General features: G+C 34.4%; 55 protein-coding genes (1 of these 55 cut by a window edge). 51 read left to right on the forward strand and 4 right to left on the reverse strand.

Features of this window, described 5'->3' with window-relative positions:
* The 3 genes from B0A80_RS14140 to B0A80_RS14150 all read right to left on the reverse strand — a co-directional run.
* Nucleotides 1–267 carry the 5' end (the start) of a SusD/RagB family nutrient-binding outer membrane lipoprotein gene (locus tag B0A80_RS14140; protein ID WP_070907891.1) on the reverse strand. It extends 1,236 nt beyond the left edge of the window, so the window shows 267 of its 1,503 coding nt (coding positions 1–267); the start codon lies at nt 265–267; its stop codon lies off the left edge, out of view.
* Nucleotides 268–278: 11 nt separating this feature from the next.
* Entirely contained in the window at nt 279–3,491 is a 3,213-nt protein-coding gene (locus B0A80_RS14145; protein WP_089077683.1) for a SusC/RagA family TonB-linked outer membrane protein, read from the reverse strand.
* 275 nt (nt 3,492–3,766) lie between these two features.
* A complete protein-coding gene (locus tag B0A80_RS14150; protein ID WP_089077684.1) occupies nt 3,767–5,482 on the reverse strand; it encodes a BamA/TamA family outer membrane protein in 1,716 nt (571 codons plus the stop codon).
* Between the two features lie 169 nt (nt 5,483–5,651).
* Here B0A80_RS14150 and rpsL point away from each other — a divergent pair, with 169 nt between their 5' ends.
* From rpsL to ctlX, 37 genes are all read left to right on the forward strand, one after another.
* Entirely contained in the window at nt 5,652–6,035 is a 384-nt protein-coding gene (gene rpsL / locus B0A80_RS14155; protein WP_007136570.1) for a 30S ribosomal protein S12, read from the forward strand.
* Between the two features lie 118 nt (nt 6,036–6,153).
* Complete coding sequence (gene rpsG / locus B0A80_RS14160) at nt 6,154–6,630, forward strand: 30S ribosomal protein S7 (protein ID WP_017495022.1); 477 nt, start codon at nt 6,154–6,156, stop codon at nt 6,628–6,630.
* 11 nt (nt 6,631–6,641) lie between these two features.
* Complete coding sequence (gene fusA / locus B0A80_RS14165; protein WP_017495021.1) at nt 6,642–8,798, forward strand: elongation factor G; 2,157 nt, start codon at nt 6,642–6,644, stop codon at nt 8,796–8,798.
* Nucleotides 8,799–8,809: 11 nt separating this feature from the next.
* Nucleotides 8,810–9,115 carry a 30S ribosomal protein S10 gene (gene rpsJ, locus B0A80_RS14170; protein ID WP_007803605.1) on the forward strand — a complete coding sequence of 102 codons (306 nt, stop codon included), beginning with the start codon at nt 8,810–8,812 and terminating at the stop codon, nt 9,113–9,115.
* Nucleotides 9,116–9,483: 368 nt separating this feature from the next.
* Nucleotides 9,484–10,101, forward strand: a complete 618-nt coding sequence (gene rplC / locus B0A80_RS14175; protein WP_017495020.1) for a 50S ribosomal protein L3 — start codon at nt 9,484–9,486, stop codon at nt 10,099–10,101.
* Nucleotides 10,101–10,730, forward strand: coding sequence for a 50S ribosomal protein L4 (gene rplD, locus B0A80_RS14180; protein ID WP_089077685.1), 630 nt, complete (start codon nt 10,101–10,103; stop codon nt 10,728–10,730). Before rplC ends, rplD begins: the two co-directional genes overlap by 1 nt.
* 7 nt (nt 10,731–10,737) lie before the next feature.
* On the forward strand, nt 10,738–11,028 hold the full coding sequence (gene rplW, locus B0A80_RS14185; protein WP_017495018.1) for a 50S ribosomal protein L23: 291 nt from the start codon (nt 10,738–10,740) through the stop codon (nt 11,026–11,028).
* Between the two features lie 9 nt (nt 11,029–11,037).
* Nucleotides 11,038–11,862: a 50S ribosomal protein L2 gene (rplB, locus tag B0A80_RS14190; protein WP_017495017.1), complete on the forward strand. Its 825-nt coding sequence runs from the start codon at nt 11,038–11,040 to the stop codon at nt 11,860–11,862.
* Nucleotides 11,863–11,868: 6 nt separating this feature from the next.
* A complete protein-coding gene (gene rpsS / locus B0A80_RS14195) occupies nt 11,869–12,147 on the forward strand; it encodes a 30S ribosomal protein S19 (RefSeq protein WP_008464288.1) in 279 nt (92 codons plus the stop codon).
* A gap of 8 nt (nt 12,148–12,155) precedes the next feature.
* Nucleotides 12,156–12,569: a 50S ribosomal protein L22 gene (gene rplV, locus B0A80_RS14200; protein WP_007803631.1), complete on the forward strand. Its 414-nt coding sequence runs from the start codon at nt 12,156–12,158 to the stop codon at nt 12,567–12,569.
* Nucleotides 12,570–12,574: 5 nt separating this feature from the next.
* A complete protein-coding gene (gene rpsC, locus B0A80_RS14205) occupies nt 12,575–13,336 on the forward strand; it encodes a 30S ribosomal protein S3 (protein WP_007803635.1) in 762 nt (253 codons plus the stop codon).
* 19 nt (nt 13,337–13,355) lie between these two features.
* A complete protein-coding gene (rplP, locus tag B0A80_RS14210) occupies nt 13,356–13,781 on the forward strand; it encodes a 50S ribosomal protein L16 (protein WP_017495016.1) in 426 nt (141 codons plus the stop codon).
* A gap of 13 nt (nt 13,782–13,794) precedes the next feature.
* On the forward strand, nt 13,795–13,986 hold the full coding sequence (gene rpmC, locus B0A80_RS14215) for a 50S ribosomal protein L29 (protein ID WP_007803639.1): 192 nt from the start codon (nt 13,795–13,797) through the stop codon (nt 13,984–13,986).
* A 17-nt stretch (nt 13,987–14,003) separates the two neighbouring features.
* Nucleotides 14,004–14,264 carry a 30S ribosomal protein S17 gene (rpsQ, locus tag B0A80_RS14220; protein ID WP_007803646.1) on the forward strand — a complete coding sequence of 87 codons (261 nt, stop codon included), beginning with the start codon at nt 14,004–14,006 and terminating at the stop codon, nt 14,262–14,264.
* A 2-nt stretch (nt 14,265–14,266) separates the two neighbouring features.
* Entirely contained in the window at nt 14,267–14,635 is a 369-nt protein-coding gene (gene rplN / locus B0A80_RS14225) for a 50S ribosomal protein L14 (RefSeq protein ID WP_007803649.1), read from the forward strand.
* Between the two features lie 11 nt (nt 14,636–14,646).
* Nucleotides 14,647–14,961: a 50S ribosomal protein L24 gene (gene rplX, locus B0A80_RS14230; RefSeq protein WP_007803650.1), complete on the forward strand. Its 315-nt coding sequence runs from the start codon at nt 14,647–14,649 to the stop codon at nt 14,959–14,961.
* 2 nt (nt 14,962–14,963) lie between these two features.
* A complete protein-coding gene (rplE, locus tag B0A80_RS14235) occupies nt 14,964–15,515 on the forward strand; it encodes a 50S ribosomal protein L5 (protein WP_017495015.1) in 552 nt (183 codons plus the stop codon).
* A 3-nt stretch (nt 15,516–15,518) separates the two neighbouring features.
* On the forward strand, nt 15,519–15,788 hold the full coding sequence (rpsN, locus tag B0A80_RS14240; RefSeq protein WP_008464305.1) for a 30S ribosomal protein S14: 270 nt from the start codon (nt 15,519–15,521) through the stop codon (nt 15,786–15,788).
* A 104-nt stretch (nt 15,789–15,892) separates the two neighbouring features.
* Nucleotides 15,893–16,291, forward strand: a complete 399-nt coding sequence (gene rpsH, locus B0A80_RS14245) for a 30S ribosomal protein S8 (protein ID WP_017495014.1) — start codon at nt 15,893–15,895, stop codon at nt 16,289–16,291.
* 18 nt (nt 16,292–16,309) lie between these two features.
* Nucleotides 16,310–16,852 carry a 50S ribosomal protein L6 gene (rplF, locus tag B0A80_RS14250; RefSeq protein ID WP_017495013.1) on the forward strand — a complete coding sequence of 181 codons (543 nt, stop codon included), beginning with the start codon at nt 16,310–16,312 and terminating at the stop codon, nt 16,850–16,852.
* Between the two features lie 11 nt (nt 16,853–16,863).
* Entirely contained in the window at nt 16,864–17,214 is a 351-nt protein-coding gene (rplR, locus tag B0A80_RS14255) for a 50S ribosomal protein L18 (RefSeq protein ID WP_017495012.1), read from the forward strand.
* Nucleotides 17,215–17,217: 3 nt separating this feature from the next.
* A complete protein-coding gene (gene rpsE / locus B0A80_RS14260; protein ID WP_085950926.1) occupies nt 17,218–17,742 on the forward strand; it encodes a 30S ribosomal protein S5 in 525 nt (174 codons plus the stop codon).
* 12 nt (nt 17,743–17,754) lie between these two features.
* Nucleotides 17,755–17,937, forward strand: a complete 183-nt coding sequence (gene rpmD, locus B0A80_RS14265) for a 50S ribosomal protein L30 (protein WP_017495010.1) — start codon at nt 17,755–17,757, stop codon at nt 17,935–17,937.
* Between the two features lie 11 nt (nt 17,938–17,948).
* Nucleotides 17,949–18,401 (forward strand): 50S ribosomal protein L15, encoded by a 453-nt coding sequence (gene rplO / locus B0A80_RS14270; RefSeq protein ID WP_017495009.1) that lies wholly within the window; start codon nt 17,949–17,951, stop codon nt 18,399–18,401.
* Nucleotides 18,402–18,414: 13 nt separating this feature from the next.
* Complete coding sequence (gene secY / locus B0A80_RS14275) at nt 18,415–19,761, forward strand: preprotein translocase subunit SecY (RefSeq protein WP_017495008.1); 1,347 nt, start codon at nt 18,415–18,417, stop codon at nt 19,759–19,761.
* Nucleotides 19,762–19,768: 7 nt separating this feature from the next.
* Entirely contained in the window at nt 19,769–19,984 is a 216-nt protein-coding gene (gene infA / locus B0A80_RS14280; RefSeq protein ID WP_007136545.1) for a translation initiation factor IF-1, read from the forward strand.
* A 12-nt stretch (nt 19,985–19,996) separates the two neighbouring features.
* A complete protein-coding gene (gene ykgO / locus B0A80_RS14285; protein WP_002987490.1) occupies nt 19,997–20,113 on the forward strand; it encodes a type B 50S ribosomal protein L36 in 117 nt (38 codons plus the stop codon).
* A gap of 2 nt (nt 20,114–20,115) precedes the next feature.
* Nucleotides 20,116–20,490: a 30S ribosomal protein S13 gene (rpsM, locus tag B0A80_RS14290; RefSeq protein ID WP_012022478.1), complete on the forward strand. Its 375-nt coding sequence runs from the start codon at nt 20,116–20,118 to the stop codon at nt 20,488–20,490.
* Between the two features lie 8 nt (nt 20,491–20,498).
* Nucleotides 20,499–20,882 carry a 30S ribosomal protein S11 gene (rpsK, locus tag B0A80_RS14295; protein ID WP_007803677.1) on the forward strand — a complete coding sequence of 128 codons (384 nt, stop codon included), beginning with the start codon at nt 20,499–20,501 and terminating at the stop codon, nt 20,880–20,882.
* 91 nt (nt 20,883–20,973) lie between these two features.
* The gene (rpsD, locus tag B0A80_RS14300; protein WP_008464326.1) at nt 20,974–21,579 is read left to right on the forward strand and encodes a 30S ribosomal protein S4; all 606 of its coding nucleotides are present in this window, start codon (nt 20,974–20,976) and stop codon (nt 21,577–21,579) included.
* A 21-nt stretch (nt 21,580–21,600) separates the two neighbouring features.
* Nucleotides 21,601–22,593 (forward strand): DNA-directed RNA polymerase subunit alpha, encoded by a 993-nt coding sequence (locus B0A80_RS14305; RefSeq protein ID WP_026109818.1) that lies wholly within the window; start codon nt 21,601–21,603, stop codon nt 22,591–22,593.
* 36 nt (nt 22,594–22,629) lie between these two features.
* Entirely contained in the window at nt 22,630–23,118 is a 489-nt protein-coding gene (gene rplQ / locus B0A80_RS14310) for a 50S ribosomal protein L17 (RefSeq protein ID WP_017495007.1), read from the forward strand.
* 249 nt (nt 23,119–23,367) lie between these two features.
* Nucleotides 23,368–24,486, forward strand: coding sequence for a glutamine-hydrolyzing carbamoyl-phosphate synthase small subunit (carA, locus tag B0A80_RS14315; protein WP_017495006.1), 1,119 nt, complete (start codon nt 23,368–23,370; stop codon nt 24,484–24,486).
* 102 nt (nt 24,487–24,588) lie between these two features.
* A complete protein-coding gene (eno, locus tag B0A80_RS14320; RefSeq protein WP_017495005.1) occupies nt 24,589–25,881 on the forward strand; it encodes a phosphopyruvate hydratase in 1,293 nt (430 codons plus the stop codon).
* A gap of 158 nt (nt 25,882–26,039) precedes the next feature.
* A complete protein-coding gene (locus B0A80_RS14325) occupies nt 26,040–27,317 on the forward strand; it encodes a citrate synthase (RefSeq protein ID WP_017495004.1) in 1,278 nt (425 codons plus the stop codon).
* 66 nt (nt 27,318–27,383) lie between these two features.
* A complete protein-coding gene (locus B0A80_RS14330) occupies nt 27,384–28,298 on the forward strand; it encodes a dimethylarginine dimethylaminohydrolase family protein (RefSeq protein WP_070907887.1) in 915 nt (304 codons plus the stop codon).
* A 74-nt stretch (nt 28,299–28,372) separates the two neighbouring features.
* Nucleotides 28,373–29,308, forward strand: a complete 936-nt coding sequence (gene ctlX / locus B0A80_RS14335) for a citrulline utilization hydrolase CtlX (RefSeq protein ID WP_089077686.1) — start codon at nt 28,373–28,375, stop codon at nt 29,306–29,308.
* 77 nt (nt 29,309–29,385) lie between these two features.
* On the opposite strand, the gene B0A80_RS14340 is transcribed toward ctlX, so the two are convergent.
* The gene (locus tag B0A80_RS14340) at nt 29,386–30,015 is read right to left on the reverse strand and encodes a MarC family protein (protein ID WP_017495001.1); all 630 of its coding nucleotides are present in this window, start codon (nt 30,013–30,015) and stop codon (nt 29,386–29,388) included.
* A 154-nt stretch (nt 30,016–30,169) separates the two neighbouring features.
* On the opposite strand from B0A80_RS14340, the gene B0A80_RS14345 reads away from it, so the two are divergent.
* The 14 genes from B0A80_RS14345 to B0A80_RS14410 form a co-directional block, all read left to right on the forward strand.
* Entirely contained in the window at nt 30,170–30,535 is a 366-nt protein-coding gene (locus B0A80_RS14345; RefSeq protein WP_089077687.1) for a CoA-binding protein, read from the forward strand.
* 85 nt (nt 30,536–30,620) lie between these two features.
* Nucleotides 30,621–31,241: a recombination mediator RecR gene (gene recR / locus B0A80_RS14350; RefSeq protein ID WP_089077688.1), complete on the forward strand. Its 621-nt coding sequence runs from the start codon at nt 30,621–30,623 to the stop codon at nt 31,239–31,241.
* 70 nt (nt 31,242–31,311) lie between these two features.
* Entirely contained in the window at nt 31,312–32,106 is a 795-nt protein-coding gene (locus B0A80_RS14355) for a polysaccharide biosynthesis/export family protein (protein ID WP_089077689.1), read from the forward strand.
* 15 nt (nt 32,107–32,121) lie between these two features.
* Nucleotides 32,122–34,563, forward strand: coding sequence for a polysaccharide biosynthesis tyrosine autokinase (locus tag B0A80_RS14360; RefSeq protein WP_089077690.1), 2,442 nt, complete (start codon nt 32,122–32,124; stop codon nt 34,561–34,563).
* A gap of 10 nt (nt 34,564–34,573) precedes the next feature.
* Entirely contained in the window at nt 34,574–35,557 is a 984-nt protein-coding gene (locus B0A80_RS14365; RefSeq protein WP_089077691.1) for an SDR family oxidoreductase, read from the forward strand.
* Nucleotides 35,558–35,585: 28 nt separating this feature from the next.
* Entirely contained in the window at nt 35,586–36,977 is a 1,392-nt protein-coding gene (locus tag B0A80_RS14370) for a UDP-glucose 6-dehydrogenase (RefSeq protein WP_089077692.1), read from the forward strand.
* An 83-nt stretch (nt 36,978–37,060) separates the two neighbouring features.
* The gene (locus B0A80_RS14375; RefSeq protein WP_089077693.1) at nt 37,061–37,525 is read left to right on the forward strand and encodes a UpxY family transcription antiterminator; all 465 of its coding nucleotides are present in this window, start codon (nt 37,061–37,063) and stop codon (nt 37,523–37,525) included.
* Between the two features lie 269 nt (nt 37,526–37,794).
* Entirely contained in the window at nt 37,795–39,108 is a 1,314-nt protein-coding gene (locus tag B0A80_RS14380) for a nucleotide sugar dehydrogenase (protein WP_165769260.1), read from the forward strand.
* Nucleotides 39,109–39,139: 31 nt separating this feature from the next.
* Nucleotides 39,140–40,147, forward strand: a complete 1,008-nt coding sequence (locus tag B0A80_RS14385; RefSeq protein ID WP_089077694.1) for a mannose-1-phosphate guanylyltransferase — start codon at nt 39,140–39,142, stop codon at nt 40,145–40,147.
* A gap of 12 nt (nt 40,148–40,159) precedes the next feature.
* Entirely contained in the window at nt 40,160–41,206 is a 1,047-nt protein-coding gene (gene rfbB, locus B0A80_RS14390) for a dTDP-glucose 4,6-dehydratase (RefSeq protein ID WP_089077695.1), read from the forward strand.
* 49 nt (nt 41,207–41,255) lie between these two features.
* Nucleotides 41,256–43,775: an SLBB domain-containing protein gene (locus B0A80_RS14395; RefSeq protein ID WP_089077696.1), complete on the forward strand. Its 2,520-nt coding sequence runs from the start codon at nt 41,256–41,258 to the stop codon at nt 43,773–43,775.
* Between the two features lie 9 nt (nt 43,776–43,784).
* Nucleotides 43,785–44,858: a Wzz/FepE/Etk N-terminal domain-containing protein gene (locus B0A80_RS14400; RefSeq protein ID WP_089077697.1), complete on the forward strand. Its 1,074-nt coding sequence runs from the start codon at nt 43,785–43,787 to the stop codon at nt 44,856–44,858.
* Between the two features lie 85 nt (nt 44,859–44,943).
* Nucleotides 44,944–46,026, forward strand: coding sequence for a DegT/DnrJ/EryC1/StrS family aminotransferase (locus B0A80_RS14405; RefSeq protein WP_089077698.1), 1,083 nt, complete (start codon nt 44,944–44,946; stop codon nt 46,024–46,026).
* Nucleotides 46,027–46,029: 3 nt separating this feature from the next.
* Nucleotides 46,030–46,590 (forward strand): WbqC family protein (locus B0A80_RS14410; protein ID WP_089077699.1); only part of this gene is annotated, 561 nt, incomplete at its 3' end.

Consider the following 46,590-nt stretch of genomic DNA (forward strand, 5'->3'; position numbering starts at 1 on the left):
GTCTGAAATTTTACGGGTTACCCAGTTGTAATTAGATTCATCCAAATAAGTGGTCTCAGTCCATTGTTGGTTTACTAGTCTGAATATGTTTCTGTTTACATTGGTGTTGACAAGTTGCTCTGTTAAGTTTTTTTCAGCATTTGTAAATAAAGTGCTAGGGGGTACTACAGAAGGGTTTTTTACATCTACATTTAAGTCTGTTAGGCTGCTGTCGTCACATGAAACTGTGAGAAGCATGATTCCTAATGCATATAGTATTTTTTTCATTTTGTTCTGTATTAAAATTTGAATGTTAAGTTAAAACCAATATCTCTGGTAGTTGGAAGAGATCCAACTGAATAGCCTCTTGAGCTGTTTCCTGATGATAGTCCACTTTCTGGGTCTGCGTATGGTAGGTTTTTATGAATTATCCATAAGTTCGAACCAACTAAACTTGCTGATGCCGCGTTTATGAATGTATTTTCGAACATGCTTTTAGGGAAGTTGTAAGTGATAGATACTTCTCTAAGTTTAACAAACGAGGCGTCGTAAATAAAAGCTTTGTTTGGTGCAGCTTGGTAGCCCATGCTGTTTGCGATTGATCCACCTTTTGTTTTTACAGTGTTTGGAGTTCCGTTAGGAGCAACTCCAGGATTTAAAAGACCATTTTCTCTAATGTCTCCTACAGCTGTTTCTCTGTATAGCCCTGATGCAAGCCCGTAGTACATATCTAGTGAGAAGATGTCTCCGCCTTTTTGAGTGTCAATTAAGAATCCAAAAGTCAAATTTTTATAAGTAAATTTGTTTCTAACCCCACCAATCCAATCCGGAGTAATGTTTCCGATTGTGTTGTTTGAAGATGTAGTGATCATGTATTTACCTGTGGCTTGATCTATTGTTGGCTGTCCGTTTGTGTAAACGAAATCAGTTCCTTTTAGGGCGCCATAAGCTTCACCAGGAGCTGCGTTAACTGTAACACCACCTTGGAATGCACCTAATTGAAGATTGTCTAGTCCATTTGGTAATGTGATAACTTTACTTCTATTGTTTGACCAGTTTACAATTATTTCCCAGCTAAAGTCTTTTGTTTTAATTGGAGTTCCGTTTAATTGAATTTCAAAACCTTTGTTTTCGATGTTTCCACCGTTAACAAGTGCGTTCGTAAAGCCGGATCCTGAAGATACTGCTGCTGCAACAATCTGGTCAACTGAGTTTGTTTTGTAGTAGGTAATGTCAAATCCTAGACGTCTGTTTAATAAACTTGTCTCTAGACCAACCTCGAAAGATTTTGTTCTTTCCGGTTTAAGGTCTGGGTTTTTGTTAATGCTACGGAATGGAAGTAATAAGGAGTTTGTGTAAAGAGGTTGTCCTTGAAAGTTAGGAACTCTTGTGTAAGTGTTGTTTAGTTGAAGTGCATCTGCATCATTTCCTACTTCAGCATAGTTCACTCTGAATTTTCCAAAATTTAACCAGTCTGCCTTTACTACGTTTGAGAAAAGGAATGATCCGGAAACCGCTGGATAAACATAAGAGTTGTTATTGTCAGGTAATGTCGAAGAAACATCTCTTCTAATAGAGGCATCTACAAAATAAGTGTCTAAATAACCAATAGATCCCTGGGCGTAGATTCCATTAACACCTGATGATACTTTGGCTTCTTTTGGAAATGGTAAATCTAAGCGTGAGTTAGATAAAGCATAAATTCCTGGAGTAACTAAACCTCCGATAGTTGAAGAAAGGACATTGTCTCGTTTGTTTCTTCTGATGTTGGTTCCAATTACTCCATTTAAACTAATGTCTTCACCAAATTTTTTGTTGAAGTTTAACATGAAATCATAGTTGATTTCCTGAAAGTTGATGTCGTTTCTTTGATACCCTGATGATTCATTAACAGGAGAAAGACCAAATCCTGAAGCAATTGACCCGACAGCTCTTCTTTCTTCCTGAAGTTGCTTATAGGTGTCAAGTGAGACTCTTCCTAATGCACTTAACCATGGAGCTATCTCATAATTAAGGGAAGCGTAGCTGAATAAACGGGTTCTGTCATCAGAAGAATAATTTTGATAACGTGTGAAATAAGGATTGTCCCAATATGCTGGTTTTAGACCTGAAGGATCTGTCGGATCAGTCCAGTTCCAGGTTATGTTTTGACCGCTTGATGCAAAGTAAACATCTTTTTGCGCTTGAACGTCAGTGTTGGTTTGCCACCATTGTCTGAAGTTGCCCATAATGTTATCGTTATAACCAGTTGAGTTTCTACCTACAGTGCTTTGTAGGGTAACGGCCGCATAAGCATTAGCGGTAAGTTTATCGGTAACTTTTTGACTAAATCTTGCACTTATCTGATTTTTTTTCAATTCACTGTTTGGAAGAATACCAGTTTGATTAGTGTTTACATAAGTCAATGATAAGCTTGATCTGTCAGTTGATTTTTCTAATGCAATGCTATTAACAAAAGTATGAGCATTATTAAAGAAAGTTACAGGGCCATTTTTTGCAGCTGTCCATGGAGTGGCTTTTCCGTAGTTTGGCGAGAAAGGAGTAAAAGCATCCCATTGGTAAACTGGTTGGTTATCAAAAGCATCTCCGTCAGAGGCATCATTTGATGTGTCTACAGTATCTGGTGTACCAGTTCCTAAAAATGAGGAGCCAATACCGTATCCTGACCCATATCTGTTTTGATATTTAGGAAAAGTTGATTTGTCAACACTTCCGTTTGTGAATCCGCTTGAGAACGAAAAACCGATTTTGTTGTCTGATTTTCCTTTTTTGGTGGTAACCATTACAACTCCATTTGCAGCTCTGGATCCATATAATGCTGTTGCAGCAGCTCCTTTTAGGATGTTGATGCTTTCAATATCTTCCTGGTTGATATCCGAGGCATTGTTACCGTAATCGTAACCGCCGCCTCCGACTTGTTGCGAAGAAACGTTTGAGTTGGAGTTGTCAATAGGCACACCGTCAATAACCCAAAGAGCCTGGTTATTTCCGGTAAGTGATTTATTACCTCTAATTACAACGTTTGTAGAACCTCCGAAGTTGTTGTTTCTTTGAACTTCTACACCCGCGGCTTTACCTGATAATAAATTGGCAACGTTGGTGTTTCCTGCCCCTCCGTTAACATCTTTTCCTGAAATTTGTTGAGAAGCATATCCTAAAGATTTTTTTTCTCTTTTAATACCCATCGCTGTGGTTACTACAACACCTTCCAATTGTTGGGCATCTCCCGACAGTTTTGTGTTTACTTGTGATGAGCTCGCGGCAATTTCCTGAGTTTTCATGCCGATGTAACTAAATACTAAAATTTGACTTGTCGTTGCTTTGATGGAATATTTACCATCAAAATCGGTCTGTGTGCCTGTTTTGGTTCCTTTGATTTGTACGCTTACCCCTGGTAGTGGCATACCTGCATCATCGGTAACAGTTCCCGAAACGGCTCTTTCTTGCGCAAAGGTTAGTTGCGCGAATAGTACTAAAAGTAGTACTAAAAATCCATTGAACTTTGGTTTCATTTTTGTAATTATTTTGAATTAGTCTTACAATATTCATAATAATTTGTTAATAATCCTAGTGTTGTGTTGTTGAATTTTCTCACAATGCTAAAATTTAACATTGTAACATATTGTAATCATTGTGTTAAATAATTAGGTTTATTGGGTGTTTTCCCCGTCAATACTGAGATTAATCTGATATATTGGGTGCTATTATTTAGAATTTTTCGGTATTTTTTATTCCTTAATAATTTGTTAATAATAGGAATGTCGTTTTGGTGAATTTTCTCACAACGTTAAAATTTAACATTGTAGTGTATGTTAACGATTGTGTTAAATAATTTTATTTCCTGAAGATTTTCCCCGCCATTACTGAGATTAATGCGGAGCAGGCCACTTGTTGTCTGGATGGTTGTGCCGATTCCGACTCCTGATAATTTTTGTAATTTATTAAGATTTTGAGTGTTGCTTAAATCTTGATAAATGGCAAAATCGATAATGGAATTGATATACAGGTTGTTAGAGACTTTGTATCTGTATTCGGTGAGTAGCATAGAGGCGAAATTGCCCTGGAGACTGTTTTCTGCAAAACCTCTTATAGAGTTTGTTCCTCCAAATCGAAACAATTCGTTGGTAATGTAATTTTGACTTTTTAGATAAAGGATTTGTGGATTTATGTAGATGAAGTTTTTCTTGTTTAGCTCAAAATTATAAGAAAGGTTAAGGTTGGTGTAGAATTGTTTACTGGATTCGACGGTTTTAGGGGTGTTGTTGGTATCTCTTTTCCCGTAGCCTAATAGAAGGTTGAGGGAGGCTTTTTTCGGGAATAAACTTTGGAGATAATCTGTTTTTTTGTACTCAAGAGTAGAAGTGATGTATGAATTTTTGTAGTCGCTAATTGTGGTGTTGTTTGTGTTTTGAATGTCACTCGATTCTGTCGATTGATAGCCTAAATATAACCGTGTATTGTAGTTTAGGAAATAACCTAAATCAATTGCAGTTTTGGTGTTTTGAAAAGTGCTGTCCTGTTTGAAAATATTTAATTGTGCTTTAATGCCTAATGAAGACTGAAATATATAAGGGATCTCGATTTTGGTATTGAAGGTTTTTTGTTGATTTCCGTCACTTTTCCAATACAGTGAAAATTGCTCGCCTGCGTGAAGAGTGTTTAACAGTGATAGGTCCAGATATCCATTCAGAGTTGTTTTTTTATTTTCGTCATTAGAAAAACCAATGTAGCCATCAAAAGTGTTTGCTTGTCTTTTTTCTACATAGGTGTATATTTTTGTAGAATCAGTTGTGAATAATACCTCCGGATATTTGGTTTGAGAGGTGAATTCAAATGCATTGATATCGTTATACAATTGTTTTATGATTTCCTGATTGAAAGTCTTGTTTAAGTATTTCTTTTTAAGTTGTTTTAAATGTCCTTTTGGGAAATAATCTCTTTTAGTTGGGTCAGTTTGAGTTAGAATAATGGAATTTACGACGCGTTTTTTTTCGGATTTATAGTTTAACTCCGCGTAAATTATGGAATTTTTTTTTTGGAGGTTTTCAAGTTTTAGTTTGTTTAAGGCAAAACCGGCTTTTTCGGCATCTAATGTTTTTTGATTTAGATAATTTTCCAGTTCTTCATATGCTAGAATTAAAGTGTCGTTTTTGATTTTTGCTTCATCAAAAAAGCGGTGATTCGCTCCTATATATATTTGAAGTTCTTTTATTTTGTTTTTTAAGTCGATTTTTGAGATAAAAGTACTATCGTTTGTTTTTTTTGTTTCAAGTATAGCGTGGTCGAGATATCCTTGTTTCGTTAATTTTTCAGATACATTTTTAACTTCTTCGAAAAGGGATTTTATGTTAGTGTGATTTTCTGAATAATTCAGGGAATCAATAGTTTGTGTTTCGATTTGATTCGCTCCTTTAATTTGTAAATGAAGATTTTGAGCACAAGAAGAGATGCCGATTTGGAAAAACAGGAGTGGTAAAAGCGATTTCAAAAGCAATTGTTTCATTAAATTAAAAGTATTACAAATATCTATTGTTTGTTTGTAAAATCACATGCTTAAATAATGTTATTGAAAATTAATGAATTAACGTTTGTATAGTGAAAAATATTTTATACATTTGCAACCCCGTAAAAAGCGGGAATTTAATATACATAATAAATTTTTAGTATTAATTATGCCAACAATTCAACAATTAGTAAGAACAGGAAGAACTCAGATCACTAAGAAGAGTAAATCGGTTGCTTTAGATTCTTGTCCTCAAAGAAGAGGGGTTTGTACGCGTGTTTACACTACTACACCAAAAAAACCAAACTCTGCAATGCGTAAAGTTGCGCGTGTACGTTTGACAAATGGTAATGAAGTGAATGCTTACATCCCTGGAGAAGGACACAATTTACAAGAGCACTCGATAGTATTAGTGCGAGGTGGAAGGGTAAAAGATTTACCAGGTGTTAGATATCATATCGTTCGTGGAGCGCTTGACACGTCAGGAGTTGCAGGAAGAACGCAAAGAAGATCTAAGTACGGTGCTAAACGCCCAAAAGAAGCAAAAAAGTAATTTAAAACGTTAAGAGTTGGAGGTTAGGAGTTAAGGGTTGGGGTTTTAGCATGTGCTTGAAATCTGTAACACATAACATTTAACGGATAACCTATAACTTTTTATTTAAAAAAAAGACATGAGAAAAAGAGCGGCAAAGAAAAGACCACTTTTACCAGATCCAAGGTTTAATGACCAATTGGTAACACGTTTCGTGAACAACTTAATGTGGGATGGTAAGAAATCTACAGCTTTCAAAGTATTTTATGATGCAATTGATATCATCGAATCTAAAAAGCAAAATGATGAGAAAACTTCATTAGAAATTTGGAAAGATGCTTTAACAAACGTTATGCCTCACGTAGAAGTACGTAGCCGTAGAGTAGGTGGAGCTACATTTCAAATTCCAATGCAGATTCGTCCAGACAGAAAAATTTCTATGGCAATGAAGTGGTTAATACTTTATTCAAGAAGAAGAAACGAAAAATCTATGGCACAACGTTTAGCGTCAGAATGTTTAGCAGCTGCTAAAGAAGAAGGTGCTGCGGTTAAGAAAAGAATGGATACTCACAAAATGGCAGAAGCTAACAAAGCATTCTCTCACTTTAGATTTTAATTCGTAAAGAAATGGCTAGAGATTTAAAATATACAAGAAATATCGGAATTGCTGCTCACATTGATGCTGGTAAAACAACAACTACTGAGCGTATTCTTTTTTATACTGGAAAGTCACATAAAATTGGTGAGGTGCATGATGGTGCTGCAACAATGGACTGGATGGCGCAAGAGCAGGAAAGAGGTATTACAATTACTTCTGCTGCTACAACTTGTACTTGGAATTTTCCAACAGAGCAAGGTAAAGTTCTTCCGGAATCATTGCCTTACCACTTTAATATTATTGATACTCCTGGACACGTTGACTTTACTGTAGAGGTAAATCGTTCTTTGCGTGTGTTGGATGGTTTAGTATTCTTGTTTAGTGCAGTTGATGGTGTTGAGCCTCAGTCTGAAACTAACTGGAGACTTGCTGATCAATATAGAGTTCCTCGTATGGGATTCGTAAATAAAATGGACCGTCAAGGTGCTAACTTTTTAGGAGTATGCGGACAGGTTAAAGATATGTTGAAATCGAATGCGGTTGCAATTACTTTGCCTATTGGTGATGAGGCTGATTTTAAAGGTATCGTTGACTTAGTTAAAAATCAGGCTATTGTATGGCATGATGAGACTCAAGGAGCTACTTTTGATATCGTTGATATTCCAGCTGATATGGTTGACGAGGTTAGACAATATCGTTCTATCCTTATCGAAGAAATTGCTACTTACGATGAAAATCTTTTAGATAAGTACATGGAGGATGAGAACTCTATTACTGAAGATGAGATTAACAATGCTTTAAGAGCTGCTACAATTGATATGGCGATCATTCCTATGCTTGCTGGTTCTTCTTTCAAAAACAAAGGAGTTCAATTCATGTTAGATGCAGTTTGTAAATATTTGCCATCTCCTTTGGATAAAGAAGGTATTGAAGGAATTCATCCTGATGATGCTGATTTATTAGAAGAAGATCAAACTAAAATCTTGCGTAAGCCAGATGTAAAAGAGCCGTTTGCTGCTTTGGCATTTAAAATTGCTACTGACCCATTCGTAGGTCGTTTAGCTTTCTTCCGTGCTTATTCTGGTCGTTTAGATGCTGGTTCTTATGTTTTAAATACTCGTTCTGGTAACAAAGAAAGAATTTCTCGTATTTACCAAATGCACGCTAACAAGCAAAATCCAATCGAATTTATTGAGGCTGGAGATATTGGAGCTGCTGTAGGATTTAAAGATATTAAAACTGGAGATACATTATGTGATGAAAAGAATCCAATTATTTTGGAGTCTATGAAATTCCCTGATCCGGTAATTGGTATCGCTATTGAGCCTAAAACTAAAGCTGACGTAGATAAAATGGGTATGGCTTTGGCTAAATTAGCTGAAGAAGATCCAACGTTTACAGTTAGAACTGATGAGGCTTCAGGTCAAACGATTATCTCAGGTATGGGTGAGCTTCACTTAGATATCTTAGTAGATCGTATGAAACGTGAATTCAAAGTTGAAGTAAACCAAGGTGAGCCTCAGGTTGAATACAAAGAAGCTTTCACAAGATCAGCTACGCATAGAGAGACTTATAAGAAACAATCTGGAGGTCGTGGTAAATTCGGTGATATCGTATTTACAATTGAGCCTGCTGATGAAGTTGATGGTAAAGTTCCTGTAGGATTACAGTTTATTAATGCTGTAAAAGGTGGTAACGTTCCTAAAGAATATATTCCAGCTGTTGAAAAAGGATTTAGAGAGGCTATGAAAACTGGTCCGTTAGCAGGATATGCTGTGGATAGTTTGAAAGTAACTTTAACTGATGGATCTTTCCACCCTGTGGATTCTGATGCATTATCTTTTGAGTTAGCTGCAAGAATGGGTTATAAAGAATCAGGACGTGCTGCCGGAGCTGTTATTCTTGAGCCAATCATGAAAATCGAGGTTATTACTCCTGAAGAAAACATGGGTGATATCGTAGGTGACTTGAACCGTCGTAGAGGTCAGGTTAATGATATGGGTGACAGAAATGGGGCTAAAACTATTAAAGCTGATGTGCCTTTATCTGAAATGTTTGGATATGTTACAACATTAAGAACATTGTCTTCAGGTAGAGCTACTTCAACAATGGAGTTTTCTCACTATGCAGAAACGCCTTCTAATATTTCAGAAGCGGTAATTAAAAAAGCAAAAGGTAACGCTTAATTCTTAAGAAAATGAGTCAAAAAATCAGAATAAAACTAAAGTCTTACGATCACATGTTGGTAGATAAATCTGCTGAAAAGATCGTGAAAACAGTAAAAACTACTGGTGCAGTTGTAACAGGTCCAATTCCATTGCCAACTCACAAAAAACTTTTCACTGTGTTACGTTCTCCGCACGTTAACAAAAAAGCGAGAGAGCAATTTGAAGTAATGTCATACAAGAGATTGATTGATATTTATTCATCTTCATCTAAAACTATTGATGCTTTAATGAAACTTGAATTGCCAAGTGGAGTAGAAGTAGAGATAAAAGTATAATTTTTTTATATTTTTTATATAAAAAGCGAGTCAGAAATGTCTCGCTTTTTTTTNNTTTTTATTTTTTTATTTTTCTGTAAATTTTTATAAAGTCCTTTGTTTTAAGGGGATTCGGGTGTTTTTTGTTGTGAATTTATTAATTAATTGTTAAGCGTGAATGTGCTGAAAATGTAAAAAATGATTTCATTATTGGAAAAAAATAAGGTTGTTTTTGAAGTTGTTTTGATGCTTGGTTTTTGATAATGAGCGATTTAATTTTTCTAACTGTTTGGTATATTCAATTTTAATATCTACTTTTGCACTCCCTGTTTGGAAATTTCTGTTATTTTCAAATTGAAGGGAATTTTAGTAATTAATAATTAATATTTATGTCTGGGTTAATTGGTAAAAAAATCGGCATGACTAGTATTTTCGACGAAAACGGGAAAAACATTCCTTGTACAGTAATCGAAGCTGGTCCTTGTGTTGTTACCCAAGTCAGAACCAAAGGTGTTGACGGGTACGAAGCGTTGCAACTTGGTTTCGATGACAAAAACGAGAAACATTCCACAAAAGCGGCTTTAGGTCACTTTAAAAAAGCTGGAACTGTAGCTAAGAAAAAAGTCGTTGAATTTCAAGATTTTGCAACTGAGCAAAAATTAGGAGATCTTATTGATGTTTCTATTTTTTCTGAAGGAGAATTTGTAGATGTACAAGGTGTATCTAAAGGTAAAGGTTTTCAAGGGGTTGTTAAACGTCACGGATTTGGTGGTGTTGGACAAGCAACTCACGGTCAACACAACCGTTTAAGAGCGCCAGGTTCTGTAGGAGCATCTTCTTATCCATCTAGAGTATTCAAAGGAATGCGTATGGCTGGAAGAATGGGAGGAGACAATGTAAAAGTTCAAAACCTTAGAGTTTTAAAAGTAGTGGCTGAAAAGAACCTACTTGTTATTAAAGGATGTGTTCCTGGACATAAAAACTCTTATGTAATCATTCAGAAGTAATGGAAGTAAAAGTATTAGATTTCAACGGAAAAGATACTGGAAGAAAAGTTCAACTTTCTGATTCAGTATTCGCAATTGAACCAAACAATCACGCTGTATACCTTGATGTTAAGCAATATCTTGCTAATCAAAGACAAGGGACTCACAAAGCTAAAGAAAGAGCTGAAGTGACAGGAAGTACACGTAAGATTAAAAAACAAAAAGGAACTGGTACAGCTCGTGCGGGAAGTATCAAAAATCCATTGTTTAAAGGTGGTGGAACAATTTTCGGACCAAGACCAAGAGGTTATTCATTCAAATTGAATAAAGGCTTGAAAAGATTGGCAAGAAAATCAGCTTTCTCAATCAAAGCAAAAGAGTCGAATATTATCGTTCTTGAAGACTTTAATTTTGAAGCGCCAAACACTAAAAATTTCATTAACGTTTTGAAAGCTTTAGGGTTAGAAAATAAAAAATCTCTATTTGTGTTGGGAGAGACGAATAAAAATGTATATTTGTCGTCACGCAATTTAAAGGCTTCTAATGTCGTAACTAGCTCAGAATTAAGCACTTACGCTATTTTAAACACTAACAATTTAGTGCTTTTAGAAGGTTCTTTGGAGTTAATCGAAGAAAATTTAAGCAAATAATAGGAGTATGAGCATCATAATTAGACCTATAGTAACAGAAAAAGTAACCAAAGAAAGTGAAGTTTTAAACCGCTTCGGATTCGTTGTTGACAAAAAAGCAAACAAAGTTCAAATTAAGAAAGCTGTTGAAGCTGCTTATGGAGTAACTATCGTTTCAGTTAACACGATGAACGTAAGACCGGACAGAACTACAAAATACACTAAAAGTGGTTTAATCAGTGGAAAGACAAATGCTATTAAAAAAGCAATTGTACAAGTACAAGAAGGAGAAACAATTGATTTTTACAACAATATCTAAGATAGAAAAATGTCAGTAAGAAAATTAAAACCTATTACCCCAGGTCAGCGATTTAGAGTTGTGAATGGTTATGACGCCATTACAACTGATAAGCCGGAACGCTCTTTGATAGCGCCGATAAAAAACTCTGGAGGTAGAAATAGTCAAGGAAAGATGACCATGCGTTATACGGGTGGTGGTCACAAGCAGAGATATCGTATTATTGATTTCAAAAGAACTAAAGTTGGAATTCCAGCTACTGTGAAATCAATCGAATACGATCCAAATCGTACTGCATTTATCGCTTTATTAGCTTATGCTGATGGAGAGAAAACTTATATTATCGCTCAAAACGGATTGAAAGTTGGTCAGAAATTAGTTTCTGGTCCAGAATCTCAACCAGAGATTGGTAATACATTGCCTTTAAGCAGAATTCCTCTTGGAACTGTTATATCTTGTATTGAGTTACGTCCAGGACAAGGAGCAGTTATTGCTCGTTCAGCTGGAACTTTTGCTCAGTTAATGGCAAGAGACGGAAAATACGCTACAATTAAAATGCCATCTGGAGAGACAAGATTGATCTTGTTAACATGTTCGGCTACAATTGGAGCTGTTTCTAATTCTGATCACCAATTAGTTGTATCTGGAAAAGCAGGTAGAACAAGATGGTTAGGAAGAAGACCTAGAACTAGACCAGTAGCGATGAACCCAGTTGATCACCCTATGGGAGGTGGTGAAGGACGTTCTTCTGGAGGGCACCCACGTTCAAGAAACGGATTGCCAGCTAAAGGTTACAGAACTCGTTCTAAGAAAAACCCGAGTAACAAGTATATCGTAGAACGTAGAAAGAAATAATAAGATATGGCACGTTCATTAAAAAAAGGACCTTTCGTTCATTATAAGTTAGACAAGAAAGTTCAGGAAAACGTAGAAAGTGGTAAAAATGCAGTTGTAAAGACTTGGTCTAGAGCTTCCATGATTACTCCGGATTTCGTTGGACAAACTATCGCAGTTCATAACGGTCGTCAATTTGTACCGGTTTACGTAACAGAAAACATGGTAGGTCACAAATTAGGAGAGTTTTCACCAACTAGATCTTTTAGAGGTCATGCTGGAGCAAAAAATAAAGGTAAAAAATAAAAGAAGCAATGGGAGTTCGTAAAAGAGAAACAGCAGATGCGAGAAAAGAGGCTAATAAGTCTATTGCTTTCGCAAAATTGAATAACTGCCCTACTTCACCTAGAAAAATGCGCTTAGTAGCGGACTTGGTAAGAGGTCAGAAGGTAGAAAGAGCACTTAACATCTTAAGATTCAGTTCTAAAGAAGCTTCAAGAAAATTAGAGAAACTATTATTATCTGCAATCAACAACTGGGAGCAAAAAAATAGTGAAGGTAATTTAGAAGAAGCTGGATTATTTGTTAAAGAGATCAGAGTAGATGGTGGAATGATGTTGAAAAGACTTCGTCCAGCTCCACAAGGTCGTGCACACAGAATAAGAAAACGTTCTAACCACGTTACAATCGTGCTTGGAGCTATCAATAACACACAAAGCAATTCTTAAGCAGCATGGGACAAAAGACAAATCCAATTGGAAATAGACTTGGTATCATCAGAGGGTGGGACTCAAACTGGTATGGTGGAAATGACTACGGTGATAAACTTGCCGAAGATCACAAAATCAGAAAGTATATCCACGCTCGTTTATCAAAAGCTAGTGTATCTAAAGTAATCATCGAGAGAACTTTGAAACTTGTAACCGTTACTATCACTACTGCTAGACCTGGTATCATTATCGGAAAAGGTGGACAAGAGGTAGACAAGTTGAAAGAAGAACTTAAGAAAGTTACTGACAAAGAGGTTCAAATCAACATCTTTGAAATTAAAAGACCTGAGTTAGATGCTTATCTTGTGGCGACAAGCATCGCTCGTCAAATCGAAAGCCGTATTTCTTACAGACGTGCAATCAAAATGGCTATTGCTGCTTCTATGCGTATGAACGCTGAAGGTATCAAAGTTTTGATTTCTGGTCGTTTGAATGGTGCTGAGATGGCGCGTTCAGAAGGTTTCAAAGAAGGTAGAATTCCTCTATCAACTTTCAGAGCTGATATTGATTATGCTTTGGCTGAAGCTCATACTACTTATGGTAGAATGGGTATCAAAGTATGGATCATGAAAGGTGAAGTTTATGGAAAGAGAGATCTTTCTCCACTTGCAGGAATGGATAAAAAACAATCTGGAACTGGTGGTGGTAAAGGTGGCGATTCTCCAAGAGGAGACAGAAAGCCTTTTAATAAAGGTGGAAAACCAGACGCTCGTAAAAGAAAGTAAATTTTTAAACTAAAGAAAAATGTTACAGCCTAAAAGAACAAAATACCGTAAGGTACAAAAAGGTAAGATGAAAGGTAATTCTCAAAGAGGGCATGAACTTTCTAATGGAATGTTTGGTATTAAATCTGTACATGAAGATGGAATGTTCTTGACTTCTCGTCAAATCGAAGCTGCGCGTATCGCTGCAACTCGTTACATGAAGAGAGAAGGACAATTATGGATTAAAATATTTCCAGACAAGCCTATTACTAAGAAACCTCTTGAAGTACGTATGGGTAAAGGTAAAGGAGCAGTTGAGTATTGGGCTGCTGTTGTTAAACCAGGAAGAATTATGTTTGAAGTTGGAGGAGTTCCATTGTCAGTTGCAAAAGAGGCTTTACGTCTTGCAGCTCAAAAACTTCCAGTAAAAACTAAATTCGTCGTTGCTAGAGATTTCGAAGCATAATTAAATTTATATTATGAAACAATCAGAAATAAAAGATCTTTCTGCAGCGGAGTTGCAAGAAAAACTTAGTCAAACTAAGAAAATATATGCTGACCTAAAAATGGCTCACGCTATTTCTCCAATTGAGAACCCACTTCAAATTAGAAGTGTAAGAAGAACAGTTGCAAGATTGGCTACAGAGTTAACTAAAAGAGAGTTACAATAATTGTATTCTGCTGAAAGATGGAAGAAAAAAGAAATTTAAGAAAAGAAAGAATAGGTGTTGTTACTTCAAATAAAATGGATAAGTCTATTGTTATTGCTGAAGTAAGAAAAGTAAAGCACCCATTATACGGTAAGTTCGTGTTGAAAACTAAGAAATATGTTGCACACGACGAAACAAACGACTGTAACATTGGAGATACTGTAAGAATTAGCGAAACGCGTCCTTTAAGTAAAACAAAATGTTGGAGATTAGTTGAAATCTTAGAAAGAGCTAAATAATTATGGTACAACAGGAATCAAGACTAAAAGTAGCAGATAACACGGGAGCAAAAGAAGTTTTAACTATCCGTGTTTTAGGAGGTACCAAAAGAAGGTATGCCTCTGTTGGTGACAAGATTGTAGTATCTATTAAAGATGCAACTCCAAACGGAAACGTGAAAAAAGGAGCTGTTTCAACTGCAGTTGTTGTACGTACCAAAAAAGAAGTGAGAAGAGCTGATGGTTCTTATATCCGTTTCGATGATAATGCATGTGTTCTTTTGAACGCTGCAGGGGAAATGAGAGGAACACGTGTTTTTGGTCCGGTAGCAAGAGAACTTCGTGAAAAACAATTCATGAAAATTGTATCATTAGCACCAGAAGTGCTTTAATTCGTTTTAAGATGATAAAGCTAAAAATAAAATCAGGAGATATCGTAAGAGTTATTGCTGGAGACCATAAAGGTGCTGAAGGTAAAGTATTACGTGTTTACCGTGAGAAAAATAAAGCGATAGTTGAAGGTGTAAACATGGTTTCAAAACATACAAAACCAAGTGCTAAAAACCCTCAAGGTGGTATCGTTAAGAAAGAAGCTTCTATACAAATATCTAACATTTCACTAATTGATCCTAAAACTAAGGAAACAACTAGAGTTGGTATTAGAGTAGAAGGAGATAAGAAAGTAAGATTTTCAAAAAAATCTAATCAAGTACTATAGTAATGGCATATACACCTAGACTAAAAGAAGAATATAAGAGTAGAGTAATCTCTGCTCTTAAAGAAGAATTCGGATATACAAACGTAATGCAAGTTCCTAAACTTGAAAAAATCGTTTTGAGCCGTGGAGTTGGTGCAGCTGTATCTGATAAAAAACTTATTGACTATGCAGTTGATGAGTTAACAAAGATCACTGGACAAAAAGCAGTATCTACAATTTCAAAGAAAGACGTTGCGTCATTCAAATTGAGAAAAGGGATGCCTATTGGAGCAAAAGTTACTTTACGTGGAGAGAGAATGTATGAGTTTTTAGATAGACTTATTACTTCTGCTTTACCACGCGTTAGAGATTTTAGTGGTATCAAAGCTACTGGTTTCGACGGAAGAGGTAATTACAATCTTGGAGTTTTAGAGCAAATCATTTTCCCTGAAATTGATATTGACAAAGTAAACAAAATTTCAGGAATGGATATTACTTTTGTTACTACTGCAAAAACAGACAAAGAAGCAAAGTCGTTATTGGCTGAATTAGGTTTACCTTTTAAAAAGAATTAAGACATGGCTAAAGAATCAATGAAAGCCCGTGAGGTGAAAAGAGAGAAAACGGTAGCTAAGTACGCTGAAAAAAGAAAAGCTTTATTAGAAGCTGGAGATTATGAAGGCTTACAAAGATTACCTAAAAATGCTTCACCAGTTCGTTTACACAACCGTTGTAAATTAACAGGTAGACCAAGAGGTTATATTCGTCAATTTGGTATTTCACGTGTAACTTTCCGTGAGATGGCAAATAATGGATTAATCCCTGGAGTAAAAAAGGCTTCTTGGTAATCTCGCAATAAGTTATTACTTTTGCAAACCGAAAAATAATTTTAATTGATTAAAGGTTCGGGAGACGGGTGTCTCCCGAAAACCATAATCGCAATCAAATACATATGTATACAGATCCTATTGCAGATTATTTGACTAGAGTTCGTAACGCTGTGGCTGCAAACCACAAAGTTGTTGAAATTCCAGCTTCTAATCTAAAAAAAGAAATAACTAAGATCTTATTTGATCAAGGTTATATCTTGAGTTACAAATTTGAAGACAACTCTGTTCAGGGTTCAATCAAGATCGCTTTGAAGTATGATAAAGATACTAAAGAGCCTGTAATTAAAGATATCCAAAGAATTAGTAAACCTGGTTTACGTAAATACGCAGGTGCTGCCAAATTACCAAGAATCCTTAACGGATTAGGAATTGCTATTGTTTCAACTTCAAAAGGTCTTATGACTGGAAAACAAGCGAAACAATTAAATGTAGGTGGTGAAGTAATTTGTTACGTATACTAATTTTAAAGACTAAATAAGATGTCAAGAATAGGTAAAAGCCCAATTGTAATCCCTGCTGACGTAACTGTAGAAGTTAAAGACGGTATCATTACAGTAAAAGGAAAAAAAGGTCAACTATCTCAGGAGTTTTCGGACGTAACTGTAAAAGTTGAAGGCGATCAAGTACAAGTTGAAAGATCGTCTGATCATAAAGACCAAAGAGCAAAACACGGATTGTACAGATCTTTAATCAGTAATATGATTGTTGGTGTATCTGAAGGTTTTACAAAAGAACTTGAATTAGTTGGAGTTGGTTATAGAGCTTCAAACCAAGGTCAAAAGTTAGATTTAGCTCTTGGATATTCTCACAATATTGTTTTAGAAATTGCTCCAGAAGTAAGTTTAGAAACAATATCTGAAAAAGGAAAGAACCCTATCGTAAAATTAACATCATTTGATAAACAACTTTTAGGTCAGGTTGCTGCGAAAATCAGAGGTTTCCGTAAGCCTGAGCCATACAAAGGAAAAGGTGTTAAATTTGTGGGTGAAGTATTAAGAAGAAAAGCAGGTAAATCAGCTTAAAAAATAAGATTATGTCATTAACAAAATCTGATAGAAGACAGAGAATTAGATTCAGAATTAGAAAATCGATTAGTGGTACTGCTGCTAACCCAAGACTATCTGTATTTAGAAGTAACAAAGAAATTTACGCTCAACTTATTGATGATGTAAATGGAGTTACTTTATTAGCTGCATCTTCAAGAGAAAAAGAAATAGGAAAAGGTACTAACGTTGAAGTAGCTGCTGCTGTTGGAAAACTAGTTGCAGAGAAAGCGTTAAAAGCCGGGATCGATACCATCACTTTTGACAGAGGTGGATATTTATACCACGGTCGTATTAAATCATTAGCAGAAGGCGCAAGAGCGGCTGGACTTAAATTCTAATATATTATGTCTAAATACAAAAATGTAGAATTGGTAAAACCAAGTGGTCTTGAACTTAAAGACCGTCTGGTAAGTGTTAATCGTGTTACTAAGGTTACAAAAGGTGGTAGAGCTTTCGGTTTTTCTGCTATTGTAGTTGTAGGTGATGAAAACGGAGTAGTTGGTCATGGATTAGGAAAATCTAAAGACGTTTCTGAAGCAATTGCGAAAGCAGTAGAAGATGCTAAGAAAAATTTAGTAAAAATTCCTTTGAACGGACAATCTGTTCCTCACGAACAAAAAGGTAAATTTGGTGGTGCACGTGTATTCTTAATTCCTGCTTCTCATGGTACAGGAGTTATTGCTGGTGGAGCTGTTCGTTCAGTTCTTGAATCAGTAGGTATTCACGATGTATTATCTAAATCTCAAGGATCATCAAATCCTCATAACGTGGTAAAAGCAACTTTTGATGCTTTATTACAAATGAGAAGCGCTCATACTGTTGCAAAACAAAGAGGTGTTTCTTTAGAAAAAGTTTTTAAAGGTTAATTCAAGGAAATTATGGCTAAATTATTAGTAAAACAAGTAAGAAGCAAAATCAACTGCCCTCTTTCTCAAAAAAGAGGTTTGGAAGCTTTAGGTCTACGTAAAATGGGACAAGTTGTAGAGCATGATTCAAATCCTGCAATCCTTGGGATGATAAACAAAGTTAAACACTTAGTTTCTGTAGAAGAAGCTAAATAACAAATACTGTTATGAATTTAAGTAACTTACAACCAGCTGAAGGGTCAACACACAATCAAAATAAAAGATTAGGTAGAGGAGAAGGTTCTGGAAAAGGTGGTACTTCTGCAAGAGGTCACAAAGGAGCAAAATCTCGTTCTGGTTATTCTAAAAAGATTGGTTTTGAAGGAGGACAAATGCCACTTCAAAGACGTGTGCCTAAGTTTGGTTTCACAAACATCAATCGTAAAGAATACGAAGGTGTTAATTTAGATACGCTTCAATTATTAGTAGACAATGGTGTGATTACTGATTCTGTTTCTATGACAGATTTCGTAGCAAATCGTCTAGCTACCAAAAATGAAATCGTTAAGATTTTAGGTAGAGGAGAGTTGAAAGCAAAATTAAAAGTAACTGCCCACAAATTTACCGCTACTGCAAAAGCTGCTATCGAAGCTGCTGGTGGAGAAGCTGTAACTATATAACTTATCTATTAAGATGAAGAAATTTATTGAATCAATAAGTAATGTTTGGAAAATCGAAGAACTGAAAAATAGAATCTTAATTACATTAGGATTGCTTTTAGTATATCGTTTTGGTGCACACGTTACGCTTCCTGGAATTGACGCAACTCAGTTAACAGGTTTAGCGGGACAAACTAAAAATGGTTTAGGATCTATCCTGGACATGTTTACAGGAGGTGCTTTCTCTAAAGCTTCAGTTTTTGCTTTAGGTATTATGCCTTATATTTCTGCATCTATTGTTGTTCAGTTAATGGGAATTGCGATTCCTTATTTGCAAAAACTTCAAAACGATGGAGAGAGTGGTAGAAAAAAGATTAATCAAATCACTCGTTGGTTGACTATAGCTATTACACTGGTTCAAGGTCCAACTTATATCTATAATTTGTACAGAACATTGCCTGGTAGTGCATTCTTACTAGGCTTTAATTCACCTGAATTTTTGTTCTCGTCAGTTATTATCTTAGTTACAGGTACAATTTTTGCTATGTGGCTTGGAGAAAAAATTACAGATAAAGGTATTGGAAATGGAATTTCATTATTGATTATGGTTGGTATTTTAGCACGCTTACCGCAAGCTTTTATACAAGAATTCACAACCAGAGTTACCAATAACAATGGAGGTCCAATGTTGTTAGTTATTGAGATTATCGTGTGGTTATTAGTGATCATTTCTTGTGTATTGCTTACAATGGCAGTACGCAGAATCCCGGTTCAGTACGCTCGTCGTACGACAACTGGAGATTACGAGCAGGATTTAGCTGGTGGTAACAGACAATGGATTCCTCTTAAGCTTAATGCTTCAGGAGTTATGCCAATCATCTTTGCTCAGGCAATTATGTTTATTCCTGCAGCTGTAGCTGGATTGTCTAAATCAGACACATCACAATCTATTGTTGGTGCGTTTAGTAATATGTTCGGATTTTGGTACAATTTTGTATTTGCAACTTTAATTATTGTATTTACATTCTTTTATACTGCAATCACTGTTCCTACTAACAAAATGGCCGATGATTTAAAAAGAAGTGGTGGTTTTATTCCTGGAGTTCGTCCGGGAGCTGAAACTTCAGACTTCCTTGATAAAGTGATGTCTTTAATAACTTTCCCAGGATCTTTATTCCTTGCTTTGATTGCTGTGTTCCCAGCTATTGTTGTAAGTATTATGGATGTACAACAATCTTGGGCAATGTTTTTTGGAGGTACCTCATTAATAATTATGGTTGGAGTTGCAATAGATACTATTCAACAAATCAATTCATACTTGTTAAACAAACATTATGATGGTTTAATGAAGACTGGTAAAAATAGAAAAGCGGTAGCTTAATATATTTATGGCAAAACAATCAGCAATAGAACAAGACGGATCAATCATCGAAGCATTATCAAATGCGATGTTCCGTGTAGAGTTAGAAAATGGACATATTGTAATTGCTCATATTTCCGGTAAAATGCGTATGCATTACATCAAGTTATTACCTGGTGATAAAGTGAAATTGGAAATGAGTCCTTACGATTTGTCAAAAGCAAGAATTACTTATCGATATTAAAGGATATTCACTATGAAAGTTAGAGCATCAGTAAAAAAGAGAAGTGCCGAGTGCATTATCGTGCGTAGAAAAGGGAGATTGTACGTAATAAACAAAAAGAATCCTAGATTTAAACAAAGACAAGGATAATTATGGCAAGAATAGCAGGGGTAGATATCCCAAAAAATAAGAGAGGTGTTATCGCACTTACCTACATCTTTGGATTAGGAAAAAGTAGAGCTATTGAGATTTTAGAAAAAGCTCAAGTAAGCCAAGATAAAAAAGTTCAAGATTGGAATGATGACGAGATCGGAGCAATTCGTGATGCAGTTTCATTTTACAAAATTGAAGGAGAATTACGTTCTGAAGTTTCTTTAAACATCAAACGTTTAATGGATATTGGTTGTTACAGAGGTATCCGTCATAGATCTGGTCTTCCGTTAAGAGGGCAAAGAACTAAAAATAACTCTAGAACAAGAAAAGGTAAAAGAAAAACTGTTGCTAACAAGAAAAAAGCAACTAAATAATAAGTAATATGGCTAAAGCAACTGCAAAAAAACGTAAAGTTATCGTTGAATCAACGGGTGAAGCTCATATTTCTGCCACTTTCAACAACATTATCATTTCTTTGACTAATAAGAAAGGTGAAGTTATTTCTTGGTCTTCAGCTGGTAAAATGGGTTTCAGAGGTTCTAAAAAGAACACTCCGTATGCAGCTCAAATGGCAGCAGAAGATTGTAGTAAAGTAGCTCTTGAGGCAGGACTTAAAAAAGTGAAAGTTTATGTAAAAGGACCAGGAAACGGACGTGAGTCTGCTATCCGTTCTATTCATAACGGTGGAATTGAAGTTACTGAGATTATCGATGTTACTCCAATGCCTCACAACGGATGTCGTCCTCCAAAGAGACGTAGAGTTTAATTTTATTTATTCATAGTATAAACAAGGTAGAGCATAGATTATCGAAGGATTAGACCTGAATTCATAATCTCTACCTTAAATTTTTTTTAAAATGGCAAGATATACTGGTCCTAAAACCAAAATCGCTCGTAAATTTGGCGAAGCAATCTTCGGAGATGATAAATCATTCGAAAAAAGAAATTACCCACCTGGACAACACGGGATGGCTAAAAAAAGAGGAAAAAAATCTGAGTACGCTGTTCAGTTAATGGAAAAGCAAAAAGCTAAATATTCTTACGGAATTTTAGAAAAACAATTCAGAAATTTATTCGAAAAAGCATCAGCAACTAAAGGAGTAACTGGTGAAGTTTTATTACAATTATGTGAAGCAAGATTAGATAATGTTGTTTTTAGAATGGGAATTGCTCCATCTAGAAGAGGTGCGCGTCAAATCGTATCTCACAGACACATTACTGTTAATGGTGAAGTTGTAAATATTCCTTCTTACCACCTTAAGCCTGGTGATAAAGTAGCAGTTCGTGAAAAATCTAAATCTTTAGAAGCTATCGAACGTTCTTTGTCAAATTCAAGTCATGTTTATGAATGGATTACTTGGAACAATGATCTTAAAGAAGGAACTTTCGTTTCTGTGCCTGCAAGACTACAAATTCCAGAAAACATTAAAGAACAATTAATCGTAGAGTTGTACAACAAATAATAATTGACTTAGTCGAAATTTATGGCAATATTTAATTTTCAAAAGCCCGATAAAGTTATCATGATCGATTCAACCGATTTTGAAGGTAAATTTGAATTTAGACCTTTAGAACCTGGTTACGGATTGACAGTTGGTAATGCACTTAGAAGAGTTTTGCTTTCAGCATTAGAAGGTTATGCAATTACATCTGTTCGTATCGAAGGTGTAGATCATGAGTTTTCTACTATTTCAGGTGTTGTTGAAGATGTTACCGAAATTATCCTTAATCTAAAGCAAGTGCGTTTCAAACGTCAAATTGAAGATATCGATAATGAAGCAGTTACAATTTCTGTTTCCGGTAAAGATCAATTGACAGCAGGTGATTTTCAAAAATTTATTTCAGGTTTCCAAGTTTTGAATCCAGACCTTGTTATCTGTAATTTAGATTCTAAAATCAAATTGAACTTCGATTTAACAATCGAAAAAGGTAGAGGATATGTTCCTGCTGAGGAGAACAAAAAACAGAATGCTGCAATTGGAACTATTTTTACAGATTCTATTTTTACTCCGGTAAAAAATGTAAAATATGCAATTGAAAACTTCCGTGTTGAGCAAAAAACAGATTATGAAAAGTTAGTTTTTGAAATTAAAACTGATGGTTCTATTAATCCTAAAGATGCTCTTACTGAAGCTGCTAAAGTTTTAATTCACCACTTCATGTTGTTCTCTGACGAAAGAATTACACTCGAGGCTGACGAAATTGCACAAACAGAATCGTATGATGAAGAGTCATTGCATATGAGACAATTGCTTAAAACTAAGCTTGTTGATATGGATTTATCTGTGAGAGCATTAAATTGCTTGAAAGCGGCTGAAGTTGATACACTTGGTGATTTAGTATCGTTCAATAAAAATGACCTAATGAAATTCCGTAATTTTGGTAAAAAATCTTTAACTGAACTTGATGAACTTGTTGCAGTGAAGAATTTAACTTTCGGAATGGATTTAGCTAAATACAAATTAGATAAAGAATAATTCAATCCGCTACGGTGGGTTAAATTTAAAATAGCAATGAGACACGGAAAAAAATTCAATCACTTAAGCAGACAGACTGGACATAGAAAAGCTATGTTGGCTAATATGGCTTGTTCTCTTATCGAGCACAAACGTATTAACACTACTGTTGCTAAAGCTAAAGCGCTTAAACAATTCGTTGAGCCTTTAATTACAAAATCGAAAGAAGATACGACTCACAACCGTCGTATTGTTTTTGCTTACTTACGTAGCAAATATGCGGTAACTGACTTGTTCAGAGACGTAGCTGCTAAAGTTGGTGACCGTCCAGGAGGATACACTCGTATCATTAAAGTTGGAAATCGTTTAGGAGATAATGCTGATATGGCAATGATCGAACTTGTAGATTTCAACGAACTTTACAATGGAGGTAAAAAAGAAGTTAAAAAAGCAAAAAGCCGTCGTGGTGGTAAAGCTAAAAAAGCTGAAGGTACTCCTGAAGCTCCAGCAGCTGAATCAGAAACGACTACTGAAGCTTCTGAATAATTATGAAAGTAATGATTCTATAGAAATCAAGGATAAACTAATTTTTAGTTTATCCTTTTTTTTTGATTTTTTTGGAGTGAAATTAAAATTTAACTGATCTGACTTTATTGGTTTTATTTTTAGAGAGGAAAGTTTTAAAAAATCTTGGAGGCACTCTTTTAAAGAAGTAAATTTGCAAAATATCTAATTACAATTGAAAAACCTATCGGGGATTTCATGAAACAATTAAAAAACAATACAAATTAAAGAATGAAATACACAACACGACAAAGCGCCATTTTATTACTTAGTGATGGGACTATTTTTCACGGAAAATCTATCGGAATTAGCGGTAAGACTTTTGGTGAGGTTTGTTTTAATACGGGAATGACCGGATACCAGGAGATTTTTACAGACCCTTCTTATTTTGGTCAAATAATGGTTGCGACTAATACTCATATTGGAAATTACGGTGTTAATGATTCTGAAGTTGAATCAGAAAGCATCAAAATTGCCGGTTTGGTTTGTAAAAATTTTAGCTTTAATTATTCCAGAGAAGATGCTTCCGGAAGTCTGGAAGATTATTTTACGAAACAAAACTTAATCTGTATTTCTGATGTTGATACCAGAGCTCTTGTAAGTTATATTCGTGACAATGGGGCTATGAATGCTGTTATTTGTACAGATGGTACTTCGATTGAAGATTTGAAAAAAGAATTGGCGAATGTGCCTAACATGGAAGGTTTGGAGTTGGCATCAAAAGTTTCAACTACTGAGCCTTATTTTTTTGGTGATGAAAATGCTACCTACAAAATATCTGCTTTAGATCTTGGGATAAAAAAGAATATCTTAAGAAATTTAGCTAAAAGAGATTGCTATATTAAAGTTTATCCATATAATTCAACTTATAAAGATTTGGCAGAATTTAATCCGGATGGATACTTTTTGTCTAATGGTCCCGGAGATCCGGATCCGCTTTTTGGAGCTATCGAAGTGGCAAAAGAAATTTTAGCAAATGATAAGCCGTTATTTGGGATTTGTTTAGGACATCAGGTAATTGCTTTGGCAAATGGTGTTCAAACGTATAAGATGTTTAATGGTCATCGTGGAATTAATCATCCCGTGAAAAATTTGATTACAGGTAAAGGTGAAATAACTTCTCAAAATCATGGATTTGCTGTAAACAAAGAGCAGTTGGATAATCATCCTGAATTGGAGATTACACATTTGCATTTAAATGATGAAACGGTTGCAGGTATGCGTATGAAGAATAAGAATTGTTTTTCAGTACAATACCACCCTGAAGCAAGTCCGGGACCACATGATTCATCTTATTTGTTTGATCAGTTTGTTGAGAATATAAAAGAAGCTGCTGCTAAAACGATGTAGTTAATAAATAAAGACGTTTATTGGTTAGAATACGTTTTTACTATTAAATATTTTTATAATTTCGAAAAAAAAATATAATTTATTAATAAAAAAATAAAAATAATGAGTATTATAATTAAAGTTCACGCTAGACAAATTCTTGATTCCAGAGGTAATCCTACTATTGAAGTTGATGTAGTAACTGAAAATGGTGTTTTAGGTAGAGCAGCTGTTCCATCTGGAGCATCAACAGGAGAGCATGAAGCTGTTGAATTACGTGACGGAGGTAAAGCTTATCTTGGAAAAGGAGTTTTAAATGCAGTGAACAATGTAAATACTGTTATTGCTGAAGAATTAGTTGGTACTTCTGTTTTCGAACAAAATACAATCGACCAGTTAATGATTGACTTGGATGGTACTCCAAACAAATCTAAATTAGGAGCTAATGCTATTTTAGGAGTTTCTTTGGCTGCTGCAAAAGCTGCTGCTAATGAATTAGGGTTACCATTATACAGATATGTTGGTGGAGTTTCTGCTAACACGTTGCCGGTACCAATGATGAACATCATCAACGGAGGTTCTCACTCTGATGCACCTATCGCATTTCAGGAGTTTATGATTTTCCCTGTAAAAGCAACTTCTTTTACACATGCTATGCAAATGGGAACTGAAATCTTCCATAGCTTAAAAAAAGTATTACACGATAGAGGTTTAAGTACAGCTGTAGGTGATGAAGGAGGTTTTGCGCCAAACTTGGCCGGAGGTACTGAAGATGCTTTGGATACTATCAAATTGGCAGTTGAAAAGGCTGGATATTCTTTCGGTGACGAAATTATGATTGCACTTGATTGTGCGGCTTCTGAGTTTTATGTAAACGGAAAATACGATTACACTAAATTTGAAGGAGAAACCGGAAAAATCAGAACTTCAGAAGAGCAAGCGGATTATTTAGCTGAATTGGCTGCTAAATATCCAATTATCTCTATCGAAGATGGTATGTACGAAGACGACTGGAATGGATGGAAATACTTAACGGATAAAATTGGAGATAAAGTTCAGTTAGTAGGTGACGATTTGTTCGTAACTAACGTAGCTCGTTTGTCTACAGGAATTGAAAAAGGGATCGCTAATTCAATTTTAGTAAAAGTAAACCAAATCGGTACTTTGACAGAAACTATTGCTGCTGTGAACATGGCTAAGAATGCAGGATATACTTCAGTAATGTCTCACCGTTCAGGAGAAACAGAAGATAATACAATTGCTGACCTAGCAGTTGCTTTAAACTGTGGACAGATTAAAACAGGTTCAGCTTCACGTTCTGATCGTATGGCAAAATACAATCAATTGTTAAGAATCGAGGAAGAATTAGGAAGTACAGCTTATTTTCCTGGCTTAAATGCTTTTAAAATTAAATAATTCTAAGAGTTATATATATTCAATTTAAACCATCTGCTGCGGCAGATGGTTTTTTTTTGGAGTTTTAACAAATTCATAGTAGGATTCTTTTTTTAATTAGTCTTAAATTCATTAGATTTGATAAATTATTATTTTATAAGATTTATTTCCGATATATTATGTCAAAAATAGCTACATTAGAAGTAGATGGTCAAAAAATTGAACTTCCGGTAATCACGGGGAGTGAAAATGAATCAGCTATCGATATTAACAAATTACGTGATTTAACTGGTATTATTACTTTAGACCCGGGATACAAAAACTCTGGTTCTTGTAAGAGTGAAATCACCTTCTTAGATGGAGAATTAGGGATTTTGCGTTACAGAGGATATTCAATTGAAGATTTGGCTGAAAAAGCAAGTTTCTTAGAAGTATCTTACCTTTTAATTTTTGGGGAATTACCGACTGCTAAGGAATTAGAGCAATTTGAAAATGGTATTAAAAAGCATACTTTGGTAAACGAAGAAATGAAAAATATCATTGACGGTTTTCCAAAAACGGCTCACCCAATGGGCGTTTTGTCTGCTTTGACTAGTGCTTTAACGGCATTCAACCCAAAAGCAGTAAATGTTGAAAATGAAAAAGAGATGTACGAGGCCATTTGTAAAACAATGGGTAAATTTCTTGTAATTGCAACATGGACTTATAGAAAATCTATGGGGTACCCGTTGAATTATTACGACAATACAACTGGTTATGTAGAGAATTTTATGCAGTTAATGTTTAAACTGCCTACAGGACCATACTCTGCAAATCCAATTGTGATTGATGCATTAGACAAATTATTTATTCTTCATGCTGATCACGAACAAAATTGTTCTACTTCAACAGTAAGAATGGTAGGTTCTTCTCATGCTGGTTTATTTGCTTCTATTTCTGCAGGTGTTTCTGCGCTTTGGGGACCTTTACATGGTGGTGCAAATCAGGCAGTACTTGAAATGTTGGAGGAAATCAACAAAGATGGTGGAGATACGGATAAATTCTTAGCAAAAGCTAAAGACAAAAATGATCCATTCCGTTTAATGGGATTTGGTCATAGAGTTTACAAAAGCTTCGATCCTAGAGCGAAAATCATCAAAAAAGCGGCTAAAGAAGTATTAGATACATTAGGTGTAGAAGATCCTATTTTAGAAATCGCTAAAAAATTAGAGTCAGCAGCTCTTGAAGACGAATACTTCAAATCAAGAAATTTATATCCTAATGTTGATTTCTACTCTGGAATTATCTACAGAGCATTAGGAATACCAACAGATATGTTTACTGTAATGTTTGCTATTGGAAGACTACCAGGCTGGATTGCGCAATGGAAAGAAATGCGTGAGAACAAAGAGCCAATTGGCCGTCCAAGACAAGTTTATACTGGACATCCATTGAGAGACTTTAAGTCAAACAAATAAAAAAAAATTAAAGCTTCACTTAACCTGTGAAGCTTTTTTTATCTTTGCCCAAAATACAATATAGTTATGTTGCAATTAAATATAAAGAACGAAACGTCAAGACTGCGGGCAGTAGTTTTGGGTTCTGCAGTTCATAATGGGCCAACTCCGTCTTTAGAGGAAGCTTATGATCCTAAATCATTGGAACATATTAAAGCCGGGACTTATCCAATCGAAAAAGATATGATTGTCGAAATGGATGCTTTTAATGCCGTTTTTCAAAAATATGATGTAAAAGTATATCGTCCGGAAATGATTGAGAGTTACAATCAGATTTTTGCCCGTGATATAGGATTTGTGATAGATGATACTTTCGTGAAATCTAATATTCTGCCAGACAGAGAGCGTGAGTTGGATGCAATTCAATACGTAATCGACCAGATGGATCCGTTAAAAGTAATTCGCCCACCGGAGGAAGTTCATATTGAAGGTGGAGATGTGATGTTGTGGAATGATCATGTGTTTATTGGAACTTATAAAGGAAGTGATTACAAAGATTACATTACGGCAAGAACTAATATGCATGGTGTTGAATATTTAAGGAAAATGTTTCCTAATAAAATTGTCAAAGAATTTGATTTGGTGAAATCTAAATTAGAAGCTCGCGATAATGCCTTACACCTTGATTGCTGTTTTCAGCCGGTTGGAAAAGATAAAGGAATTATTTACAAGAGAGGTTTCCGTGAAGAAGCAGATTATTTGTATTTAGTGAACCTTTTTGGAAAAGAAAATTTGTTTCATATCGAAAGAGATGAAATGTATAATATGTTTTCAAACGTATTTTCTATCGACGATAATGTAGTAGTTTCCGAAAAGAATTTTACCCGTCTGAACAATTGGCTGCGTGCTAATGGTTTTATTGTAGAAGAAATTCCATACGCAGAAATTGCAAAGCAGGAGGGATTGTTGAGATGTTCCACTTTACCATTAATAAGAGACTAAAAAAGTTTCAAGTTTCAGGTGTCACGTTCCGCTAACATGAAACCTGAAACTTGAAATGAAAAAAAACATATAAAATGAAACAAACTACAAATGCAATCGTAATGATTCGGCCAGTAGCTTTCAGAATGAATGAGCAAACGGCAGTAAATAATTATTACCAAAAAGTATTAGACGGACTTTTACCAAGTACGGTAAATGCAAAAGCACAACAGGAGTTCGATGCTTTTGTTGAAAAACTCAGAGCGGTTGGAGTTGATGTCACCGTTATTGAAGATACTTTAGAAACCGATACCCCGGATAGTATTTTTCCAAATAACTGGATTTCATTTCATGAAAATGGAGATGTGGCGCTATATCCGATGTTTGCGGAGAATCGTCGTCAGGAGCGCCGCGAAGATATTTTAGATGTGCTTGAAGAGAAAGGCTTTGAAATCTCAAATATAGTTGACTATACATCGGCAGAAGAAGATGGTTACTTTTTAGAAGGAACCGGAAGTTTGCTTTTGGATAGAGCAAATGCAAAAGCGTATTGTGCTTTGTCTCCTCGTGCAGATGAAGAGTTGTTTATTGAATTTTGTGAAGATTTTGATTATGCTCCGGTTATTTTTGAAGCTTTTCAAACAGTAGACGGAGAACGTAAATTGATTTATCATACGAATGTAATGATGTGTTTGGGAGAAACATTCGCTGTTATCTGTGCAGATAGTATCGATGATAAAAAAGAACGTAAAATGGTTCTTGAAAATCTAAAAGCGGATAAAAAGGAAGTTATTCTAATTACCGAAGCACAGGTGAATAATTTTGCCGGAAATATGCTGGAAGTTAGAGGTGCAAATGATAAGAGATATATTGTAATGAGTGCATCGGCACATCAGAGTCTGACTCCGAAACAAATTGCACAATTAGAAAATCATGCGGAAATTTTAAGTTCCAGCTTGGATACTATTGAAGCTTGCGGGGGTGGAAGTGCCCGTTGTATGATGGCTGAAGTGTTTTTGCCAAGAAGTTAAATAGAACGTTTAAGTATAAAAAAGGGGATAAAATGTATGTTTTATCCCCTTTTTTATTAGATGTATGTTGATAGTGTTTACATCAAGTTTCCTTTAATAATATTGATGATGGAGCTAACGATATATTGAATTCCAATAGAAATTACAATAAAACCGACAATTCTGGAAATAGCTACAATTCCTGAAGCCCCAAGTATGCGCGCTAAATAATGAGCACTTTTAAGGATTGCAAAAATTGTAAATGCAATTGCCAGGATAGCTGAACATGAAATTATAATTTCGTTTATTCCGTGGTGTTCCTGATAAAAAGCAATTAATAAAGACATTGATCCTGGTCCTGCAAGCATTGGTATTGCAAGAGGTGTTAAAGCGATGTCGTTTCTTTGTTGTGCGTCCGTTTCGATTTTTTTATTGATTCCTCGTTTTTTATTGAATTTTCCCGAAAGTAAAGAAAAACCGGAATTTACAATTACGATTCCGCCCGCAATTCTTAAAGCATCAATGCTTATTCCGAAAAAAGTCAAAACATATTGACCGATAAAATAGGAGACCAATAAAATGATTCCGACATTAATAGCGGTCCAAAGTGAAATTCGGGAACGTTCTTTTTGAGAATCGTGTTGTGTGAGTCCAACAAAAATAGGTACGGTGCCGATAGGGTTTAATACTGAAAACAGTGCAGCAAATAAATAAATGAATAAATCCATAGAGTTTAGGTTAGTGCCGTAAAAATAGACATTTTTTAAAACTTCGGGCTAAGATCATGTAAGGATATTGTTTTTTTTATTGCTTTTAATTCTAAAAAGATAACCTAAAATAAGCTCATTCTTTTTGATTACTTTTGCAGTATATTTAAAAATAATGAGAAATAAGAAAACCCTTGTTCTTGGTGCTACTACAAAACCGGAACGTTACGCTTTTAAAGCTATAAATATGCTGGTTGAAAAAGGACATACTGTATTGGCAATCGGTCAGAACAGAGGTGAAGTTGCCGGCGTGAAGATTCATACAAAAACAATTCCGGTAAAAAATATTGATACTGTTACGTTGTATTTAAATCCTGCCCGTCAGCGCGAATATTACAATTATATTATAGAAGCGCAGCCTAAAAGAGTTGTTTTTAATCCAGGAACAGAGAATCCGGAATTTTATCAATTGTTAGAATTAAACAATATTAAGGCAGAAGTGGCCTGTACTTTAGTTTTATTGGCTACAAATCAGTATTAAGTTTTTTGTTTTTGACCTCAGAACATTGAGGAATTCATTTTTAATCGGATCAGAAAAGAAACATTAATGTATTACTTTTGTCGTCATGGAGTTTTCATCAAAATTAATAGAAAAAGCGGTAAGTGAAATGTCGCAGTTGCCCGGAATTGGTAAACGTACGGCGTTGCGATTAGTGCTGCATTTGTTAAAACAGCCGAAAGAACAAACCAGTTTTTTATCGCAGGCTCTATTGAATATGCGTGAGAATATTAAATTCTGTCAAAATTGTCACAACATCTCAGATACCAAAGTCTGCGAAATTTGTGCTAATTCATCAAGAAACCATCAAACGATTTGTGTTGTCGAGGATATTCGAGATGTTATGGCGATTGAAAACACAGGTCAGTATAAAGGAATTTATCATGTACTGGGAGGGAAAATTTCTCCAATTGAAGGAGTTGGCCCCAGTCAGTTGAATATTTCAACTCTGGTCGAAAAAGTAAAGGCAGGAAAGGTGGTAGAAATTATTTTTGCACTCAGTTCTACAATGGAAGGGGATACCACTAATTTTTACATCTATAAACAAATTGCCGAATCGGAAATCATAATTTCTACCATTGCAAGAGGAATTTCGGTAGGAGATGAATTGGAATATGCAGATGAAATTACCCTCGGGAGAAGTATTTTGCACAGAGTTCCATTCGAAAAAACTTTCAAAACCAATTAAATAAACCCAAATAACACTTAGATTTTCTGAAGATTAAAGGAAAGTCTATATTTGCGATAAAATTTCACTAATGACAAAAAATGGCTTTTATATACTATTATTAATTAGCATACTATTTACTTCTTGTATTCCCGTAAAAGATCTGGTTTATTTACAAGATAAAAATAATTCGGGAGAACAGAATAATATTACTGCTGTGGAATCTAAGCCTTACAGATTGCAGGTAAATGATGTTTTAAGTATTGACATAAAAGCAATTGACTCAAAGTTGGTTTCCATTTTTAATACTACAGAAACTACTTCTTCGGGAGCTGGAAAATCAGAGTCAGGATTGTATTTTAATGGATTTACAGTTGACGATCATGGTAATATCAGAATGCCAATCTTAGGAGAAATTAATGTTATCGGATATACTCTTGAAGAAGTGCGTGTTCGAATCGAAAAGAAATTACTTGAAGAGTATTTTAAAAGTGAGGCTAATATTTTTGTTACTGTGAAATTAGCTGGTTTTAGATATACCATAAATGGAGAAGTGGGAAGTACAGGTACAAAAACGCTGTTTCAGGAACACGTAAATATTATGGAAGCTATCGCAAATGCCGGAGATATCACAGTTACGGGTAATAGGAAATCGGTAACCGTAATTCGTCAGACACCGACTGGTGTACAAATGCAGGATATCGATTTGACGGATATTAATGTGATGAAATCGCCTTATTACTATTTACAGCCTAACGATTATATTTATGTAAAACCAGTTAAACAAAAATCATGGGGAACAGGGAAGACAGGTATAGAATCTATTACAACAATTATTACTGTTTTGTCTTTGGCTACAACGGTATATTTGTTGCTTAAAAACTAAAATTAAATTCAAAAGATGTTAGATATAAAAGATTTTTCCATTTTTGAAAATCATTCAAATTTTGATTTTAAAGGATTTCTACTGAAAATTGCCAGCTACTGGAAACTATTTGCGGTTAGTTTGATAATTGCTTTTGCTATTGCTTATCAGGTAAATGTTCGTAAAGAAAAAATTTACGGAATGCAGACTATGGTTTCGATTAAGGAAGAACGAAACCCGTTTTTTACTTCTAATACAAGTCTGGTTTTTAATTGGGGAGGGGTTTCGGATCAGGTCAATGGAATTTCAACCGTTATACAATCAAGATCACACAACGAGTTAGTTGTTGATAAATTGGAGTTTTATATTGATTATCTTGTTCAGGGAAAATATAATTTGATTGATTCTTATGGAGCAGTTCCATTTTACGTAAAAATCAACAAAACAAAAGGACAGCTTGCCAATACATTAATAGGTATTAAGTTTTTAAGTCCAACTGAATATGAAATTCGAATTCCGTTTGAAGGTAATTCTGCTTCATTAATTACGTATTCCAATAACAGTTATAGCAATACAACCGTTCAGCCTAAAGAGTATGTGAGAAGGTGTAAGGCTGGAGAACAAGTCACGCTTCCTTTTTTAAATTGGAATTTACAGATAAATGATAATCCGGGATTTTACACAGGAAATGAGTATTTTGTTAGGTTTAATGATTTTGACGGAACCGTATCGCGTTATAGAGGTGTGAGTGTTAACTCTGATGAAAAAGGAGGATCAATATTGACTCTAGGGATGCAAGGTACCAATAAAGCCAGGATGGTTGATTATTTGAATGCAACGGTAAAAATGTTAATCAAAATTCAGCTGGACGGTAAAAATCAGTTTGCGACAAATACCATCCGATTTATCGATAGTACTCTTATTGCTATGGAAATGCAATTGAAGCAAACAGGTAATGAGTTGAAAACTTTTAGGAAGGATAAAAATATATATGAAATTGAAGCCGGTGGAGCTAAAGTTTCAGATAAAATAATGGATTTTGATGTTGAAAAAGATCAGGTCACAAGAAAAATTGCCTATTACAATTCTTTAAAATCGTATTTAAATAATAGTACGGATTATTCAAGATTACCGGCTCCTACAGTAGCAGGTATTGAAGATCCAAACGTTATTTTGCATGTTTCAAAACTTATTGCGCTTTCGGCACAAAGATCGGAAATGGCTTATGCAGTAAAAAGCGATAAGATGTTTAAAGATTTTGACAATCAAATGCAAGCTGTAAAAAGTGTTTTGTTAGAAAATATAACTTCTGCAAAAGCTTTATTGTTGACTGATTTGGCTATGGTAAATGCTAAAATTGGTCAGGCGGAAAGTACTGTCAAAAAACTTCCGGAAGAACAGCAGGAGTTGCTGAAAATTCAGAGAAAATATGATTTAAGTGATAATATTTACACTGAATTTTTGAAAAAAAGAAACGAAGCTGAAATTGTAAAAGCATCGAACTTATCAGACATTCATTTTATTGATCCCGCAAAAGATATCGGAGGCGGATTAATTGGTCCAAAAACTTCAGTGAATTATGTGTTGGCCTTATTTATGGGGATATTAATTCCGTTGTTGTTCGTTTTTGGAATTTTCTTTGTCAATAACTCGATTCAGAATACCGAAGATATTAGTAAATTGACACAAATACCGTTAATTGGTATCATTGGAGTAAATAAAGATTCGTTGAGTTTGGCGGTATTTGACAAGCCAAAATCGGCATTATCAGAAGCATTTAGAGCTATTCGTTCCTCTTTGCAGTTTTTATATAAGAAACAGCAGGTGAGCGGTTCGAAAACTCTAATGATTACCTCGTCAATAAGTGGTGAAGGAAAAACATTTTGTTCCATAAATATTGCTACGGTATTCGCTTTAAGCGAAAAGAAAACGGTAATTCTTGGTTTGGATTTAAGAAAACCAAGATTGGCAGATGAGTTTAATTTGAAAAATCAAACAGGTGTTGTTAATTACCTCATAAAGCAAAATAGTTTAGAAGAAATTACACACCCTACAGGAGTTCCAAATCTGGATGTTATACTTTCGGGGCCAATTCCACCAAATCCTTCAGAGCTAATTTTGAGTGATGCGATGAGAGAGATGATCTTAGAGCTGAAGCAAAAATATGATTATATTATTTTGGATACACCTCCGGTTGGGTTAGTTTCGGATGCGTTAGAACTTGCACAATTTGCAGATGTAACTCTTTATATAGTAAGGCAAAATTATACCAAAAAGGATATGATTACATTGCTAAACACTAGAGTTAAAAGAGGGGAACTTAATAATGCCAGCATTGTATTAAATGGTTATGAGAATAAGGCAAAATATGGAGCTGCTTATGGATACGGTTACGGAGCTTATGCAAACGGTTATCATGATGAAGAGGAAAAACTTAGTGTTTGGAAGACGATTTTGAGTAAATTCAATAAAAAATAATTGGTAGCAAATGAGTACATCAAAACAACATACAATTTTGATTACAGGTGGAGCTGGATTTATCGGATCAAATTTATCGGAGTATTTTTTAGGACTTGGGTATAAAGTGGTTTGTCTGGATAATTTTTCGACAGGTCATCGTCATAATTTAAAGGATTTTATTTCAAATCCTAATTTTAGATTAATTGAAGGAGATATTCGAAATTTTGCCGACTGTATTTCAGCTGTTGAAGGTGCTGATTATGTTTTGCATCAGGCCGCTTTAGGTTCTGTTCCGAGATCAATTAATGATCCTATTACGACAAACGATGTGAATGTTTCCGGTTTTTTAAATATGCTGACCGCTTCTCGTGATGCGAAAGTTAAAAGATTTATTTATGCAGCTAGTTCATCAACTTATGGGGATTCTCAGGGATTACCGAAAGTTGAGGATGTAATAGGAAAGCCTTTGTCTCCATATGCCATTACAAAATATGTAAACGAACTCTATGCTGAGATTTTTAGTAAAACTTATGGATTAGAGACTATTGGATTGCGATATTTTAATGTTTTTGGCAGAAAGCAGGATCCTAATGGAGCTTATGCTGCTGTAATTCCAAAGTTTGTTATGCAGTTAATGAAATATGAAAGTCCTGTAATTAATGGGGATGGAAATTATTCCCGAGATTTTACTTACATAGACAATGTAATTCAGATGAATGAATTGGCAATGACGAGTCAGAATCCGGAAGCCATAAACACAGTTTATAATACCGCTTTTGGCGATAGAAATACTTTAAATGATTTAGTAGGTTATTTAAAGGAATACTTAGTAGCATTTGATTCTAAAATTTCTGACGTGGAGATAGTTTATGGGGCAAATCGTGCAGGAGATATTCCACATTCATTAGCAAGCATTGATAAAGCAAGAAAAATGCTGGGGTATGATCCTAAATATTCTTTACAGGAAGGATTAAAAGAAGCGGTGAGCTGGTATTGGAAAAATTTGAAATAAAATAAAGATCAAGATAATAGTATAGTAAATGAAAATTACAAAAATTTGTTGCATTGGCGCTGGTTATGTTGGAGGTCCAACTATGGCGGTAATTGCTCAAAAATGCCCACATATTCAAGTGACTGTTGTCGATTTGAACGAACAAAGAATTGCAGACTGGAATGATCCAAATACGGATAATATTCCGATTTATGAGCCTGGGCTTTCAGAAATAGTAGCGGAGGCCAGAGGAAGGAATTTATTTTTTTCGACAGAAGTTGAAAAAGCAATTGATGAGGCTCAGGTGATTTTTATTTCAGTAAATACACCAACCAAGACTTATGGTAAGGGAAAGGGAATGGCAGCTGATTTAAAATACATTGAATTATGTGCCCGACAAATTGCAAAAGTTGCAAAGGAAAACAAAATTGTTGTTGAGAAGTCAACTTTACCAGTACGTACAGCGGAAGCTATTAAAAGTATTTTGGATAATACAGGAAATGGAGTTCAGTTTCAAATTTTATCAAATCCGGAATTCCTGGCCGAAGGGACTGCGGTTACTGATTTGTTGAATCCGGATCGAATTTTAATTGGTGGAGATACAACACCGGAAGGTGAGGAAGCAATTGGTGCATTGGTTGATGTTTACGCAAATTGGGTAGACAAAGAAAAGATTTTGACTACTAATGTTTGGTCGTCGGAATTGTCTAAATTAACCGCAAATGCATTTTTGGCACAACGAATCTCTTCTATAAATGCAATGTCCGAATTGTGTGAAAAAACAGGTGCTGATGTTAATGAAGTTGCCCGTGCCATTGGAATGGATAGCAGAATTGGACCAAAGTTTTTAAAGGCATCAGTTGGTTTTGGAGGTTCTTGCTTTCAAAAAGACATTCTTAATTTAGTGTATATTGCAAAATCTTACGGATTAAATGAAGTAGCAGATTATTGGGAACAAGTAATTATAATGAACGATCATCAGAAGAAAAGATTTTCAAGTAAGATTGTCCAGACTTTATACAATACTGTCGCCGATAAGAAAATTACATTTTTAGGTTGGGCTTTCAAAAAAGACACCAATGATACAAGAGAATCTGCGGCAATCTATGTAGCAGATGATTTGATTAATGAACAGGCAAAAATTTCTGTTTATGACCCGAAAGTTTCAAAAACTAAGATATTAAATGATTTAAATTATTTAGAAACGAGGTCAACGGAAGAGAACAATGTAGCAGTTTCAACGTTTGCTAACGCTTACGACGCATGTAAAGATGCTCATGCAGTTGCTATTTTAACAGAATGGGACGAGTTTACAATGTACGATTGGCAAAAGATATACGATTCTATGCATAAGCCAGCTTTTCTTTTCGATGGCAGAAATATTTTGGATGCAAAAAAACTAGAATCAATTGGTTTTATTTATAATGGGATTGGTTCCTAATTGAAAAAGGTATTGAAGTGAAATTCAATATAAAATAGGGAAGAAGAGGGTGTTGGAGATTTTATTCATTGTAAAGGAAAATTATGAATTGGTATGTTGTTTATACAAAACCGAAATGGGAGAAGAAAGTTGCGGATAGACTGATTCAAATGGGTATTGAATGTTACTGTCCATTAATTACGCAAGTGAAAGAATGGTCAGATAGAAAGAAGAAAGTTGAAGTCCCTCTTTTTAATTCTTACGTATTCGTTCAATTGAAAGATATTGATCGAAATTCAGTTTTCCAAATAGCCGGGGTAGTTCGTTATTTGTTTTGGTTGGGGAAACCGGCCATAGTTCGCGATGAAGAAATTAATAGTATAAAAGCAAGTCTGAAAGCTCCAAATATAAGCGATATATCAGTAACTTCAATTCAGGCTGGAGATCGAATTAAAATAGAATCCGGCGCTTTTAGTAATCAGGAAGCGATAGTTCAGGAAGTGTCAAATACACATTATATATTGGTTTTGGAATCTTTGGGATGTGTGCTTAAAATAAAATACAAATAAAATAGTTATAGTTTAACTATTTCATTTAAAACAGAGGGTAAAATTCTTTAATTTGAGATTTTATTTCTCTGTTTTTTTTATAATATAATTTTTTGCATGCTGATTGATAGAGGATTGTTGGATTTAGTTTTTTTTAATAGTCCGTTTTTTTGGGTATTACGGGAAAGCGTATTGATTAACTTGAGTTAATATACTATATTTGCCGAAAATAAATGTAGGGTGTCTGGGGCAAAAAAATGTGACTCAGAAGGGCGGAGCCGTGAATTGAAATGACTGAAGTGGATAAAAAAGAATACAAATTGGATGAAAACATAAAGATAGCCGTTATAGGCTTAGGTTATGTTGGTTTGCCTTTGGCCAGATTATTTGCTACAAAATTTGCCGTTGTAGGTTTTGATATCAATGAAGGACGAGTTGCTTCTCTGAAATCAGGTACAGATACTACATTGGAAATAGATGACGAAACTTTACAGAAGGTTTTGGTCGATAATTCTGGTGACAAACAAGGATTGTACTGCACAACTTCTATAGAAGATATTGCAGATTGTAATTATTTTGTGATAACAGTTCCTACTCCGGTAGATAAAAATAATCGTCCTGATTTGACTCCGTTATATAAATCTAGCGAAACAGTTGGTAGAGTATTAAAAAGAGGTGATATTGTGATTTACGAATCGACTGTATACCCTGGTGTAACGGAGGAAGAGTGTGTGCCGGTTTTAGAAAAGGTTTCCGGGTTAAAATTTAATATAGACTTTTTTGCAGGATACTCGCCTGAAAGAATAAACCCTGGTGATAAGGAACATACTGTTGAGAAAATTCTAAAGGTAACCTCAGGGTCTACTGCGGAGATCGGTCAAAAAGTAGATGCTCTTTATAAATCTGTAATTACTGCCGGAACCCATTTGGCACCTTCAATAAAAGTTGCGGAAGCAGCTAAAGTGATCGAAAATTCACAACGAGATATTAATATTGCCTTTGTAAACGAGTTAGCCAAGATATTCAATCTTATGGATATTGATACTCAGGAGGTATTGGCAGCAGCTTCTACAAAATGGAATTTTTTACCCTTCAAACCTGGATTGGTTGGAGGACACTGTATTGGTGTAGACCCTTACTATCTGGCACAGAGAGCTCAAGAATTTGGATATCATCCTGAAATAATTTTGGCAGGACGACGTTTAAATGACAGTATGGGGGAATATGTAGCTGCCCAGGTGGTAAAACTGATGATAAAAAAAGGAATTTCTGTTAATGGAGCTAATCTGTTAATGCTAGGAATTACTTTCAAAGAAAATTGTCCGGATGTTAGAAATACAAAGATTGTTGATGTAATCAAAGCGTTAAAAGAATACGGAATAACAGTCACATTATATGATCCTTTAGCCAGTATAGAGGAAGTTAAAAAAGAATACAAATTACAAACTATTAATTCTGTACCAAAAGAAAAATTCGATGCTATTGTACTTGGAGTAGCACATGCTGAATTTTTAAATCTGGATTTTTCAGAGTTGCAGAAAGAAAATAGTTTATTATACGATGTAAAAGGAGTCTTAGGTAGTTTAGCTGATAACAGGCTATAGTGCATAAATTCCTTTTTTTATTTAAAAAAGAATGAAAGACAACAATTCAATTATACATGTAATTCTAACAGGAGGAGTAGGAAGTAGGTTATGGCCACTTTCTCGTAAAAGTCAGCCAAAACAATATCTAGAAATATTTGAGAATAAATCTTTGTTTGAAATTACTGTTGAGCGCAATAGTCATTTAGCGGATAAAGTTATGGTTGTTGGTAATGTTGATAACCACCATCTGAGTGGAAAAGTAATGAACAAAACTAAAACGAATTATCTAAACATTGTTGAAGCTACACCGAGAAATACTGCAGCGGCAATTGCTTTTGCTGCTTTCGCATCTAATTCTGATGATATTTTAATTGTAACTCCGTCTGATCATATTATTGATAAAATGGATGATTATAATAATGCTATTCAGAAAGCGATTGCAAAAGCAAATGATGGGTTTATCGTGACGTTTGGAATTATACCTACAAAACCTGAAACTGGATATGGTTATATCGAGTCAAAAGACGATAATGTTTTATCTTTTAGAGAAAAACCAAATGAAACAACAGCGAAAGAATTTATAGCAAGAGGTAATTTTCTATGGAATAGTGGAATGTTTTGTTTTAAAGCCGGGGTCTTGTTAGATGAGTTAAAACAATTTCAACCGGATGTATATGAAAAGTCAAAAGCGGTTTGGGAGACTTCTAAAGGAGGGTTTCTAGATTTGGACCTGTCAAAACAAATACCATCAATAAGTATAGATTATGCTGTTATGGAACGAAGTAAAAAAATTAAAGTAGTTCCAGCTTCTTTTTCATGGTCAGATCTAGGTTCTTTTGAGTCGGTATATGAATATTTGGTGTCAAAAGGACATCCAGTAGATGTAAATGGTAATATGGTGATAGGATGTGATAGTTATACAACTTTTTTAGGATTAAAAAATACTATTTTTGTTCACACAGATACTGCAAATTTGATTCTTCAAAAGGAGAATTCTCAAGATGTGAAAGACATATATAGCGCATTAGAAAGGCAAAATTCAGAATTATTAAATTAATCAGAAAGTAAAATGAGGAAAATTCTTATAACTGGCGGTGCTGGTTTTATTGGTTCACACGTAGTAAGACGTTTTGTAAATAAATATCCTGAGTATCAGGTTTTTAATTTAGATGCGTTGACATATGCCGGAAATCTTGAGAATATTAAAGATATAGAGGATAAGTCTAACTATACATTTGTAAAAGGAGATATTGTAGATGAAACTTTTATAAACGAACTTTTTTCGGAACATAACTTTTACGGTGTTTTACATTTAGCTGCTGAATCTCATGTGGATCGTTCGATTGAAGATCCATTAGCTTTCGTTAAAACGAATGTAATAGGAACAATGAATTTATTAAACGCAGCAAAGAATCAATGGAAAGGAAATTTTGAAGGAAAGCGTTTTTACCATATCAGTACGGATGAGGTTTATGGCTCACTTGGAACTGAAGGACTTTTTACAGAAACAACTTCTTATGATCCTAATTCTCCTTATTCCGCTTCAAAAGCCAGTTCTGATCATTTTGTAAGAGCATATGGAGAAACTTACGGTTTGCCTTATGTTTTGACTAATTGCTCTAATAACTATGGATCTTATCATTTTCCTGAAAAATTAATTCCTCTTTTTATAAATAATATTATCAATAATAAAGCTTTACCGGTATATGGTGATGGTAATTATACACGTGATTGGCTTTTTGTTGAAGATCACGCTATTGCAATAGACTTGGTCTTTCACGAAGGTAAAAATCATGAAACGTATAATATTGGAGGCTTTAATGAATGGAAGAATATAGATTTGGTTAAACTATTATGTCAGATCATGGATCAGAAATTAGGTAGACCGGAAGGGACTTCAAAAGAATTAATTACTTATGTGAAAGACAGACCCGGGCATGATTTGCGTTATGCGATAGATGCTTCAAAAATTAATAAAGAATTGGGATGGAAGCCCTCAGTTACTTTTGAAGAAGGCTTAGAAAAAACGATTAATTGGTATCTGGATAATGAAGAGTGGTTACAGAATGTGACTTCTGGTTCTTATAAAGATTATTATCACAAACAATACTCATAAAATAAACATTTCGTTTCAATCAAACTTAAGGTTAAATTTTAACTCAAATATGAAAAAGATAATATACGTTCTTGCTTTGTTTTTTATTTTACTAGCGTCTTTTAATACAAATGCCCAAGATTTAATAAGGTCTAAAGATTTAAGTACTATAAAAGTTGATTATTTATCTGATGATGAAATCGCTAAGATTGTTGCTCAGTTAAAGAGCAATAATGCTACTATCAATGATGTTCAGTCTATGGCATTGTCAAAAGGGATGACTCAAAGTGAATTCGATAAATTAAGGACACGTGTAACGGAGTATGAGAAAAAAAACGGTAAAGACAAAGATAAGAACTCGAAAGATAAAGATAAAAGTAAAGAGGATAAGTTAAAAGAGTTTGATAAAGATTCTGAGTTTGGAAGAAAACAGGAAAAAATTAAAAATGAAAAAATTAAAGATTCATTAAACGCTTTGATTTTTGGATCCGAATTGTTTGATAGCCCAACTTTAAATTTTGAGCCGGATTTGAAAATGGCAACACCGGTAAACTATATTTTAGGACCAGGTGATAAGTTAGAAATTAGTATATATGGTATTCAACAGTTTGATGATACTGTTCCTGTTAATTTTGAAGGTAAAATTTCAATTCAAAATGTTGGGCAAATAGCAGTATCCGGAATGTCAATCGAAGCTGCTTCACAAAGAATAAAAACTGCGATCGCAAGAGTTTATAGTACGGTTCGATCTGGACAATCTCAGGTTAGTGTTACCTTGGGCGATATTAGAACAATTAAAGTAACAATTGTTGGGGGAAAACAGCCAGGTAATTATTCGATTTCTTCTCTTGCCTCTGTTTATAATGCACTTCATTTAGCAGGAGGTCCAGGTAAGAATGGCAGTTATAGAAATATAGAATTGATTCGAAATAACAGAGTTTACAAGAATGTTGATATTTATAAGTTTTTAGTAAAAGGTGATCAGTCAGATAACGTTAGTTTAAAGGATAATGATGTTATTAGAATTCCTGCTTATACTCAAAGAGTTACAGTTGAGGGAGAGGTGAAACGACCAGGGATTTTTGAGATGAAAAAAGGAGAAAAGTTTTCTGATCTTTTAAATTTTGCCTCAGGATTCAATGAGTTTGCTTATACTGCTTCAGTAAATGTACTTCAGAAAACAGGAAAGGAATTTAAAGTTCATGATATCAACGAAAGTGAATATGGTTCCTATGTTCCGCAATCAGGAGATGTGTTCAAGGTGACAAAGATTTTGAACCGATTCGAAAATCGTATTAAAATTGAAGGAGCTGTTTTCAGACCAGATTATTACTCTTATAGTGAAGGAATGAGAGTCTCAGATCTTATTACCAGAGCTGAAGGACTTAAAGAAGATGCTTACAGTAAGAGAGCAAGGATTATCCGTTTGAAGACCGATTTAACAACTGAAATTGTTAATGTGGATTTAAGTGCTGCTTTATCTGGAGATTTAAATGCTGATTTGGAGCTTAAAAGAGAAGATATTGTTACAGTGTATTCTATTTTAGAGTTTAGAGAGGAATATAAAGTAACAATTGACGGGGAAGTTAAAAACCCCGGTGAATACGAGTATTTTGAAAATCTAACTTTAAATGACCTAGTAGTACAGGTTGGTGGTTTGACTGGATCGGCATCAAAAAGAGTTGAAATAGCCAGAATGGTAAAATCTGATGTAATCGATGATGCTGACCCAAAAAAAATTGAATTGGTTGAGCTTGAAATTACCGCTGATAACAACGAGCAGATCAAAAATTTTGTGTTAAAGCCTTTTGATGTGATCAACATAAGAAGAATGGCAGTTTATGAAAAGCCTCAAATGGTTAAGGTAAGTGGAGCTGTTACCTACCCAGGTAAATATGTTCTGGCAAATAAAAAAGAAACGGTTTACAACGTTGTAATGAGAGCAGGAGGTTTAACATCTATTGCGAACCTGGATGGTATGAAAATAAAAAGGCCAATAAAGCAAGAGCAAATTGAACAATTAGAAACTGTAAATCTTAATTTGGATAAAAAATTGACTGCGGAAGAAGAAGCGCTGAAACCAAAACAGGAAGGTCTAAATTTAAAAGAAAAAGATACACTTAGTTCTAAATTATCTAAAAAACTTAGAGACGAATTAAAATTCGCGACTATTCCCGTAAATTGGGAAAAGATTGTGAAAGATAAAAATCACTATTCCAACGTTACTTTATTTCCAGGCGACGAAATTGAAGTTGCTGTTTACAATGAAGGCGTGAAAGTAACTGGAAATGTATTATTGACTTCTGAAATTCCATATAGAAGCGGAAAAGGGTTTAAATATTATATAAATTCTGTAGGAGGGGTTGATAGTAAAGGATGGAAAAAGAAAGCTTATATTATTTATCCTAACGGTAAAGCTTCTGTAACTACATCATTTTTGTTTTTTAGATCTTATCCTAGGGTAGAGCCTGATTCGCAAATTGTAGTTCCTGAAAAACCACAAACTAAAAAAATGACAGCAGGAGAATGGGTTGGTATTGGAAGCGTAATTTCTAGTTTAGCGTTATTAATAGTTACTGCTTTTAAATAAAATAATTTAATGGAGAATAAATCTACTGAAAACGATCAAATTTCGTTAAAAGAATTATTAGAAAAAATAAGTGAATGGTACAACTATCTACTTTCTCGATGGAAGATTATTATTGGAATTGCATTCTTAGGTGCAGTTTTTGGCTTAACCTATTCACTTATAAAGAAACCAATTTATACTGCAACTTTATCATTCGCTCTAGAAGATGAAAAAAGCGGAGGTGGTGGAATTGGAAGTGCTCTTGGTTTAGCAAGTTCACTTGGTCTAGATCTGGGTTCTGGAGGTGGAAGCATTTTTGTTGGGTCTAATTTAACAGAGTTGTTTAAATCAAGATCTATGGTCGAGAAGACTTTGTTATCGCCAGTTAAAATTAATAATAAAGTTATTTCATTAGCTGAAATGTATATTCAGAATAATGAATGGCGTAAAAAATGGAAAGATAATTCAAAACTTGCTAAGATTGAATTTTTGCCAAATAAAGATCGTAAATTATTTTCTCGAATGCATGATAGTATTTTGGGAGAGATTTATGGGGATTTATCGAAAGAAGCTTTAACCGTAGCGCAAAAAGATAAAAAAATAAGCATTATTAATATTGACGTTTCTTCAACAAATGAATTGTTTTCAAAATATTTTTGTGAGGCTTTAGCTAAAGAAGTAGGGATGTTTTATGTCCAAAGCAAAAGTAAAAAAGCAAGATTAAACATGTCAATTCTAGAGCGTCAGGTGGATTCTATTCAAGGAGAGTTAAATGGTGCTATAAGAGGAGTTGCAGTTGCAAATGATAATACATTTATGTTAAATCCAGCATTGAATGTTCGTCGGGCTCCTTCTGTAAGAAGGCAGGTTGACGTACAAGCTAATACTGCAATTCTTACTGAATTAATAAAGCAATCTGAATTAGCTAAAGTTACTTTACGAAAGGAAACGCCTTTAATACAAGTAATAGATAAGCCAATTTTACCCTTAAAAAGGGAGAAATTTGGAAAAATTAAAGGGATAGTTTTTGGCGGGACAATAGCTTTTATTCTTGTTACTATTTTTTTGATTTTAAGAAGAATTTTGAGAAATATAATGTTATAGTACTTTCTTTGTGACTTAATCTTTTAGTGAAAAAATCTGTTAAGGTTTTTTTGATGAAACGAAAATTATAAATTTTATAAAAAAAATGATACCTGTTACTAAACCTTTTTTGCCTCCTAAGGAGGATTATATGCAAATTCTAGATGGAATTTGGAAACGTCAATGGTTGACTAATATGGGGCCTCTTGCTAGTGAGCTTGAAGTAAAATTGAGAGATTATCTCAGAATCAGCCATTTATTATATGTTACAAATGGTACCGTAGCATTGCAAATGGCAATTAAAGCTTTAGATATTACGGGAGAGATCATTACAACACCTTTTTCGTTTGTGGCAACAACATCAAGTATTGTTTGGGAAGGGTGTGTACCAGTTTTTGTTGATATAGATGAAAGAAGTTTAAATATTGATGTAACTAAAATTGAGAAAGCCATAACCGATAAAACACAGGCTATTTTAGCGACTCATGTATATGGTAATCCTTGTGATGTAGTTGCAATTGACAATATCGCAAAAAAATACAATTTGAAAGTAATTTATGACGGAGCTCATGCTTTTGGTGTTGAAGTGATGGGAAAGTCCATTTTTGAATATGGTGATATTTCTACTTGTTCCCTTCATGCAACAAAACTTTATCATTCAATTGAAGGTGGTTTAATTATTACAAAAGATAAAGATTTACAAAAAAAACTTTCTTCTATAAGAAATTTTGGTATTTCGGGATTTGATTCTTTTTCTGAATTAGGAATAAATGGTAAAAATTCAGAATTTCACGCAGCAATGGGGTTGATTAATTTGAAGTATTTGCCTTTTGTAAACAGTAAAAGAATGGAATTAACAGATAGATATAACGATAAATTAAAAACTTTAAAGTTCTACAGGCCAGATTGGCACGAGATGGCAAATGTAAATTATGCATATTATCCGATAGTGCTCGAAAGCGAGGAATTGTTATTGAAAATAAAATCATTTTTAGATGGAAATGAAATTTTTACAAGACGCTATTTCTATCCTTCGCTGGCAAATGCATTGCCTTATCTAAAACCGAAAGACTTTTTAATTACTGATACAGTTTCTAAACGAGTCTTATGTTTACCTTTGTATAGTGACTTAACTATTGAAGAAGTTGATCTTATCTGTAGTTTAATGATTGAAGTTCAAAATAATTAACATATGTCAGTAGCGGTAATGCAACCTTATGTTTTTCCTTACATTGGATATTTTCAATTAATTAAATCTGTTGATGTTTTTGTTTTTTATGATGATGTTAATTTTATTAAGCAAGGATGGATTAATAGAAATAAAATATTAGTTGGGGGAAAGGAGTTCATTTTTACAATTCCACTAAAAGAAGTTAGTTCTTTTGCAACTATAAAAAAAACTGAAATAAATAATCAATTATTGATAAAATGGAAAGTTAAATTTTTTCGAACACTCGAGCAATCTTATAAAAAAGCACCATATTTTAATGAAATTTATAAATTAATCGAAGATATTCTTGAAAAAGAATATATCTCGATAGCTGAATTAGCGTATGAATCGGTTATTAGTATTTCTAAATATTTAGATTTAAAAACTATTTTTAGCTTTTCGTCTTTAGATTATGTTGACACAAAATTATTAGATAGGGAAAGTCGATTAATTGAAATTGTTAAGAGAAATAAATCATCTAGTTATATTAATCCTTTAGGAGGGAAAGAATTGTACAACAAAGAAAGTTTTGCGCAGCATGGT

Origin of the sequence: Flavobacterium tructae (genome assembly GCF_002217475.1) — a bacterium.
Taxonomy (GTDB): Bacteria; Bacteroidota; Bacteroidia; order Flavobacteriales; family Flavobacteriaceae; genus Flavobacterium; species Flavobacterium tructae.

Bases quoted from the DNA above. Each gene is read 5' to 3' on its own strand.
- rpsL (WP_007136570.1), top strand. From the start codon at position 5,652: ATGCCAACAATTCAACAATTAGTAAGAACAGGAAGAACTCAGATCACT.
- B0A80_RS14305 (WP_026109818.1), top strand. From the start codon at position 21,601: ATGGCAATATTTAATTTTCAAAAGCCCGATAAAGTTATCATGATCGAT.
- rpsS (WP_008464288.1), top strand. From the start codon at position 11,869: ATGGCACGTTCATTAAAAAAAGGACCTTTCGTTCATTATAAGTTAGAC.
- rplR (WP_017495012.1), top strand. From the start codon at position 16,864: ATGTCATTAACAAAATCTGATAGAAGACAGAGAATTAGATTCAGAATT.
- B0A80_RS14355 (WP_089077689.1), top strand. From the start codon at position 31,312: ATGACAAAAAATGGCTTTTATATACTATTATTAATTAGCATACTATTT.
- rpsD (WP_008464326.1), top strand. From the start codon at position 20,974: ATGGCAAGATATACTGGTCCTAAAACCAAAATCGCTCGTAAATTTGGC.
- rplF (WP_017495013.1), top strand. From the start codon at position 16,310: ATGTCAAGAATAGGTAAAAGCCCAATTGTAATCCCTGCTGACGTAACT.
- B0A80_RS14325 (WP_017495004.1), top strand. From the start codon at position 26,040: ATGTCAAAAATAGCTACATTAGAAGTAGATGGTCAAAAAATTGAACTT.
- B0A80_RS14375 (WP_089077693.1), top strand. From the start codon at position 37,061: ATGAATTGGTATGTTGTTTATACAAAACCGAAATGGGAGAAGAAAGTT.
- rpsC (WP_007803635.1), top strand. From the start codon at position 12,575: ATGGGACAAAAGACAAATCCAATTGGAAATAGACTTGGTATCATCAGA.
- rpsG (WP_017495022.1), top strand. From the start codon at position 6,154: ATGAGAAAAAGAGCGGCAAAGAAAAGACCACTTTTACCAGATCCAAGG.
- rpmD (WP_017495010.1), top strand. From the start codon at position 17,755: ATGGCTAAATTATTAGTAAAACAAGTAAGAAGCAAAATCAACTGCCCT.
- rplV (WP_007803631.1), top strand. From the start codon at position 12,156: ATGGGAGTTCGTAAAAGAGAAACAGCAGATGCGAGAAAAGAGGCTAAT.
- B0A80_RS14370 (WP_089077692.1), top strand. From the start codon at position 35,586: ATGAAAATTACAAAAATTTGTTGCATTGGCGCTGGTTATGTTGGAGGT.
- rpsN (WP_008464305.1), top strand. From the start codon at position 15,519: ATGGCTAAAGAATCAATGAAAGCCCGTGAGGTGAAAAGAGAGAAAACG.
- B0A80_RS14380 (WP_165769260.1), top strand. From the start codon at position 37,795: ATGACTGAAGTGGATAAAAAAGAATACAAATTGGATGAAAACATAAAG.
- B0A80_RS14145 (WP_089077683.1), bottom strand. From the start codon at position 3,491: ATGAAACCAAAGTTCAATGGATTTTTAGTACTACTTTTAGTACTATTC.
- eno (WP_017495005.1), top strand. From the start codon at position 24,589: ATGAGTATTATAATTAAAGTTCACGCTAGACAAATTCTTGATTCCAGA.
- B0A80_RS14340 (WP_017495001.1), bottom strand. From the start codon at position 30,015: ATGGATTTATTCATTTATTTATTTGCTGCACTGTTTTCAGTATTAAAC.
- B0A80_RS14345 (WP_089077687.1), top strand. From the start codon at position 30,170: ATGAGAAATAAGAAAACCCTTGTTCTTGGTGCTACTACAAAACCGGAA.
- rplN (WP_007803649.1), top strand. From the start codon at position 14,267: ATGGTACAACAGGAATCAAGACTAAAAGTAGCAGATAACACGGGAGCA.
- rplD (WP_089077685.1), top strand. From the start codon at position 10,101: ATGGAAGTAAAAGTATTAGATTTCAACGGAAAAGATACTGGAAGAAAA.
- rplP (WP_017495016.1), top strand. From the start codon at position 13,356: ATGTTACAGCCTAAAAGAACAAAATACCGTAAGGTACAAAAAGGTAAG.
- rfbB (WP_089077695.1), top strand. From the start codon at position 40,160: ATGAGGAAAATTCTTATAACTGGCGGTGCTGGTTTTATTGGTTCACAC.
- B0A80_RS14400 (WP_089077697.1), top strand. From the start codon at position 43,785: ATGGAGAATAAATCTACTGAAAACGATCAAATTTCGTTAAAAGAATTA.
- B0A80_RS14385 (WP_089077694.1), top strand. From the start codon at position 39,140: ATGAAAGACAACAATTCAATTATACATGTAATTCTAACAGGAGGAGTA.
- rpsJ (WP_007803605.1), top strand. From the start codon at position 8,810: ATGAGTCAAAAAATCAGAATAAAACTAAAGTCTTACGATCACATGTTG.
- fusA (WP_017495021.1), top strand. From the start codon at position 6,642: ATGGCTAGAGATTTAAAATATACAAGAAATATCGGAATTGCTGCTCAC.
- B0A80_RS14405 (WP_089077698.1), top strand. From the start codon at position 44,944: ATGATACCTGTTACTAAACCTTTTTTGCCTCCTAAGGAGGATTATATG.
- rpsM (WP_012022478.1), top strand. From the start codon at position 20,116: ATGGCAAGAATAGCAGGGGTAGATATCCCAAAAAATAAGAGAGGTGTT.
- secY (WP_017495008.1), top strand. From the start codon at position 18,415: ATGAAGAAATTTATTGAATCAATAAGTAATGTTTGGAAAATCGAAGAA.
- rplQ (WP_017495007.1), top strand. From the start codon at position 22,630: ATGAGACACGGAAAAAAATTCAATCACTTAAGCAGACAGACTGGACAT.
- rplX (WP_007803650.1), top strand. From the start codon at position 14,647: ATGATAAAGCTAAAAATAAAATCAGGAGATATCGTAAGAGTTATTGCT.
- rplC (WP_017495020.1), top strand. From the start codon at position 9,484: ATGTCTGGGTTAATTGGTAAAAAAATCGGCATGACTAGTATTTTCGAC.
- B0A80_RS14395 (WP_089077696.1), top strand. From the start codon at position 41,256: ATGAAAAAGATAATATACGTTCTTGCTTTGTTTTTTATTTTACTAGCG.
- rpmC (WP_007803639.1), top strand. From the start codon at position 13,795: ATGAAACAATCAGAAATAAAAGATCTTTCTGCAGCGGAGTTGCAAGAA.
- rplB (WP_017495017.1), top strand. From the start codon at position 11,038: ATGTCAGTAAGAAAATTAAAACCTATTACCCCAGGTCAGCGATTTAGA.
- ykgO (WP_002987490.1), top strand. From the start codon at position 19,997: ATGAAAGTTAGAGCATCAGTAAAAAAGAGAAGTGCCGAGTGCATTATC.
- rplW (WP_017495018.1), top strand. From the start codon at position 10,738: ATGAGCATCATAATTAGACCTATAGTAACAGAAAAAGTAACCAAAGAA.
- rplE (WP_017495015.1), top strand. From the start codon at position 14,964: ATGGCATATACACCTAGACTAAAAGAAGAATATAAGAGTAGAGTAATC.
- rpsK (WP_007803677.1), top strand. From the start codon at position 20,499: ATGGCTAAAGCAACTGCAAAAAAACGTAAAGTTATCGTTGAATCAACG.
- carA (WP_017495006.1), top strand. From the start codon at position 23,368: ATGAAATACACAACACGACAAAGCGCCATTTTATTACTTAGTGATGGG.
- rpsH (WP_017495014.1), top strand. From the start codon at position 15,893: ATGTATACAGATCCTATTGCAGATTATTTGACTAGAGTTCGTAACGCT.
- ctlX (WP_089077686.1), top strand. From the start codon at position 28,373: ATGAAACAAACTACAAATGCAATCGTAATGATTCGGCCAGTAGCTTTC.
- rpsQ (WP_007803646.1), top strand. From the start codon at position 14,004: ATGGAAGAAAAAAGAAATTTAAGAAAAGAAAGAATAGGTGTTGTTACT.
- rplO (WP_017495009.1), top strand. From the start codon at position 17,949: ATGAATTTAAGTAACTTACAACCAGCTGAAGGGTCAACACACAATCAA.
- B0A80_RS14150 (WP_089077684.1), bottom strand. From the start codon at position 5,482: ATGAAACAATTGCTTTTGAAATCGCTTTTACCACTCCTGTTTTTCCAA.
- B0A80_RS14365 (WP_089077691.1), top strand. From the start codon at position 34,574: ATGAGTACATCAAAACAACATACAATTTTGATTACAGGTGGAGCTGGA.
- B0A80_RS14360 (WP_089077690.1), top strand. From the start codon at position 32,122: ATGTTAGATATAAAAGATTTTTCCATTTTTGAAAATCATTCAAATTTT.
- recR (WP_089077688.1), top strand. From the start codon at position 30,621: ATGGAGTTTTCATCAAAATTAATAGAAAAAGCGGTAAGTGAAATGTCG.
- B0A80_RS14330 (WP_070907887.1), top strand. From the start codon at position 27,384: ATGTTGCAATTAAATATAAAGAACGAAACGTCAAGACTGCGGGCAGTA.
- infA (WP_007136545.1), top strand. From the start codon at position 19,769: ATGGCAAAACAATCAGCAATAGAACAAGACGGATCAATCATCGAAGCA.